Below are 57,671 nucleotides of genomic sequence, written 5' to 3'. Positions count from 1 at the left end.
TGCAATTTCGCAGCAAGTATGAAGGCTCCGACAAGGCCCGTTCGACCCTGAACGAGGCCTCGGAAAAAGCCTTCCGCGACACCACCGCCGACATCACCAAGATGGAGCGCGGCACCAGCAAGCGCGTGATGCAGTACATGCGTGACGGTCGTCCGGAACAACTGGAATGCACCCTGAATTGGTTGACCGCCTGGGCCAAGTCCGATGCGTTGATGTCCAAGGACTTCAACCACACCGGCAAGTCCATGCGCAAATGGGCATTGGGCAGCATGGCGTCGGCTTACATTCGCCTGAAGTTCTCCGATTCGCAACCGCTGGCCAACCATCAGCAAGAGTCGCAGTTGATCGAAGCCTGGTTCAGCAAAATGGCGGATCAGGTGGTCAGCGATTGGGACAACCTGCCGCTGGAAAAAACCAACAACCACTCGTACTGGTCCGCCTGGTCGGTGATGGCAACGTCCATCGCCACCAACCGTCGCGACCTGTTCGACTGGGCAGTGAAGGAATACAAAGTCGGCGCCAATCAGATTGACGCCCAGGGTTTCCTGCCCAACGAACTCAAGCGCCAGCAACGTGCCCTCGCCTATCACAACTACGCTTTGCCGCCGCTGGCGATGATCGCCAGTTTCGCTCAGGTCAACGGTGTGGACTTGCGTCAGGAAAACAACGGCGCGCTGAAACGCCTGGGTGACCGGGTGTTGTCGGGGGTTAAAGACCCGGACGAGTTCGAGAAAAAGAACGGCAAGGAACAGGACATGACCGACCTCAAGGTCGACTCGAAATTCGCCTGGCTCGAACCGTTCTGCACGCTCTACACCTGCTCGCCGGATGTACTCGAGAAAAAACACGAGATGCAGCCGTTCAAGACCTTCCGCCTCGGGGGTGACCTGACAAAGGTCTACGACCCGGCCAACGAGAAAGGCAAAAAAGGTTCGTAGCCAAAGCACAAAACCTTGTAGGAGTGAGCCTGCTCGCGATTGCGGCCTGACATTCAACATTCATGTCGACTGACACGCCCTCATCGCGAGCAGGCTCACTCCTACAGAGGGTCAGTGTCAGGTTTGAGATTTGAGTAATGCCCTCTGGATTTTGATGGGGGGTTTGGGGGGGCCGTTGGCCCTTGACTGTTGGTTAAACATGGAGAGACCGGGATGGTATTTTCATCCAACGTGTTCCTGTTTTTGTTCCTGCCGATCTTTCTCGGCATGTACTACTTGAGCGGAATACGCTATCGCAACCTGCTGCTGCTGCTCGCCAGCTACGTGTTCTATGCCTGGTGGCGTGTGGACTTCCTTGCGCTGTTCGCAGCCGTCACGTTGTGGAACTACTGGATCGGCCTCAAAGTCGGTGCCGCAGGCGTTCGGACCAAACCGGCACAACGCTGGTTGCTGCTGGGCGTGGCCGTCGACCTGTGCATTCTCGGCTACTTCAAGTACGCCAACTTCGGCGTCGACAGCATCAACGCGATGATGACGTCGGTCGGTCTGTCGCCGTTCATCCTGACCCACGTGCTGTTGCCGATCGGGATCTCGTTCTACATCTTCGAGTCCATCAGCTACATCATCGACGTCTATCGGGGAGACACCCCGGCGACCCGCAACCTGATCGACTTTGCCGCATTCGTGGCGATCTTCCCGCACTTGATCGCCGGCCCGGTGTTGCGTTTTCGCGACCTCGCCGACCAGTTCAACAATCGCACCCACACCCTCGACAAGTTCTCCGAAGGTGCCACGCGGTTCATGCAGGGTTTCATCAAGAAGGTCTTTATCGCCGACACCCTCGCGGTGGTGGCCGACCATTGCTTTGCCTTGCAGAACCCGACCACGGGCGACGCCTGGCTGGGCGCCCTCGCCTACACCGCGCAGTTGTATTTCGACTTCTCCGGCTACAGCGACATGGCCATCGGCCTGGGCTTGATGATGGGTTTCCGCTTCATGGAAAACTTCAAGCAGCCGTACATCAGCCAGTCGATCACCGAGTTCTGGCGTCGCTGGCACATCAGCCTGTCGACCTGGTTGCGTGACTATCTGTACATCACCCTCGGCGGTAACCGTAAAGGCACGCTGATGACCTATCGCAACCTGTTCCTGACCATGCTGCTCGGTGGTCTGTGGCACGGCGCGAACATCACCTACATCATCTGGGGTGCGTGGCACGGCATGTGGCTGGCGATCGAAAAGGCCCTGGGCCTGAACACCTCGCCACGCAGCATCAACCCGATCCGCTGGGCCCTGACTTTCCTGCTCGTGGTCATGGGCTGGGTGATCTTCCGTTCGGAAAACCTGCACGTCGCCGGTCGCATGTACGGCGCGATGTTCAGCTTCGGCGAATGGTCGTTGTCGGAACTCAACGCGGCCAGCCTCACCGGCCTGCAAGTGGCGACCCTGGTGGTGGCTTACATGACCCTGGCGTTCTTCGGCATCCGCGATTTCTACAGCAACCTGCCGCCTGAGAAGACCAAGCCTGTGGTCAACGTCGAGGCCGACGGCCCGGCCGCTGCCACGCCTGGAATGATCAAAGCCGTACCGGGCGACAACCCGACCAGCATCCACGAGCCTGGCTACACCGTTGGCGTTGAAGCCACCGTGCAACCGGCCTACTGGACCGCGGACTGGTCCCGCTACGTGATGCGCACGCTGGTACTGGTGCTGTTCATCGCCTCGATTTTCAAACTCTCGGCGCAAAGCTTCTCGCCGTTCCTTTACTTCCAGTTCTGAGGGATCTGACCATGACCCGCTCATTACGTATCTTCTACATCGCCCTGTTCATGGTGACCCTGCTGGTGCTGGGCCTGTGGTCGACGCGCAGCTTCTTCGGCTTCAGCACCAACGCCGATGCGACGGTGCTCAATGGCCGCTGGGCCAAGGCTGTGGAAACGCACTACGACGAGGAGTTCCCGATCAAGCGCCTGGGCACCAACCTTTGGGCCGCGCTGGATTTCAAACTGTTCAACGAAGGTCGTCCGGGCGTTGTGCTCGGCCGCGATCAATGGCTGTACAGCGATGAAGAATTCAACCCGATCGTCAACGAAGAGTTGAACCTGCAAGGCAACTACGCGCTCGTAGAAGGCGTACGCCAGGAACTCAAGGCCAAAGGCGTGAAACTGGTGATGGCGATTGTGCCGGCCAAAACTCGCCTGTACCCGGAACACCTGGGCGCAGTGAAACCTTCGAGCATTCACGCCAACCTCTATGAAGACTTCCACGCTCGCGTGGCAGCCAACAAGATCATCGCGCCTGACCTGTTCGGCCCGATGCTCAAAGCCAAGCTCGACGGTCAGCAAGTGTTCCTGCGCACCGACACCCACTGGACCCCGGAAGGCGCGCAAATCGCCGCCGAGACCCTGGCCAAAACCATTGCCGAGAAAACCCCGCTCAGCGGCGAGCCGCAACGCTTCGTCACCGAACCTGCGGAGAAGGTCACGCACAAGGGCGACCTGCGGTTGTTCCTGCCGCTGGACCCGCTGTTCGAAAACCTGATGCCGAAGACCGAGCCGTTGCAAAAGCGCAACACCGTGGTCGCGCAAGACCAGCCTGCCGGTGATGACGCGCTGTTCGCCAACACCGAAGTGCCGGTGGCCCTGATCGGCACCAGCTACAGCGCCAACCCTAACTGGAACTTCGTCGGGGCGCTGAAACAAGCGCTGAACAGCGACGTGGTCAATTACGCCGAAGACGGCCACGGCCCGATTCTGCCGATGCTCAGCTACCTGAAAAGTGATGCTTTCAAGAACAGCCCGCCACAGGTGCTGATCTGGGAGTTCCCTGAACGTTATCTGCCTGTGAACAACGAAATAGGCGACGCCGACCCGCAGTGGGTCGCAGAGCTCAAAGAAGCCGGCGCCCGCCAACAAAACGTAGCCGCAAACACTAAATCCGAGACGCCCGACCGGGCGCAAAACTGAAAGAGAGAGGTACTACCATGACTTTCACTACTACTCCTCGCCGTCTCGCCAAGACCTTCGCACTTGTTGCTGGCATGAGCGTGTTGTCGATGTCCGCCTTTGCTGGTGACGCTGCACTCTACGGCCCGACTGCACCGAAAGGTTCGAGCTTCGTCCGTGTCTACAACGCCGGTAACGCTGAAGTCAGCGCCACCGTCGGCAGCACCAACCTGGCCGAAGTCGCGCCGCTGTCCAGCACCGACTTCAGCTTCATGCCGGGCGGCGACTACAGCGCCAAGGTCGGCAGCCAGACCCTGCCGGTGAAACTGGCCGGTGATCACTATTACACCCTGGTCAACAACGCCAGCGGCGCGCCGCAACTGATCGAAGAGCCGCCGTTCAAGAACAAGCAGAAATCCCTGGTTCGCGTGCAGAACCTCAGCGACAAGGCCCTGACCCTGAAAACCGCTGACGGCAAGACCGAAGTGGTGCCTTCCGTAGCGGCCAAGGGCCGTGGCGAACGTGAAATCAACCCGGTCAAAGTCAGCCTGGCCCTGTACGACGGCGCGACCAAAGTCGGCGACGTGAAACCGGTTGCCCTGGAACGCGGTGAAGCCGCCGTGCTGTACGTCACCGGTAAAGGCAGCAGCCTGTCGCCAGTCTGGGTAAAACGCCCGGTTTCGACGCGCTAAACATTTTGCCTGACTGACGCTGTTCCCTTGTGGGATCGAGCCTGCTCGCGATAGCGGTCTGACATTCAACATTGATGTCGACTGATACGCCGCCTTCGCGAGCAGGCTCGCTCCCACATTGAACCGCAGTGCCAGTCGGGACACGGAATAAGAACAAGAGTGAAACGACAGACGCAGTAGCTCTGACCCATACGATTTTCAAGGAGTAACAACATGATTCCGGTGATCTTGTCAGGTGGTAGCGGCTCACGTCTTTGGCCGCTTTCGCGTAAGCAATTCCCTAAACAGTTCCTCGCCCTGACCGGCGAACACACGCTGTTCCAGCAAACCCTGGAACGCCTGGTGTTTGAAGGCATGGACACCCCGATCGTGGTCTGCAACAAAGACCACCGCTTCATCGTCAACGAGCAGCTGAGCAACCGTAAACTGGAAACCCAGCGCATCCTGATGGAACCGTTCGGCCGCAACACGGCGCCGGCCGTGGCCCTGACCGCGATGATGCTGGTCAATGAAGGTCGCGACGAGTTGATGCTGGTGCTGCCGGCCGACCACGTGCTGGACGACCAGAAAGCCTTGCAACGTGCGCTGGCCCTGGCCACCGTCGCTGCCGAAAACGGCGAAATGGTGCTGTTCGGCGTTCCGGCCACCAAACCGGAAACCGGCTACGGCTATATCAAATCGACCGCTGACTCCCTGCTGCCCGAAGGCGTCAGCCGCGTCTCGCACTTCGTCGAAAAACCGGACGTCAAGCGCGCCACCGAGTTCGTCCAGTCCGGCGGTTACTTCTGGAACAGCGGCATGTTCCTGTTCCGTGCCAGCCGCTTCCTGGAAGAGCTGAAAAAACACGATCCAGACATCTACGACACCTGCCTGCTGACGCTTGAACGCAGCGAACAGGATGCCGACACCGTCACCATCGACGAAGCGACTTTCGCCTGCTGCCCGGACAATTCCATCGATTACTCGGTCATGGAAAAAACCCAGCGCGCCTGCGTCGTACCGCTGACCGCCGGCTGGAGCGATGTCGGTTGCTGGTCGTCGCTGTGGGAAGTGAACGAAAAAGACGCCAACGGTAACGTCACCAAAGGCGACGTGGTCATTCAGGACAGCAAGAACTGCATGATCCACGGCAACGGCAAACTGGTGTCGGTGATCGGCCTGGAAAACATCGTGGTCGTCGAAACCAAGGACGCCATGATGATCGCCCACAAGGACAAGGTCCAAGGCGTGAAACAGATGGTCAACACCCTCAACGAGCAGGGCCGCAGCGAGACCCAGAACCACTGCGAAGTCTATCGTCCGTGGGGCTCCTATGACTCGGTGGACATGGGCGGCCGTTTCCAGGTCAAGCACATCTCGGTCAAGCCGGGCGCGTGCCTGTCCCTGCAAATGCACCATCACCGCGCCGAACACTGGATCGTGGTCAGCGGCACGGCCGAAGTGACCTGCGACGAAAACGTGTTCCTGCTCTGCGAGAACCAGTCGACCTACATCCCGATCGCCTCGGTTCACCGCCTGCGCAACCCGGGCAAGATTCCACTCGAGATCATCGAAGTGCAATCGGGCAGCTACCTGGGTGAAGACGATATCGAGCGGTTCGAAGATATTTACGGTCGCTCCACCCCGATCGAACGCGGCGTGTCGGTGAAAACCATCGCGCAGTAAGCGTTCAGTAAAACAAAAGCCCCCGTCCAGTCCGCTGCGTTTTCCCTATCCGCAGCGGGTTGGTCGGGGGCTTTTTTGTTCGTTCCCACGCTCTGCGTGGGAGTTCAGCCCGGGATGCTCCGCATCCCATTGGAACGCGCAATGTCCATTCCCTCAGCCCTTCGGTAGGATGGTGGCCATGAGTTCAAGGAGCGTTCAAACATGTTCATCGGCGTCTTGCTGGTTATTACCTGGCTGATCCTGTTGCTGCGCTACCCGGCCAAGGCCTTGCCCGTCTCGGTGGCGGCCGCCATCGGCCTGGGTCTGGTGGCCACGTGGGTGATCTGGATGGACAACCGCGAGGTCAAGCAACTGGCGCGCCTGGAGTTGCGCATCACCTACGCGCCGGAACACTGCCCGGCAGACCGGCCGTTGAAACTGACCATGAACAACGGCAACGACGTGCCGCTGACCGAGTTGCGCTGGCGTGTCGCCGCGTATGCGCCGGGCGATACGGTCAATCTGGCCGACAATCAATACACCGCCCCGCGCTATCGCGGCCCCGGCGAACTGCAAGCCGGCGCCACCTGGGAAGACTGCTTGCCCCTGCCGCCGCTGCGCCCTGGCTATCGCCCGCAAACCCTGGAGTTTCGCGCCGAGCGTTTGCAGGGTAGTTTCTCCGACTGATCCCCCTACTTCTTTTTGCACAAGGACCGCGCCATGCCCGTTGCGTTGATTACCGGTTGCTCCAGCGGCATCGGCCGCGCCCTCGCCGATGTGTTCAAAGGGGCCGGATACGAAGTCTGGGCCAGCGCCCGCAAGGCTGAAGATGTGGCCGCGTTGGCCGCCGCCGGATTCACGGCCATACAGCTGGACGTCAACGACGGCGCGGCGCTGGAACAGTTGAGCGAGCGGATCAACCAGCAACATGGCGGCCTCGATGTGCTGATCAACAACGCCGGCTATGGCGCCATGGGGCCGCTGCTCGACGGCGGTGTGCCGGCGATGCAGCGCCAATTCGAAACCAATGTGTTCGCGATTGTTGGCGTGACCCGCGCGCTGTTCCCGGTGTTGCGTCGGGCCAAAGGGATCGTGGTAAACATCGGCAGCGTTTCCGGGGTGTTGGTCACACCGTTTGCCGGCGCGTATTGCGCCTCGAAAGCCGCTGTCCATGCCTTGAGCGATGCATTGCGCATGGAGCTGGCGCCGTTCGGTGTGCGCGTGATGGAAGTACAGCCTGGCGCGATCGAGTCCAGCTTCGCCAAGAATGCCGGGCATGAGGCGGAGCAGTTGATCACCGAGCAATCGCCGTGGTTTCCCTTGCGCGAAGGTATTCGTGCGCGGGCCAAGGCCTCTCAGGATAAACCGACCCCGGCCAAGGAGTTTGCCGGTGGTTTGCTCAAGGCTGTGCAGCAGAGCAAACCTCCGCGCCTGATTCGTCTGGGCAACGGCAGCCGGGCGTTGCCGTTGTTGGCGGGGTTGCTGCCTAAAGGGTTGCTGGAGGCGGGGTTGATGAAGCGGTTCGGGCTTAGGGGGCAACTGTAGGACCGCGTTATCGTTCTTCGCGGGCAAGCCTCGCGCCTACAGGCTCGCGTCGTTCGCAATATTTGCCCAGGCTTGCCCGCGAAGACGTCAGACCAGACGCTGCAAAAACTCAGGAAACAACCATGACCGACTACACCGACTACTTCGACGAAGTCATCCAGGCCCACGTCGCCATCGAACAATGGCTGGCCGAAGAACGAGACGACTCGGCACTTGAACAACTGCTGAGCCGGTTTTCACCACAGTTTTCCATGATCTCGCCCCTCGGCCGGGTGCTGGACTTCGAAGCGTTGAGCGAGTTGTTCTTGCTGGCCGGTGGGAAGAAGCTTGGCTTCAGGATCGAGCTCAGCGAGTTGCGGGGTATTGCACTGTACGACGGTGGCGCGGTGGTGGGTTATCGCGAGCAGCAGACCGATGCAACGGGCCTGCACTCGGATCGCCGCTCGACAGTAGTGTTTGAGAAACAGGCCGGTGGCAAGGTGGTTTGGCGACATTTGCATGAGACGTTTTGCAAGGGCTGAGCCTTTGTCTTATGCCTGACGGACCGAGTCAGTTAACCACGACCGTGCATGTAATCCCCGCCGCCAAAAGAACACCTTCCGGCACTTCATCAATGTGAATCCGCACCGGCACTCGCTGCGCCAGGCGCACCCAGTTGAATGTCGGGTTCACATCCGCAATCAGCTCGCGGCTCTCCGGGTTGTCCCGGTCGTAGATGCCACGGGAGATGCTTTCCACATGCCCCTTCAACACCTCGCCGCTCATCAACTGCATGTCGGCCTTGTCGCCCACCCGCACATGCGGCAGTTTGGTTTCTTCGAAGAAGCCATACACCCAGAATGAGTTCATATCGACCACAGCCATTTTCGCTTCGCCGATGCGCGCGTAGTCACCGCGATGCACGTTGAGGTTGGTGACATAGCCGTCCACCGCAGCACGGACCTCGGTGCGTTTGAGGTTCAGTTCAGCCGCTTCCAGTTGTGCCTGGGCATGCTGGTAATCGGCCAGGGCCGAGTCGGCGATGTTGCTGGCGTCGTCACGGTTTTCCTTCGAGATCACCAAGGCGTCCATGTCGGCGCGGCGATGGGCGTTGACCTTGCGCATCTCCCACGTCGACTTGCGCGAGGCCACCAGGGCCTGCGCCTGTTTGACCGCGATGCGGTAGTGCTCGGGGTCGATGCGCATCAGCAGATCGCCCTTCTTCACTTGCTGGTTGTCGCGCACCGGCACGTCCACCACTTCCCCGGTGACGTCGGCGGCGACGTTGATAATGTCGGCGCGCACCCGGCCGTCGCGGGTCCACGGCGTGTCCATGTAATGCACCCAAAGGGTCCGGCCGATCCATATCGCGAGGGCCAGTACCAGCAACGTGGCGAGCAGGCTGAAAAGCTTTTTCATCAGGGCCTTCTTCAGAAATAGAAAGTCAACGGTAGACCGTCAGCGCCAGAGCGCCGAACAGACAGGTAAACAGGCTCAGGCGCAGCAGCGCCGGGTGCCAGAAGAAACGGTACAGATCGAACCCGGACAGGAACCGGTCCAGCGCCCAGGCCAGCGCCGCGGCGATGAAAAACATCAGCGTCATGGTGGGCATGTACACGCCGTGGAAGGCGATTTCACGAGGCATGTTCAAGTCCTTGGGGCCGGGTCCCGGCGTAGGCGGCGAGCGGTGATTGCGGGTCCAGCAGAGAGGTGCGGATGAAGTGCAAATAGCTCTTCACCCGCCGCAACGCGGAGGTGTCGAAGTGCGGCGCGAACGGTTCGTCGGTGGCTTGCACGCGGCTGATGGCATGGTCGACCGCGATCAGGCCGCGTTCCAGATTGCTCGGGCTCGGTTGCAGAAATAGCCGCACCAGCGAGCGCCCCATCACGCGGATCGCCTGGCGCCACGGCTGGGATTCGGCGTAGGCCGGATGCACCGGCAGAATCGCCTGTTCCTTGCGCAACTCGATGATCGCGTGGCCGACTTCCAGCACCACGAACATCCAGCGCAGCAAATCCCGTTGCACCTGCGGCTGACCCACCGCGAGGCCGTAAGCCTGATGCAGCAAGTCCCGGGTGCGGCTTTCGAAACTCGAAGCCAGGCCCTTGAGCTTGCCGCTGATCGCATACACCACTTGCCCACGCAAATCCTGCTCGAGCCGGCGCCACAACCAGCGGCTGTTCGGCGGCAGAATGATCGCCCCGGCCGCCGCGCACACCAACATGCCGAGCACCATGGCGATGTAGTCGTTGATGAACGCGTAAGGGTTGTAGACGGTGAGGTTGTCCGGCACCGAACCGGTGCTGAAGAAGATCAGCAACCCGAGGCCGACACCGGCATATTGCGGCCGCGACGTGAGGAACGAACCAAGCACGATCACCGGCGCGAGCATCACGCACAGCAAGGGAAAACCGTCGATCCACGGGAAGATGAAAAACATCTCGACGAAGCCGATCAGTGCCCCGAGGAATGTGCCGCAGGCCATCTGAAAGGCCATGCGTTTCGGGTTCGGTGTCGCCGCAGACAGACCGACGGTAGCCGCAGCGATCAGCGTCATGGTCGCCCCGCTCGGCCACGCCGTTGCCACCCAATAACTGCCCAGCACCACCAGAATGAACGCCGCCCGTATTCCCGACGCCGCCGAGGCCATCCAGTTGGTTTGCGGGGTGAACGGCTCGTCCCATTGCTCGCGCGCATGGCTGTGATCGGCCAGTGAAGCGTGGGTCTGTGCATAACTGTGCAACTCGTCGACGAAGCGATAGAGCAGTTCGTAGGCGGTATGAAAATCGAGCTGCTCGGCGTCGCTCGGACCACTTTCCTGAAAGGTCGCCCGCAGGCTGCGAACCCGCGCCGGCAGGTTTTCCTTGTAAGTCGCCAAGGCGCTAGCCAGGCGTGCGGCGTCGGGGCTGGTCAAGGCGCGACCGCTGAAGCCATCGAGCAATTCCGCCAGGTCCTGCAACCCCGGTTTGATCGCCGCCACCACGTGGTCAGCGCCGCTGCTGCGCAAGCGTTCGAGCAATTGGTGCAAAGCGTTGAAGCGCGTAGTGATGCCCATGAATTCGCTGTTCAAGCGACTCAGTCGTCCGTTGCGTCGACGCATGTGTGGGTCTTCGAACACGGTGACGCTGCGCAGCCCTTCCAGGCCGACAGCCTCGGCAATAAAGCGCACGTTACTGGCTTCGAAAGCCTCGGGTTTGCTGCGACCGCGCAAGCCATCGGTGACGAACAAGGCGAACACACCAAAGCGCTGATACAAGGCGTTGCGCATCGCCGCGCTGGCGGTTTGCGGCAGGATCGCGGCGCTGACCACGGTGGCGCAAAGAATCCCCAGCGAGATCTCCAACACCCGCCAGACCGCCGCCATGAACGCGCCGTCCGGGTGGGCCAACGCGGGCAAACCGACCATCGCGGCGGTGTACCCGGCGAGCACGAAACCGTAGGCACGAAAGTTGCGATAACGCGCCGCACCGGCCGAGCAGAGGCCGACCCAGATCGCCAGCGAGCCGAGGAACAGTTCGGTGTTCTGGGCGAACAAGGCAATCAACGCGACCATCACCGCTGACCCGGCCAGCGTGCCGAGAAAGCGGTAAAAACTCTTGGCGAACACTTGGCCGCTTTGCGGTTGCATGACGATGAACACGGTGATCATCGCCGTGCGCGGTTGCGGCAACTCCAGGCGCATCGCCAGCCACAGGGTGAGGAACGCGGCGAACAGCACTTTGAAAATGTAGACCCAGGTCACGCCGTCGCTGCGTGCCCAGTCGAAGAAACCCCGGCGCCATTCAAGGGAATACAGCCAGCGCAGAGGTGCGGGCGAGGGAGTCATGAGTATCCTGGAAGCACGTGAGGCAAAAGAGATTCTGTGGCGAGCGAGCTTGCTCGCGCCGGGCTGCGTAGCGGCCCCAATATTCGGGCAGCCACCTCACATGTTGTGAGTGCTGCGCACTCAAGCGGGAGCAAGCTCCCTCGCCACAAATGCGGATGTACCTGGAACATCGTGTTCAATTCGAGAGGCTCTTTAAAAGGGCCGGGGTTTTCGGTGCCTGGGTCTGGCTGTCCTTCGGCACATCATTTCCTGCACCCAGCCCGCCACCCAGCGCTGTCACCAATTCGGCGTGGGCACTCAGGCGTGCGGCCTGAACCTGCTGCTGGACCTGCTGCTGCTTGAACAACAAGGTTTGGGCATTGAGCACGTTGAGGTAGTCGGTGAGCCCGCGCTGCCAGGCGACCATCGCGATGTCATAAGTCTTCTGCGCAGCGGCCACCGACTCGGCGGCGAAGGTTTGCTGCTTGTCCATGGACTCGCGGCGGATCAACTGGTCGGAGATGTTTTTCAGCGCGTTGACCAGCGTCTGGTTGTACTTGGCCACGGCGATGTCATACCCGGCCGAGGCTTCGCCCAGCTCCGAACGCAAGCGCCCGCCGTCGAAGATCGGCAACGAGATCGCCGGGCCGACGCTGTAGTTGAGTTTCTTGCCGGTCAAAAACTCCATCGCCCCACCGCCAGTGGCCATGTAGCCGAGGCTGCCGACCAGATCGACGTTGGGGTAGAAACCGGCGTGGGCGACATCGATGCCCCGCGCCTGGGCCGCCACTTGCCAGCGGCTGGCGACCACGTCCGGGCGTTGCCCAAGTAATTGCGCGGGCAATGACGACGGCAGTTTCAGTGGCGCGGCCAACGACAGCGTGGGCCGTTCCAACTGCGCGCCCTCGCCTGGACCTTTCCCCGCCAGAGCGGCCAGTTGGTTACGGCTCAGGGCGATTTCCTCGTCCAGCGCGTCGATCTGGCGATGGGTTTCCGGCAGCGGCGTTTCAGCCTGACTGACATCGAAATGGGTGCCGATGCCGCCGTTCAGGCGTTTTTGTGCCAGATCGAGAATTTGCTGCTGCTGTTTCAGGGTCGCCTCGACAATGTCCCGCTGCGCGTAATGCAGCGACAGTTCGATGTAGGCGCGCACGATATTGTTCTGCAATTCGAGCTGGGCCAGACGCGCTTCGGCGGCCGTCATGTGCGCCATGTCCACGGCGCGCTCGGTGGCGTTGCTTTCGCGGCCCCAAAGGTCGAGGGCGTAGCTGAAACCCAGTGCAGCGTTGTTGTCCCAGGTGGTCGTGTTGGCCAACTCGCCCGGCCCGTAAAACTGATCGGTCGGCCAGTTGTGGCGCTTGAGGGTGGATTCGCCATTAATCTGCAACGACTCGGCAGACTCGGCGATGCCGGCCATGGACCTGGCCTGTCGCACCCGCGCGGCGGCCATGGCCATGGTCGGGCTGCCTTGTACGGCGAGGTCGATCCAGCGGTTCAATTGCGGGTCGCCATAGGCCTGCCACCATTGCGCGGTGGGCCAGTGAGCGTCCTGCGCGGCGCTCTGGATGGCGTCGTCGGTGGCCAGTGAATTGGCCTCCAGTGCCTTGCCCTGCGGGGCAATTCCTCCGGTGCCGATGCAGCCGCCGAGGGTCAGGGATAAAGCCAGAACACTGAGCGTCTGAAGCGCTCTGTTGATGCGACGCGGCACTGCTGCGATTTCCTGAGAGAAGGGGCGTACGAGGTCCTGTAGGAGCGAGGCTTGCCCGCGAAAGCGGCGAATCAGTCGACATCGTTGGTGACTGTCACGCCGCCTTCGCGGGCGAGCCTCGCTCCTACAATGACCGGCGCAATTCTAGGGGGCAGCCTGTACGGCGATAAGCTGGGAATCCTGTGAATCTTTGTTACCGTTAACGCGATAATCCCTTGGTCGGGGTCTCAGACTCTGAAACCTTGTGTCACAATTTGCCATCGCACCCGAGAGCACCCCATGGACACTTTGCAAAACATGCGCGCCTTCAGTTACGTGGCCGAGGCCGGCAGCTTCACCGCCGCCGCCGTGCAACTGGACACCACCACGGCCAACGTCTCGCGCGCGGTCTCCAACCTGGAAGCCCACCTGCAAACCCGCCTGCTCAACCGCACCACCCGTCGCATCGCCCTGACCGAGGCCGGCAAACGCTATCTATTGCGTTGCGAGCAGATCCTGGCCTACGTCGAAGAGGCTGAAGCCGAGGCCAGCGACGCCCACGCGCGCCCGGCCGGGCAGCTCAAAGTGCACACCATGACCGGCATCGGTCAGCACTTCGTGATCGACGCCATCGCCCGTTATCGCAAGACCCACCCCGACGTGACCTTCGACCTGACCATGGCCAACCGCGTGCCGGACCTGCTCGACGAGGGCTACGACGTGTCCATCGTGCTCGCCAGCGAACTGCCGGACTCAGGGTTCGTCTCCCAGCGCCTGGGCATCACCTACAGCATCGTCTGCGCCTCGCCGGCGTATGTGAAAGCCAACGGCTGCGCGCACAAGCCCAGCGACTTGCTTAACCACGCGTGCCTGCGCCTGGTGAGCCCGGTGATCCCGCTGGAGAAATGGACTTTCGACGGCCCGGAAGGCCAGGAAATGGTCACCATCAACAGCTCGCCGTTCCTGGTGAACTCGGCTGACGCGATGAAAACCGCAATCATCAGCGGCATGGGCGTCGGCGTGTTGCCGGTGTACGCGGCGATTGAAGGCCTGCGCAACGGCACACTGGTGCGGGTGATGCCGAACTACCGCTCGCAAGAACTGAACCTGTATGCGATCTACCCGTCGCGCCAGTACCTGGACGCGAAGATCAAGACCTGGGTCGAGTACTTGCGCGGATCGTTGCCGGAGATATTGGCGGCGCATCAGGCGGAATTGGTGGCGTATGAATTGAGTGGGAGTCTGGGTGGGGCTCTGGTGGCGAACTGATTTCACGGTCCTACAGACGCGGTGATTTTGGGGAATGTTTCCGACGGGTTCTGTCGGTTGTTGGGTCAGACGGGAAATGGGTAGGCTTTGTGGGTCGCTGCAAAATCAGCGGCCAGGCTTGGAAACCTGATTCCCATCACAGCACATGGCATACTGCGGCGCTTTTTTCTGCCCGCAATTCCTTGTTATGGCGGCTGTGCGCGGGAGACCTTCGGGTCTGCCGGTTTTGATGGGATATCGGTTTTCCAAACCGCGCATGGCTGCCACCCCTTCGCTTGGAAACGAAAATGGCAGCTCGATTAATCCCATTTCGAGTAACTTTTTATGATCAAAGAAACACCGAACCCTCCGAAAACCGACGACGTTTCCCCTTACGAATCCCTCGATTCCAAAAAACTCAACGACGCCGCCGAACGCGCGTTGGATCACTACCTCAACCCCGCCGCCCTCAAATCCCCAGCCATCCGCAAACCCAGCACCATGTTTGTGATCGCACCGGACATCAAAGACGAAGACCTGCTGGCCCACACCTGCGAGTCATTGGCCCAGGCCAGCGTGATGGCGAGCGACTTCGCGGACTATCTGGAAGGCCCGCACCGGCACAAGGCGATGGCCATTCAACAGATCGTCATGCTGGCGGAACTGGCGGCGAACCGGATGCTCGATAACGTCGCCGTACCCAACCCTGCGCCACATAGCTGATCCTCCGGTGTGAACTGTTTCCCTGTGGGAGCGAGCCTGCTCGCGAAAGCGGTGAGTCAGACGACTTCAATGTCGAATGTTAAACAGCCTTCGCGAGCAGGCTCGCTCCCACAATGGATTGGTGTGTACCTGCAAAAGAGATTGGTCGGCTGTCAGGCCGCCTTCGCGGGCAAGCCTCGCTCCTACAAGAATTCAGCGTACAGCTTTTGATTCTCACCACTCATCAGGCCGAGCGTTAGCTCGCCTGCAGCTCTTGATCTTGATCCACCCGCCCCGTCGGGAGGCTGAGTGGAGGTGTTCATCCGGGGAGTGGCGCGCAGCGCCGTTCGACGCAGTCGAACACGCTGCATGTAGGTCGTCGCGAAGCAGACCGGAGGGCAGTGTCCCCGGATGGATACCGGAGCGAAGGTACGCCGAGCCTTAGCGAGGGGCCGGACGTTTGGGGCGAGCCTTTTTTTGCTTACTTTTTTTTGGCGTTTGAAAAAAAAGTGAGTCGCCGTGAGGGCGAAACCGACAGCCGCCGTAACCGCAGGAATGGATATGTACCCGGTCAACCACAACATGGTCGGCCCGAAGGCCGCCATCGCTGACAGGCCAGCGCCCACAGAAACTCCCGGGCAATCCGCGGACTCGCGCAACAACGGGGAAGAATGTTAGCGTGCTTGGCATTCACCAAGCCCCGACGAGCCCTCCTCCCATGAAAAAGACCGTCCTCGCCTTCAGCCGCGTCACCCCGGAAATGGTCGAGCGCCTCCAGCAAGACTTCGACGTCATCGTTCCCAACCCGAAAAACGGCGACATCAACGCCCAGTTCAACGAAGCGCTGCCCCACGCCCACGGCCTGATCGGTGTCGGCCGCAAACTTGGCCGCGCACAACTGGAAAACGCCGCCAGACTCGAAGTCGTCTCCAGCGTCTCCGTCGGCTACGACAACTACGACGTCGCCTACTTCAACGAACGCGGGATCATGCTGACCAACACGCCGGATGTCCTCACCGAAAGCACCGCCGACCTGGCCTTCGCCCTGCTCATGAGCAGCGCCCGCCGCGTCGCCGAGCTCGATGCCTGGACCAAGGCCGGACAATGGCAAGCCACCGTCGGCGCACCGCTGTTTGGCTGCGATGTACACGGCAAAACCCTGGGCATCGTCGGCATGGGCAACATCGGTGCGGCCATTGCCCGTCGCGGGCGGCTGGGCTTCAACATGCCGATCCTCTACAGCGGCAACAGCCGCAAGACTCAGCTGGAACAAGAACTCGGCGCGCAATTTCGCAGCCTTGACGAACTGCTGGCCGAAGCCGATTTCGTTTGCCTGGTGGTACCGCTCAGCGAGAAAACCCGGCACTTGATCAGCCACCGCGAACTGGCCCTGATGAAGCCGAGCGCCATCCTGGTCAACATCGCGCGCGGTCCGGTCGTGGATGAGCCCGCCCTGATCGAAGCGCTGCAAAACAACCGCATTCGCGGCGCCGGGCTGGACGTCTACGAGAAAGAACCATTGGCCGAGTCGCCGTTGTTCCAGCTGAAAAACGCGGTGACGTTGCCGCACATCGGCTCCGCCACTCATGAAACCCGCGAGGCCATGGCCAACCGTGCGTTGGCTAACCTGCGTAGCGCACTGCTGGGCGAGCGCCCGCAAGACCTGGTCAACCCGCAAGTGTGGAAAGGCTAACTAAAACGGGCAGAGACTTATAAAGTCTCTGCCCGCTCCTTACATAACTTGCAATTCAGTCAGCCCACTAAAATAGTTCAAGCGCTATACACTCACCATCACTTATCCGACCCACGGAAAACAGTGATGGAGCACTCTAGCCTTGAACAGTATTACTACCGACAAGATCATCAGATACAGCAAGCTGGCACTAATGACTTATATAAGCTTTTTTGGCCTGCTGGTGATGTACAGCAACTTCACCGACTACGCATCCAACTATGAGTACGTCAGTCATATTCTGAGCATGGACACCACCCGGGAAAACATCAACCTGAACTACCGGGCAATCACCTCACCCATGCTCCACCACCGGATCTATTGGTTCATCATTACACTTGAAGTGATCTATACGGCCTTCTGCCTGATTGGTGCCTATTATCTTTTCCATTACAGGAATGCGCCGGCCGAGGAATTCCATGAGGCCAAAAAGTTTTCAATCATCGGATTATTGATCGCCATATTTGTCTACTACGTTTGCCTGCAAGTGATCGGCGTTGAATGGTTCAACATGGACGAATCACAAACCTGGAATGCCAAGGACTGGGCCCGGCATATTGTCGACTTCATACTTCCGCTGCTGATATTCGTCGCACTCCGGACCGAGCGCTAAGCGCACTCGGCCCCGACGTATTCAGGCGAGTTTGCCATTGCCTTGCGCTATCGGCGCCTTGGGTTTGCGGAACACCAGTACGTTGCCAAGCATCACCAACACTAGCCCCACCAATGCCGGCGCGGTCCATTGATAGCCTTCAGCAAACGCCGAGACATTCAGCGCCACGACCGGGAACAGCACGGTGCAATAGGCCGCTCGCTCCGGGCCCATACGCCCGACCAGCGTCAAGTAGGCGGTGAAGCCGATGACCGAACCCGGAATCACAAGGTACAGCAGCGAGCCGATGTAACGCGCGTTCCATTCCATGTCGAACGGAATGCCCCTGACCAGACACCACACCGACAACATCGCGGCGCCATACGCCATGCCCCAGGCGTTAGTGGTCAACGGCTTCAAACCGGCCTTCTGTTGCAGGCTCGAGAGCATGTTACCGGCCGAGAAACACAAAGTTCCGAGCAGTGCCAGGCCCAGGCCGAGCAAGGTTTCCGGGCTGGCGGTGTGGCCGGCCAACTCAGGCCAGAACAACAGGCCAAGCCCGGACAAGCCCAGCGCACCGCCCATCAAAACGTTGCGGGCGATTTTCTGGCCGAAGAACACCCGTGCATTGAGCGCGTTCCACAACGTGGCCGTGGAAAACACCACGGCGACCAGCCCGCTGGGAATCCACTGACTGGCCGTCAGGAAACACATGAAATTGACGCAGAACAGGCACAAGCCCTGTGCCAGACAGATCAAATGCCCGCGACGGTTCATCACTTGCAGGCGCCGGCTGAGCAGCAACAGGACGAACAGCACCAGTGCCGCGAGGCCGAAGCGATAAACGATCGACACGGGAATGGCCACCACACCCAACTGCCATTTCAAGGCAATCCAGGTGGTGCCCCAGATCAGCACGGTCAATAAATACAGCGAAAGGTTCATGACTAAGGCTCCTCAATAGGAACTCAGTGTCCTGCGACCAGCGTGGGCGCACTTGCATAAACTTGCGCTTTTGTCGTGGCAGAGGCTGGCAGCGCATGGTCTACGGAGTAGGATGCAAGGCGTTGGAGAGAAGCCATCATGCCCACACTGGAAACCCTGCAAGTCTTTCAAGCCCTCAACCGCTCGCCCAATGCTCGTCTGGAGCAAAGCGCCGAGCTCGGTGACGGCATGGCTGCAGCCTTGTGGAGCAACCATCACGACGCCCAGGATTACGAAGCGCCGAGCCACCACACACTGTCGTGCTACATCGCCGGCGGCACCGGCACGTTCCGCCGCGATCAGCCCGGCACCAAGGGCGGCCCGGACAAGCTGTGCATCCTGCCGGCCGAGCATCAGTCGGGCTGGGTGATCAACGGCGACATTCGCCTGGCCCATGTGTATTTCAGCCCCGAACAATTCGCCCTCGGCTGCGTCACGCTGCTGGACCGCGAGCCTCGCGAACTGCAATTGCGCGAAGCCACTTTCCTTGACGATCCAGCGCAGGCCCGACGCTTTCGGCAGATGCTCACCCTCAGCTGGGACGAACCCGGCGAGCGCCTGCTCACCAGCAGCCTGGCTCACGAAATGCTCAGCCACGTGTTGCTCGGCCAAGTCGGGATGCGTGAGGGCTTGCGGTTAAAAGGCGGATTGGCGGCGCACCAGCGGCGGCAGTTGGTGGAGTTCATCGACAATCAATTGGCCGAGGCGATCAGCCTGGGGCAATTGGCGGCGTTGTGTACGCTGTCGGAATATCACTTTGCGAGGATGTTTCGGGAGAGCTTTGGCTTGCCGCCGCATCAGTATGTGTTGGCGCGCAGACTGGGCCGGGCGCGGGAGTTGTTGCGTTCGACATCGCAGCCTTTGGGAGAGATTGCATTGGCGTGCGGCTTTGCCAGTGCGAGCCATTTCACTAATCGGTTTCGGCAGGTTTTGGGTGGAACGCCCGGCGAGTATCGGCAGGCGTTTTTGCGTTAGTCCCGACATTTGCAGCGCCCGTCATGCCGTCTTCGCGGGCAAGCCTCGCTCCTACACGGACAACGTAAAACGTGTAGGAGCGAGGCTTGCCCGCGAAGAACGATTACGCGGTCTGCGATCAGAATTCCAGTGTGCTGGACAACGAGATCTGCCGCGAATCCCCCATTGACACAAAGAACCGGCTCGCCGCCGAGGTGTAGTAGGTGCGGTCAAACAGGTTCTTCACGTTGAGCTGAAACTTGACCTTCTGCCCTTCGACCTTGGTGTCGTAGGTCGCGAAGGCATCGGCCACGGTGTAGCTCGGCAAGTCGAAATCGTTGACCGCGTTACCCGCCCGCTCGCCAACATACCGCGCGCCCGCGCCGACCCGCAGTTGATCGCCGCCCACAATGGTGCCGAAGTCATAGACCGCCGACAGCGAGCCGCTGTTCTTCGCGACGTTTTGCAGTTTTTTGCCCTTGTAGGTCGGGTCTTCGGTGACCTCGGCATCGGTGTAGGCATAGCTGCCGATCAGGCTCCAGCGGTCGCTGAGCTGGCCGCTCAAATCCACTTCAAGACCCCGGGAGCGTACCTCGCCGGCGGCGCTGTAAATCGTCACCGGGCCTTCGGAGTTGGCCACCAGCACGTTGCGTTTCTTGATGTCGAACAGCGCGACGTTGCCGGTCACGCGCCCTGGCATGTCGAGCTTGGCGCCGATTTCCCACGACTTGGCTTCTTCCGGCGCGACGCTGCCGTCGAGCACGGTGCTGCTGCCGCTCAACGGCGCGATGGTTGAGTTGGGTTTGAACGATTCGGTGTAGCTGCCGTAGAACGACAGTTCATCGGTGAACCGATAGACCAGACCGGCGCGCGGCACCCATTTCTGACCGTTGCTGTCGGTGTTGGCCTGGAACGGCACGCCTTTGCCGGCGTATTGGTCGTATTCCTGGAAGCGTGCGCCTGCGACGAAAATCCATTGATCGGTGAGGTGGATCGAGTCCTGCAGGAAGATCGAATCGCTGCGCAGTTCATCGGTCTGCGCACTGTCCGCCGGGCTGACCGTGGTGCCGGCGACTTCGCGGCCATAGACCGGGTTGACGTAGCTGAAGGTGCTCAGGCTTTTCTGGCGGATCAGGTCTTCGCGGTAGATCTTGCGGTATTCGTCATCGATGCCGAACACCAGGTCGTGTTGCATACCCAATACGTTCACCTTGCCTTCGAGGCTGGCGGTGGTGAAACGGTCGGTGCTGATCGCGTTTTGAGTGCCGTCCATACTGCGGGTCAGCGTGCCGCGTCGGGTGTCGATGGCGGTGACGCGCACCTGGCTGGCGTCGTAGGTTTCACGGTTCCAGCTGTAGCCGAAATGAGCGTTCCAATTGTCGTTGAGCTCGTGATCGGCCTCGAAGTGGTAAAGGTCCGAGCGGCCTTCCATGTTGTTGAAGGGCTCGTCCAGGCGTTCATTGCGCGAGATGTCCAACGGATGGTTGGTGCGCGGATCGATGACCGTGCCGCGGTCGAACGGGGTCAGGAACTCGCGGTGTTCGTAGGAAAACAACAGCGTGGTGCTTTCGCCGAACCACGCCAGTGACGGCGCCACCAGCGTGTCGCGGTGGGTGCCGAAGTTGCGCCAGTAATCTTCGTCTTCGTGGTCCAGCACCATACGGTATGCAAAGCCGGAATCACCCAGTGCGCCGGTGCTGTCGAGGCCACCGCCGCTGCCGTTTTTACCGTCGCCGTAGGTCGAACCGCGCAGTGTCAGGGCGTTGTATTGCTCAAGCTCGGGTTTCTTGCTGACCATGTTGACCACGCCGCCCGGGTCCTGGATGCCGTACAGCAGCGAGGCCGGTCCCTTGAGGACTTCGACCCGGTCCACGGTCGCATTCATGCCGCGGCCCTGCACGATCGGCATGCCGTCGCGCATGATCGAGCCGTTGCGGTTGTCGCCGAAACCGCGGGTCATCACCGAGTCCTGGGTGCTCGCCAGCGTGTTGCCCTGAGTGATGCCGCTGACGTTGGCCAGCGCATCATCCAGATTGCGCGGCGCCTGATCGCGAATGACCTGGGCCGGAATGACGTTGACGGTCTGCGGGATGTCCTGGAGCAAGGCCGACGAGCGCATCACCGAGCTGGTGGGCGGCGGCTGATAGCTCATGGACTGATCGGCCACCGAGTTGATGGTGGTGGTGCCCAGATTCAATGTGCCGGCGCTGGGCAGCGGTTCAAGCACCAGGGTGTGAGCATCGCTACGGCGGAAGGTGAGGCCCGAACCGCTGAGCAAACGCTGCAGGGCCTGCTCGGCGCTCAACGGGCCATTGACCGCCGGGGCGGTGAGCCCGTAAGGCGCTTCATCGGTGTAGACCACGCTGATTCCGGTGACGCGGCTGAAGTCGCTCAAGGCCTGGGGCAGCGGTTTGGCAGCGATGGCGAAGCTGAACGGCGTAAGCGGCTGCGTATTGCCCGCCTCAGCGGCCGATGCGACGCTCGAAGGCAGCAAGGCCAACGCCGACATACTCAGTGCAGAAGCACCCAACCACTGTTTGACCGAACCCGGTTTTGCCCTGGACTTCATTGCTCATTGACCTGTGTAGAACCTACGGGATGCGAATGACTCGCAGTTTCAGTCACTACACGGATGGGGGTTGGGTTTACCTCATCATAATTTTGAAAATAATTTTTGCGGGGTGATGTGGCGTTAAGCCTGACGCCTTCGCGGGCAAGCCTCGCTCCTACAAGGATCGCGCGAACCTGTGGGGGGCGGGCTTGCCCGCGATGGGGCCGGCAGCCTCACCGCAAAATAATCAGATGCCCCATCACCTTGGTCTGCTCAAACCCCAAAACGCCCTGCAACGAACCCAACACCGCCTGCGGATCCTTGCTCGGAAAACTGCCACTGACCCGCCGCGCGGCCAGTTCATCGTTGAGCAGCACAATCCGCCCCGGGTAATAACGCCCCAGATCCTGCACCACATCGGCCAGGGTAACCTTGTAGTAATTGAGCCAACCCTGACGCCAGGCCAGTTGCGCTTCACTGTCAACCACACGCAGCTTTTGCGCCGAACCTTCGCCATACGCCACTTGCTGGCCAGCGGTCAGAATCTGCTGCTCGGCGTGCCTGTCCGCTGTCACGCCGACCCGTCCTGACAGGACCGTGACCTGCGCACCATGGGGCTGCAAACGTACTTCGAACTGAGTGCCGAGCACCCGGGCCTGGCCCTTTTCAGCGTCGACCACAAACGGATCACCCGTGTGGGTCACGCTGAAGAATCCGGCACCGCGACGCAGCTGAACGTGGCGCTCGCCGCCACTGAAATCCACGGCAATGGCGCTGTCGGCGTCCAGCGTCACTTGCGACTGATCGGCCAGCGTCACGGTGCGAATTTCACCTGGCGCAGACACATAGTCCGCCCCCAGATCATCAATCCAGCGCATCGGCTGCCAACCCGCGCCGATGCCGATCATCAGCACCAGGCACGCGGCCATGGCCAGCGCGCCAGACCAGCGCCGCACGCCGGTGCGTCGGGATCGGTTCATCGCATTGAGGTAACCCTGCAAGGCGAAAGCGTCTTCATCGGCCAGGGTTCGTGCGGGCATTTCGCTCAACTCCCACAGCACTTGCGCCTGGGCATAAGCCTCGGCGTGGGCGGGATCGGCCTGGAGCCAGTGGCTGAAAGTGAGTTGATCGCCGCTGCTCGGCTGGTCGTGCAACAGGCTCAGCCAGGCGAGTGCAGCCTGCTCTTGAGCGGGCGTCGGGGTGACGCGGTCGAGTTGATTCACGGTGCTTTCCCTGGCGTGCGCGTTGGCGGTTCCCGCAAACTGGCCTTGCAGGCATCGAGGGCGCGCATCATATGTTTTTCCACGGCGCTTTGGGACAAGCCCATGGCCTTGGCGATCTCCGCGTATTTGCGGCCATGGATGCGGTTGAGCAGAAAGATTTGCCGGGTACGTTCCGGCAATGCGCGCAACGCCGCTTCGACGTGACGCAGGTCGTTGCCCGCCTCCAGCGCCGCTTGTGGTTCGCTGCCCTGGCTGTCCGGTTGATCCGGCATCCAGCCTTCGTTGACCCGCACCCGCGTGCCTTCGCTGCGCAAATGGTCGATGGCGATGTTGCCGGCGCAACGCAGCAGGTAAGTGCTGAGTTCCTCGACCTGCACCAGCGGACGCCGCCAGAAACGCAGAAACAAGTCCTGCACCAGATCGGCGGCGGTAGCGCGGCAGCCGACACGCCGGCTCACCAGCGCTTCCATCTGCGAACGCTGGGACAGGAACACCTGAAGGAAATGCGCACGGGCGCCACGATATTCGTCGTCGCGGGATTCCGGGGGATCGCTGGTCATCACTGCGCCAACACGGCGACAGGACTGGCAAGCAGGCTCAACCCAGCCAACGCCAGGGCCAGTCGCGGGCGATAAGGCATCAACAACACCAGCAGCAAGGCGCTGAGCATCAACACCGCAAACCACTCCACCAACCCGAGCCCCCAACCGGTTTTCGCCACCGCCGCCCACAACGAAACTGCCAGCAGCAACCAGCCGCCCAACTTGAACGTTTTGCGTCGCCGGGCAGACGGCTGGCGCCCCAGCAGTTCGCCGTGATGCCGATCCATTGATAAACACAGCGCGGTGAAACCGCCGTAGCAGAGCAGCAGGGCCAACAGCATTCAGTTCACCTTTTGCTCAAGCATGATCAATCGGGCGCGTTCTTTGGCGACGCGAACGGTCTGCCCGGTGCGCTGCATTTTCCAGGCAGCCCAGGCCAGGAACAGGCCACTGCCCAGGCAGGTCAGATCGAACCCGGCGAGCGTCCAGTCACCTTGAGCCAGCGTCACGCCCAAGTGATACGGGGTGGTCAGCGCGTTCAACAGCGGCACGCCGCAGAACAGCATCGCGGCCAACGCCAATTGCTCGATCCATGCCGCGCGACCACAACGGAACACTGCGTGAACCACGCTCAAGCCCCAGACGATGAAGAAGCTGTTCACTTCCCAATCCGCCCGGGTGGCCATCTCCACCGGCAGCAACCGATTGGCCCAGAAAAATGCCGCCACCGCGACCACCAGCCCGGACATGCTGGCAATGTTCAGCACTTCCACCAGCCGCAGTTCGAAGGGCATTACGCCGCTTTTCACATGTTTGAGCTGACGCTTGCCGAGCCAGATCACCAGACCGGTTCCGATCATCGCCGTGCTCGCCAACCCGCAGATGAAGTACAGCCAGCGCAGCACGGGGCTCGCGAAATGGCCCATGTGCAAGCCATAGAAACTGCCGGCGATGGCCATCGGCACCGGTTGCTGTGGCGTGGCGCTGAGTTGCTGGCCGGTCACGCCGTGGAAGGTCACCGCGCTGCTGGCGTCATAAATCACGCGGTCTGCATCATCCCTTGAGACGACAATCGAGGCATTCGCATCCCCCGGATTGTTCACCGTCAGCCGTTCCGCCCGGCCGCCCGACCACTGCGCGCGCGCCCGCTCCAGCAACGGCGCCATCGGTGCCAGTTCCGACGGTTTGCCGGCCAGTTCGGGCGTGCCGGAGGCCGGGAATACCTCCGCGTAAAACGCGCGGGGATCGCCTTTGTACGAAGCCAGGATGCTCGCCGGCATCACCATCGCCATGAAAATCACCAGGCTGCTGTAGGTGATCATCAGGTGAAACGGCAACACGAGAACGCCCACCGCGTTGTGCCCGTCCAGCCAGGAACGCTGGCCTTTGCGCGGGCGGAAGGTGAAGAAGTCCTTGAAGATTTTCTTGTGGGTGATGATCCCGGTGATCAAACCGATGAACATCACCATGGCCGCGATGGTCGACAACCAGCGGCCCCACGGATAGGGCATTTGCAGCTGGAAGTGGAAGCGATAGAAGAAATCGCCGCCCATCGATTCGCGGCCCTGCACTTCGCTGCCGGTTTGCGCGTCGAGCAGTTTCTCGGTGAATTGCCCGCGCTCGCCGGGCTTGGCCGGGGTCTGTTGCCAGCGCACTGACAGGCCCGGTTCCCGGGCACTCGGCAGGTCGATCAACCAGCGCGAGGCGCCGGCCGCGTGTTGCTGGAGGTAGTTTTGCGCCAGCGTCAGACTGGCTTCGGAGGTCACCGCACGCGCCGGTATCTCGGGCTGCATCCAGTGACTGATCTCGTCCTTGAAATAGGCGAGCGTGCCGGTCAGGAAAATCGCGAACAACAACCAGCCGAAGGTCAACCCGGCCCAGGTGTGCAACCAGGCCATCGCCTGACGAAATCCCTCTTTCATGCGTGGCCCATCCAATTAGCCAACCCTGACACCGCCGCCAGCAGCAGGCTCGCCACGATCAATCCGAACCAGGCTCGCCAGGCACTGCGACAGGCAAAACACCACAGCACCGCAATCAAATAGGCCAGAAACGAGCTCATCATTCCGGTCACCACCGCTTCGGCCCGGGCCATCGGCAACCATGAGCTCAAGCTGACACTGGCCAGCGCTGCGACGATATAGCCGCCCAACACCGCGGCCAGCACTCGGGAAGTGACGGCCAATCGATAAGGAACGGGGAGCGTGCGGGTTTTGCCTTTCATGGTTCGACCTTGAAACCAGGTGAGGCCGCATGAAAGTCATGGGCCAACAAGACCGCAATATTAATGATAAATATTCTCATACGCAAAAGAGTTCCTATGAGATCGACTGTTCCGGACAGTCCGATTGCGATGCGAGGGGTGCCGAGCCGCTGATCCGCGGGCTCGGGAACGATCAGTTGATTGATCGGCAAAACGAAAACGGGCCTGCATGTGCAGGCCCGTTTTTAAGGGTGGAGAGCGGAAAGGTTAAATGTGGATCAGGCTTCAGCCGTTTTGCGCAGCCTGTTCGTTCTCGAGAAATTCATCTTCCAGCAGCGCATCGGCAGTGGGTCTTTCGAACGGCACCAAAGCGGCACGTGGTTTGCCCCGCAGTTTGCCGAACAGATGCTCAAGCGCATGTTCGAGTTTTTCCGCCGCACCGTCGATTGCTTGCTCCAGGGTGTCGGCTTTATGAGTGACAGAAATCGGTTGGTGGCCTTTTGGCCGCGCTTCCAGTTGGCAGCGCATGTCATGGGGACCTGGCTTGTCGCCATTCTCGTCCCGCAGATGAACCTCGACGCGTGTCAGGTCCTCTTCATAACGTTCGAGCGTGCTCTCAATGGTAGTACGTACCCACTCCTCCAGTCGGATGCTGCTTTGAATATGGTTATCACTGTTGACTTGGATTTGCATAGTTCATCCCTTATTTCAGCTAGCTCGCGAGAGGCGCATCGGCTGGCCCTTGGGCGTCATCACCGTGACCTCTTACTTACACAATCGGTCTGCGCGAAGAACATTTCAACCCCTAAAAAAAGATAAATATGGATTCGCAAAAAAAGTCGGACAACCACCAAAAGCGCTGTTAAGGTCGGGAGTTGGGTCGCCTCTCTCCCCAGTCACAATTGCTCACATCTGTCGCTCCGCCAGCGGGTGCAGACTGCGGAAAATCCCCGCCTCTTCTACCAGCCAGTCATGCACCGCACGCACGCCCGGATGGCTCAGCGCCCCTGGCGCATAGAGCAGCACGTAGCGTTTGTGATTGGGCACCGCCAGCCCGAACGGCACAATCAACGTCCCCCGCTCCAGTTCATCGTTAAGCAACGTGCGCCGCGCAATTGCCACGCCCATGCCGGCAATCGCCGCTTCGATGGTCAGGTGATTGCGGTTGAAGGTATGCCCGCGCCGCACGTCCGCGCCTTCGAAGCCGATGGCATTGAGGTAGAACTCCCATTCCGCGTACTCGTAACTGCCGCGCCAGGCGGTGATGTCGTGCAGCAACGGAAAGTGCACCAGGCCCGCCGGACCGTGCAGCGGCGGTCGGCCACGTAGCAGGCTCGGGGCGCAGACCGGGAAGATCTGCTCGTCGAGCAAGGTTGTGGATAACAACCCGGGATAACTGCCGTCATTCAGGTCGATCGCCAGGTCGAAGTCCCCTTCATGCAACGGCACGCTGCTGTCCTCGGCCACCAGGCGCAATTGAATGTCCGGAAAGCGCTGCTGCAAGCGTGGCAGGCGCGGGGTCAGCCACTTGCTCAGGAACGATGGAATCGAACGCACCCGCAGAATTCCGCTGATCATTCCGGCGTCCAGTCGTCGCAATTCCGCATCGATGCTGCCGTAAGCCTCGTTGACGGTGATGGCCAGTCGCTGGCCCTCGGCGCTCAATTCCACGCCGCGCGCACGACGGTGAAACAAGCGAAAGCCCAGCCGCTCTTCCAGTTGGCGGATTTGCTGACTGACCGCACCCGGCGTGATGTGCAGCTCTTCGGCGCAACGGGTGAACGACAAGTGCCGCGCGGCACAGGAAAACACGTGCAGCCAGACGTAAGTCTGGGCGTGCAATTGGCGACTCATTGTTTAGTCCTGCTAAAGGCTGTCTTAGGAAGTTTCGTTGGTCATGTAGGACCGAGGTCGGCAGTATCGCCGACATTGCGCTTGTCCTACAAAAATGGCAGCGATTTCTCTTCCATTGCTTGTATAGGCTTTAGCATGGCTATCAGTGTTTTCGATCTCTTCAAAGTCGGCATCGGTCCGTCCAGTTCCCACACCGTCGGCCCGATGCGCGCCGCCGCGACCTTCGCCCAGGCACTGATTGACCAGAATTTGCTCGACGCCGTCCGTCGGGTAGAAATCCGCCTTTACGGCTCTCTTTCCGCCACCGGCGTCGGCCACGCGACCGACCGCGCCTGCGTGATGGGCCTGATGGGCGAATGGCCGGACAGCATCGATCCGACCACCATCGACAGCCGAATCCAGACTTTGCGCGAAACCGGCGAACTGACTCTGGCCGGCAACAAGACCATTGCCTTCAACTGGCAACGCGATCTCCTGCTGCTCGATGAGAGTCTGCCCTACCACCCCAACGCCATGTCGCTGACAGCCTTCGGCGAAACCGGTGAGCTGTCGGAGCAAACGTACTACTCGATCGGCGGCGGTTTCATCATCGAAGCGGCGGAAGCCGAGTCCGGCATTGCGCCGGCCAGCGATGTGGTGCTGCCCTACGATTTCTCCAGCGCCGCCGAATTGCTCAAGCTCTGCAACCAGCACGGCTTGCGGGTTTCCGAGTTGATGATGGCCAACGAACTGGCCTGGCGCAGCGAAGCCGAGATCCGTCAGGGCTTGCTGCACATCTGGTCGGTGATGCGTGAGTGCGTCGAGCAAGGCATGCGTCACGAAGGCATCCTGCCCGGTGGTCTGAATGTTCCGCGCCGCGCGGCGAAACTGCACCGCAGCCTGCTGGAAATCGGCAAACCGAATGTCATCACCTCCACGCTGTCGGCCATGGAGTGGGTGAACCTGTTCGCCCTCGCCGTGAACGAAGAAAACGCGGCGGGCGGGCGCATGGTCACGGCACCGACCAACGGCGCAGCAGGGATCATTCCGGCAGTGTTGCACTACTACATGAAATTCAACCCGGACGCGTCGGACGATGACGTGGTCGCCTTCTTTTTGGCTGCGGCGGCCGTAGGCATTCTCTGCAAGAAAAACGCGTCGATCTCCGGTGCCGAAGTCGGCTGCCAGGGTGAAGTCGGTTCCGCCTGCGCCATGGCCGCCGCCGGCCTGGCCGACGTGCTCGGCGCCACGCCCGAGCAACTGGAAAACGCCGCCGAAATCGGCCTGGAGCACAACCTCGGCCTGACCTGCGATCCGGTCGGCGGCCTGGTGCAAGTGCCGTGCATCGAGCGCAACGCCATCGCGGCGGTGAAGGCCATCAATGCCACGCAAATGGCCCTGCGCGGCGACGGCAAACACTTCATTTCCCTGGACCGGGTGATCCGCACCATGCGCGATACCGGCGCCGACATGCATGACAAATACAAAGAGACTTCACGGGGCGGCCTGGCAGTGAGCTGGGTGGAGTGCTGAGGAGCATTCCCTGACCGCCTGCAACACGTGAGCCCGAGCAAGAACAATAACGAGGCCAAACGATGACCGATGTACGTACACCTGCTGCCGAAAACCCCGCTGTAGACCTGACACGCAATAGCGAAATAACCCACAAGGGCTGGAGCAAACACGACACCACCTGGATGCTCGGCCTCTATGGCACGGCGATTGGTGCCGGAACGCTGTTCCTGCCGATCAACGCCGGCGTGGGTGGCTTCTGGCCGCTGCTGATCCTGGCAGTGCTGGCATTCCCGATGACCTACTTCGCTCACCGGGGCCTGACCCGCTTCGTGCTGTCCGGCCGTTCCGGGGACATCACCGAAGTCGTTGAAGAACACTTCGGCATCGGTGCAGGCAAGCTGATCACGCTGCTGTATTTCTTCGCGATCTTCCCGATTCTGCTGGTGTACAGCGTGGCGCTGACCAACACCTTGAGCAGCTTCATGGAGCATCAGTTGCACATCGCCCCCCCACCGCGAGCGATTCTGTCGCTGGTGTTGATTCTTGGTCTGATGGCGATCGTGCGCTGCGGCCAGGGCGTCATCGTCAAATGCATGAGCGTGTTGGTTTACCCGTTCGTCGCGGCGTTGCTGCTGCTCGGCGTCAGCCTGATCCCGAACTGGAACGGCGCGTTCTTCGCCACCGCAAGCGAAGGCATGCCGTTGCCGCTGTTCTTCAAAACCCTGTGGCTGGCGATTCCGGTGATGGTGTTCTCGTTCAACCATTCGCCGATCATTTCTGCGTTCGCCGTTGACCAGAAACAGCGGTACGGCGAACAGGCCGAACGCAAGAGCAGCGGCATCCTCGCCATTGCCCACGCGATGATGGTGGTGACGGTGATGTTCTTCTGCTTCAGCTGCGTGCTGGCACTGTCCCCGGCTGACCTGGCGGCGGCGAAGGCGCAGAACATCTCGATCCTGTCGTACCTGGCCAACCACTTCCAGACCCCGGTCATCGCTTATGCCGCGCCGCTGATTGCGCTGGTGGCAATCACCAAATCCTTTCTCGGCCACTACATCGGCGCCAGCGAAGGCTTTCAGGGCCTGATCGTGAAAAGCCTGCGCGGCCGTGGCCGGGTGATGTCGGCGAGCTGGCTGAACCGCATCACGGCGCTGTTCATGATCCTCTGTTGCTGGGCCGTGGCGACGTTCAATCCGAGCATCCTCGGCATGATCGAAACCCTCGGCGGGCCGATCATTGCTTGCCTGTTGTTCCTGATGCCGATGTACGCCATCCGCCGCGTGCCGGCCTTGCGCCAGTACTCCGGGCAAGTGTCGAACGTGTTCGTGGTGTTGATCGGTTTGATTGCACTGTCTGCGATCATCTACTCGTTCATGCCCTGAAACGGGCAGGCAAAAAGAAGGCGGGCCAAGGTGCCCGCCTCTTTTTGGCCGCGATCATTGTTCGACAATTTTTCCGGCATGGCCCTTGCTACATCACCTGCGAGGCAAAAGGACTTTTGAAAACCTCAGCGAGCGGCTTGCCGATGGTCCGGTAACGCGAACCAACCCGATCATGGCCGGTCAACAACTGCACGTTCAATCAGGCGGTGACGCATCATGGACAACCCTTTTCAGCTCATTACCGATGCCTTTGCAGCGGATTATCAGATCAACCTGAGCATTCAAGGTCTGGACGGCAGCATCATGCTGACCCTCTCCAACAGCGGCCATGTGGTTGCCAAGCGGATGATCAGCGCCGAACAGCGCAATGACCCCAAGCGCCTCAAGCGCCTGGTGCAAAGCATTCAGTTCGGCATCGCCATTGAACAGGGCCACAGCGCCGTGGCCATCCTCGAAGCCATGACCGATGGCGACAATCGCAACCTGCCGCCACCCTTGGCCAAAGCCCGGCCTCGCCCGACCATGGGCCTTTAAATCTCTCCCTTCTCGACGTCTGGATGCTCACCGGAACCCGTACCGATCTTGCGTTGCGGGTGCTCGATCTTCACCGAAGGGAATTGCGACGAAGCGTAACGCACCACCAGGATCGCGAACGCCAACAGCAGAATCCCGCCGCACAGGTAGATGATCCCCAGGTCCGGCGGATTGTGGTGCGAGACGTTGGAGATCAGCAGCCGCGTCAGCGCCGTGATCGCCACGTAGATCAGGAAACGTACCGGCATGTGGTTGGTCTTGAAGTAAATCCCGACCATCGCCCCCAGTTCCAGATAGATGAACAGCAGCAAGATGTCATCGATCTTGATGTGTCCTTCTTCGATCATCCCCAGAAATTCCATCACCGCCGCCCACGCGGTCACTGCACCGATGGCGAACAGCGCCAGGTAATGGAAGGTCTCGACGAACAGGTTGCCCAAAGACTCTGCCAATTGATGCACGTTCTGCCGCAGGTTCTCGGCCCAGTTGATTTTCACGATGATTCTTCCTTAGCTCGGTTCGAGCGGATAATGCGGTTTTGACGTGACGGTTGTTCTGCATGCAGAAAAAAGGCCAGGGGCTGTTGGGTGAGATGGCGATGGGCTGCCACGGGGCACTTTTTTGGTGTCTCGTCGGGCCCTTCGCGGGCAAGCCTCGCTCCTACAGATCACATCAACCTGTAGGAGCGAGACTTGCCCGCGAATGGAGCAACACGGTTTAACTGACAAATGCTGATTTCGGTCTACATTAAAAAGCCACTACCCAAAGCGCAGGGATTCGCTTATCCTTTTCGCTGTATATAAATACAGTGGTCGAAACAGACAACTAATGTGAAGGCATGTGAGGTGGTGAATGGCCGTCGAAGTGGTATACCGCAGCAGCCGAGATCTGGAGCGCTTGTTCATGGATAAAGCCGAAGCTGACCGTCATGACAAAATGCTCGAACTGGCTGAATTGCTGGCTGAAGTGTTGCAGAAAGCCGTTCCGTCCCTGACCGAACAGCAAGTGGAAGAAGCCGGGATCTACATGGCGAAGAATCGCGATGTATTTGCCAAGGCATTCAAGAGCCAGCCGGACGCGTTGTCCGAACTGCTGAATGCGCCGGTTGAAGTGGTTGAAAAGGTTGAACCGGTCGAAGAGGGTGAAGCCGCTGCGCCGACCAAGCCAGCCAAAGCCGCCAAGACACCGAAGTAAACAATGCCCGAATTGAATAGGCCCTGAGTCCAATGGCTCAGGGCCTTTTTCATGTCTGCAGTAAAGGCATGGCTCAGCGGTACAGCACTTTTTCCGCCAACTCGTCCGCCACCCGTGCCGGAGAGCGTTTTTCCGCCTGGGCATGGGCGAAGACTTCGGTCAGCCGCGAGGCGATTTTCGACAGGTGGGCGGTAATGGTTGTGAGCTCTTCGCCGCGATGCTTGAGCGAAACGTAGATCAGCCCGCCGGAATTGATCACGTAGTCCGGCGCATACAAAATGCCGCGCCGCTCCAGTTGATCGGCGACTTCCAGATGGGTCAGCTGATTGTTCGCAGAACCGGCCACTGCCGAGCAGCGCAGTTGCGTCACGCTGTGGCTGTTGAGCACACCGCCCAGGCCGCAGGGCGCGAGAATGTCGCACGGTGTACTGAGCAACGCGTCATTGGCGATCGGGTGAGCGCCCAATTGCTCCATCGCCAATTGCACCTTGCCATGATCAATGTCGCTGACCAGCAGTTCGGCACCGGCCGCATGCAGCTGTTCGGCCAAGGCATAACCGACGTTACCCAGCCCCTGGATGGCCACTCGCAGGCCTTCGAGGTTATCGCTGCCCAGACGGGCCATGGCGGTGGCACGGATGCCGGTGAACACCCCCATCGCAGCGTGTGGCGCGGGATCGCCCGCCGAGGTGGTGCTGGTGACGTGTTGGGTCTGTTGGGCGATGCAATCCATGTCCGCCACCGAGGTGCCGCTGTCGATCGCCGTGATGTAGCGCCCGTCGAGCTGATTGATGCAGCGGCCGAAGGCTTCGAACAGCGCCGCGCGGTTTTCCACATGGACCGGTCGAACAATTACCGCCACCCCGCCGCCCTGCGCCAGGCCGGCCAACGCAGCTTTGTAACTCATGCCCTGCGCCAGGCGAATGGCATCCTCGACCGCAGACTCGTCGCTGGGATAGGCAAGGTAACGACATCCCCCCAGGGCAGGCCCCAGGCGGCTGCTATGAATGGCAATGACCGCCTTCAACCCGGTGACCGGGTCGACGCTCAGATGCAGCGATTCAAGGCGAGTGCTTTGCATGAGAGCGAACATCGTCGGGCTCCCGAATCACTTCTTGTAGTCGCCAGTATAGGCTTGCGCCCAAAATTTGCAGAAGCGCACCGGAATAAGCGGCGCTGCATTGCAGGCTTTCGGGCATAACCTGCGACCTCATGTGTGCGGTACTGGACGAATGCCGGCGACGGGGCTAAAACGAGGCATTGCCCGGAGATTTCGATGACGCCGCGCCAACGTTTTTTTGACTGCCTGCAACGATCACCACCCGCGCTGTTCGAGGCCGCGCTGTGGATGGCGGCCGAACATGACAAAGAGGTGGATGCCGAGAAGGTGCTGGCAGACTTCCGAGACCTGCAACAGCGGGTCAGCCATGGCTTGCCGATGCTGCCGGTGAGCGAACTGGCCCAGCCGCTGCTGCGGCGCATGAATGACCTGGGGTTCGCCCAGGACGATTTCACCCCGTTGCGCCCGCAAGTGGCCCTGCTCAACAAAGTGCTGGAACTCAGGCGCGGCCAGCCGTTATCCCTGGGGCTGATCGCACTGGAGTTGGCCAAGCGCCTGGAGATCCCTTTGGTCGGGGTCAATTTCCCCGGTCATTTCCTGCTGCGGGTGCCGGGCGCCGATCATCTGCTGGACCCCTGCGGTGGCCGCCGCTTGTACCCCAATGATTGCCGTGAACTGCTGCAACGCCAGTACGGCCCGAACATGCAACTCAACGCCGAGCACATGCTGACCGCCGACCCTGTGCAGATGCTGCAACGGCTGTCACGCAATCTGCGTCAGTTGCACCTTGCCCACGATGACTACATCGGCGCCTTGATCGACGCTGAACGCGTGCTGGCACTGGGCAACGCCAACGCCGCCGATTACCTGGCCCGGGCCAGCCTCTATCAACGGCTGGACTGCCCGAACGCCGAGCGTTTCGACCTGGAGCATGCGCTGCTGCTCAGTGATGACCCGATCCAGCGGATTCGCCTGACTGAACGACTGGGGCATTTGCCGCCCAACTCAATCGTCCACTAACGCCCCCTGTAGGAGCGAGGCTTGCCCGCGAACCGGGCGCCTCGGTCTGTCAGCACGACCTCGTTATCGTTCTTCGCGGGCAAGCCTCGCTCCTACAGGGGGGGCGCGTGGGGCTTTAAGGGGTGTCTGGCTGGTTCGCCGGGTGGGCCTTGATGAAGGCGGGATGGGTTGCGGCCAACGCCGCCACTCGGCGAATCCGTGGATACGCCTCAAGCGAAATATTGAAACGTTCGGCGGCATAGAGCTGCGGGATCAGGTACACATCCGCCAAGCCCGGTTCGTTGCCAAAACAGTAACCGTCATCACCGATCAACTGTTCCACCGTCGCCAGCCCCTGGCTGATCCAGTGCCCGATCCACTCCACCACCTGCGGTTCATCGTGGCCCAACTGCCGCAGCTTGTTGAGCACGCTGACGTTATGCAGCGGATGCACGTCGCAGCCGATTACCGCCGCAACACCACGCTCATGAGCGCGCGCGGCCAGGTCTTTGGACAGCAACGGCACCTGTGGATAACGTTCCTCCAGGTACTCGATGATCGCCGGTGACTGGATCAACAGGCCGCCTTCATCGGTTCGCAAGGCCGGCACGCGCCCTTGTGGGTTGATGGCCAGATACGGCGCTTGCCGATGCTCGCCACCTGGCGGTGCGATCAGGTTGACCGGCAGTGCCTGGTAATCCAGGCCCTTGAGCGCCAACGCGATGCGCACCCGGTACGACGACGTCGAACGGTAGTAGGTATAAAGCTCCATGACCGGATCCTCTTAGCGCGCCGCGATCACTTTGCCACGGCATTCGCCGAAACCGATGGAGGCAAAACCGTCGCGGCTGCAACGGGCGCGCAGGATGATTTCGTCGCCGTCTTCGAGGAATTTGCGCACCTCGCCCGACGCCAGCTCGATCGGCTTTTTCCCGCCTTCGGTGATTTCCAGCAAGCTGCCGAATTGACCGCTTTCCGGCCCCGACAACGTGCCCGAGCCAAAGAGGTCACCGGCCTGCAACTGGCAGCCGTTGACGCTGTGGTGCGCGACCATTTGCGCCACGGTCCAGTACATATGTTTGGTGTTGCTGAGGGTCAGGCGATGGGCCGGGAGTTTTTGCTCGCGCAGGCCTTCGGTGAGCAACAGCACTTCCAGCTCGATATCGAACGCTCCTGCGGCTTGATCGCGCTTGTCGAACAGATACGGCAACGGCTGTGGATCGCCTTCCGGACGTGCCGGCTGAGCACGGCGGAACGGCTCCAGCGCTTCGGCCGTCACTACCCACGGCGAGATGCTGGTGATAAAGCTTTTTGACAGGAACGGCCCCAGCGGCTGGTATTCCCAAGCCTGGATGTCGCGCGCCGACCAGTCGTTGAGCAGGCAGAAACCGGCAATGTGATCGGCCGCATCACCAATGGCGATCGAGTCGCCCATCTCGTTGCCCGGGCCGATCCAGATGCCCAGTTCCAGCTCGTAATCCAGACGTGCGCACGGGCCGAAGGTCGGCTCGGCCTGACCGGCCGGCAAGGTCTGGCCTTTCGGGCGGCGAACGTCGGTGCCGGAGGGGCGAATGGTCGAGGCACGACCGTGATAACCAATCGGTACGTACTTGTAGTTCGGCAGCAAAGGGTTGTCGGGACGGAACAGTTTGCCGACGTTCTGTGCGTGCTCGATGCCGACGTAGAAGTCGGTGTAATCGTTTATTTTCGCCGGCAGGTGCATCTCGCAATTCGCCGCCAGTGGCAGCAGTTTTGCGCCTTGGGCTTCGATCTTGCCATGCAGGGTGCTGCCTTCAGCGAACAGGTCCAGCAGACGTTCGCGTAGCGCCACGCGAGCCTCACGGCCCAATTCGAAAAACGCATTGAGCTGGCCGCCACGGGTGGCTTCTACGGCGGTTTTTGCCAGGCCGTCGAACAGGCCGGCGTCCAGTGCCGCTTCCAGATCAAAAATATGTTCGCCAATGGCCACACCGCTGCGCGGTGCCGAACCTTTTACGCTGAACACGCCCAGCGGCAGGTTTTGCAGTGGGAAATCAGCGTGGCCGTTGGCGGAAGAAACCCAGCTACGAGTGATGGAAGTCTGAGTCATGGGTTATCTCCGGGTCGGGTCGAAAGTGGCGGGCAGCGAGGCCCAGCAGGCGTCGTAATTGGTTTGCAGTTGCGGGCAATCCAGGGCGAAACGGCTCGGGCGCAGCACCTGGCTGGTCTCGAACATGAACGCCATGGTGTTGTCGATTTTCGCCGGCGCCAAGTCAGCGTTGATTGCCTTGGTGCAGGTTTCGCCATCCGGGCCATGAGCACTCATGCAACTGTGCAACGACGCGCCGCCGGGCAAGAAGCCTTCGGCCTTGGCGTCGTACTCGCCCTTGATCAGGCCCATGAATTCGTTCATCAGGTTGCGGTGGAACCACGGTGGCCGGAAGGTTTTCTCGGCCACCATCCAGCGTGGCGGGAAGATCACGAAGTCCAGATTGGCCAGACCGTGGACGCTGGTCGGCGAGGTCAGGACGGTGAAGATCGAGGGATCCGGGTGATCGAAACTGACCGTGCCGATGGTGTTGAAACGGCGCAGGTCGTATTTGTAAGGCACGTTATTGCCGTGCCAGGCGACCACGTTCAGTGGTGAATGATCGAGCTCGCAGCCCCACAACTGGCCGAGGAATTTCTGTACCAGGGTGGTCGGTTGCTTGAGGTTTTCGTAATGCGCGACGGGGGTCAGGAAGTCTCGCGCGTTGGCCAGACCATTGCTGCCGATCGGCCCCAGATCCGGCAGGCGCAGTGGTGCGCCGTGGTTTTCAGCGATGTAGCCGCGAGCGTGCGGGTCAAGCAATTCGACGCGGAATTTCAGACCGCGCGGCAGCACGGCGATTTCCAGCGGCTCCAGGTCCAGCAGGCCCAGTTCGGTGGCGATGCGCAGGCGACCCTGCTCGGGCACCAGCAACAGTTCACCGTCGGCATTGAAGAACACGCGTTCCATGGAACGGTTGGCGCGGTAGCTGTAGATGCTGATCCCGGCGGGTTTTTCCGCGCCCGAGTTGGCGGCCATGCTCACCAGCCCGTCGATGAAGTCGGTCGGCTCGGTCGGGATGTCCAACGGGTTCCAGCGCAGGCGATTGGGAGTCACTTCCCCCAACGGACCACCGGCCAGTTGCCGCTCCAGTTTGACGAACGCCGGGTGATTGGCCGACGGCTGGATGCGGTACATCCAGGTGCGTCGCGCTTCGCTGCGGGCCATGGTGAACGCGGTGCCGGAGAACAGTTCAGTGTAGAGGCCGTAAGGGGCTTTTTGCGGGGAGTTCTGGCCGACGGGCAGTGCGCCGGGCAACGCTTCGCTGCTGAATTCGTTGCCGAAGCCTGACTGATAAGCCAGCGCTGGCGCCGTTGAATCGAGGTTCATGGAGCCTCCTGAACAGGGAGTAGGCAATGGCCTGTCGCTCTGCTGCAGAGGTCTCGGCACGCCAGGGTTATTTTTATCGTAATTCGATTACGCATAACGTAATTTGATTGGTATTGACCGTCAAGCTATAAAGACGCCCATTCGTCCCGGGATCACATCGCCTCCATGGAAACGCCGCGCAACAACGATAAGCAGAAAGTCCGCTCGGCCGAGGTCGGTACCGACATCCTCAAGGCCCTGGCCGAGTTGTCGCCCTCGACCTCATTGTCGCGCCTGGCCGAACACGTGCAGATGCCAGCGAGTAAGGTCCATCGTTATTTGCAGGCGCTGATCGCCAGCGGTTTTGCCGAACAAAACGCAGCAACCAACCACTACGGCCTAGGCCGTGAAGCCTTGCGCGTCGGCCTCGCCGCCCTCAACAGTATGGACGTGCTGAAAGTCGCCGCCCTGCCCTTGGCCGAGTTGCGCGATGAACTGAACGAAACCTGCTTTCTGGCGGTATGGGGCAATCAAGGCGCGACCGTGGTGCACATCGAACCGGCGGTGCGTGCGGTGACGGTGGTGACGCAATTGGGTTCGGTGCTGCCGTTGCTCAGCTCGTCCACCGGCCTGGTGTTTGGCGCGTTTCTACCCAAGCGCGAAACCGTGGACTTGCGCGATCAGGAACTGAAAGACACTGCCGACCACGCCTTGGCGAATGATCAGGCGTATGCGCAGTTGTGCGAACAGATCCGCGAACGTGGCCTGCATCATGTGCATGGGTTATTGATGCCGGGGGTGGACGCCTTGTCGGCACCGGTATTCAACGCGGTGGGGAACGTGGCGGCGGTCTTGACCATTGTCGGCCCGACCTCACTGTTTCACGCTGACGAAAACGGCCCGGCGGCGCAGCGATTGCTGGCGGCGACGCGGGCCGTGAGTTGGCGGATGGGGTATGAGACACCGCCGATGTCTGAAGATCGGAACTGATCAGCTCCGATCATTTATGCTCTGGATAACGCCTTGATGTGGGTCCCGACCATCAACCGATCACGCGGGTCGAACTCTCGGGGGTCCAGTGCGGCACAGCCACCGCAGTGACATAACTGATTCCAACCGGAACGCCCGTGACGGCCGAGAGCACGTCGGTCAGATCCCTGATTGTGGACAGCAGACCAAGTGCAGAGGCCGCCGATCCTACCGAAGCGACCTTACCCAGGTACATGAGGATTGCCCCACGCCATGCGGCAGCAAAATGCGCATTGGCGCCTGCAGAATCCCCATGGCTGGATGCAATGATGCCTTGCACGATCGAATGACTGATCTTCAACACACTGACGGCGAATCCCACCGGCGGGACAAAGATCGAGATCACATCCAATGCCACTTCGAGAAGAATCTTGGTCTCCTGCCAAAACGCTTCGACTGGCGTGGTGGTCAGGACATCCAGATCATCAAGTGCTCGATTAATCAGACTTTCGTACTCGGCCTTGAAGTTGTAGACCGGATGGGTTCCGCCCAACCCCGGTACTGGCAGCGAACCTTGCGGATCTCCGGACTTGCTGATGTAGGCGCCGACCCTGTCCTGCCCACGTAAACCGGCCAGACTCCGAAGATGCTCGCCCAAAAGTCGATCGTTCTGGATAGCCTTGGATAAATCACCGACCCAGATAAAGGACTTGCCAGGCGAATTCGGGATATAGGCAAACTTCACATGCCCCTCACCAAAAACGTAACCCCCCGCTATGCGGGCACCTTCAAGCCAGAATTCATAAACCCCTTCGCCAGGTTCACTGCCGGGTGAAACACCGTCTGGCGTCCTTGTGTCTCGATCCAGCCCCTTGATTGACTCGATCAGCCAATCATAATGCGCCGACGGCAACGTGCCATTGAGCTTTTGCGTCAGTGCCGCCCTGAACATCTCGTTTTTCTTGAGCTCCCGATACAGGTTTGCCCGCAGATCAATATCCGGCGTCCATAGAAAGTTTGATTTCAGATAATGGCTGTAATGCTTGCCTGGCATCAAGTCGATTAGCTGATTGAGCGTACTGGAATTCAGCTCAGTCATTGGCTCGCCCGTGTCCTTCCACCAGAACTCAGACACCCGGATACTGTCTCTAAGCGTATTCGATCCAGGCAGCAAGATTTTCTCGAACACATTCGTATCGCTGCGCCACAGATGCCAATTGATAAATAACTGTGTCAGCGTCATTGCGCCTTTATGAAACTTCACCATGACTCGATCAGGATCGATTCGGCGATCGCCCGCCCGGCCCAGATACTCATTCAAATGGTTCATGACCAATTCACGAGAAAACTTTTGAAGGCCCTCAATATGAAATATGTCTTTTGACGCGTTATAGATGGCCTTGAAGTCCGTGGTCAAACGATTGAACAGCCGGCGATCAGACGTAGGGGCGTTTCGGTACCAATGGGGCGTGACGGCCTTTTCTTCCGCGTCTTCCCAGTCAAGGACACTTTGAATACTGCCCTTTAACATTTCACTTTCAACCCAGGCAACAAGATTGACCTGGTCCCACCATGCTCTGCCCTGAATCCTCTCCCTCGGTTCACCACGCGGCCATTCCTTGCCGAACACTTCATGTTCCAGGTTATGTCGATCACTCACATGCACTTGGGTTCGAAGGTAGGTGCGTCCCTCTTCTTCAAGGGCCCACAACCCTATATACCGTTGCAGACTGTCCAGATCGGAGAATTCGTACCAGTCTTTATTCATCGGGGAGCCCGGTGCATAGAGCACGTACGTTTTGAGATTCGAGTCTCCTCCTTTCCTCCGGTAGACAATGAGATCCTTCAAGGGCTTGAAGTTATAGAAAGCGCTTAACGCAATCCCAGACGCTTCAATAGAGGGATCACCAAAGTTGTAACGCTGAACAATATCCTGCGCAGTCGAGGTGACGTGTTTTTGCAAGATGGCGCCGAACAGGGTCAAAGCTGTCTTTCGACCCAACACTTCCCGCATCGCTTCCTTGACGTTCTGCTGGCCATACACTCTCTGCCGTGCGGGGCCGTACGCCAGACGCAGATCCAGCGTTTCAATGGCTCGCATTATGTTTTCAGGCGTCAGTCTGGCGAGGTCATGGTTTTTCTCCAGCGTAATCGTGTAGCGCCCTGCCTGATCATGTGCCCCATACATGAACGCTTGGGTCAGTGTTTTCCGCTCAATGTGTTCTACCCGTTTACCATTCGCCATCCTGACCGAGTGCTGAATATTCACGAACACCGTGTCAGGATCGATTCGCTCGTCGGTTCCCGGCGAGATAAACGCCTCTACCGCCTGTCGGGCATAAGCTGCAAGAGTCACCACGTCCTTGGTCAACTCATGAAGCTGAATCTGGCTTTCAAGCAAGTTCTTCTCCAGACCGACATATAGCTGCTGATTGGTGACATAGGCCTTCTTAAACCACTCGGGCCGAGCGTTCTCCAGCATCGCCTTGATCAAGAGCACATTTCGCGCATTTTCAGAGCGTACAAATGTATCCATGGACAGAACAGAATCCAGCGGTACCCACGCCGCCTCGGTATGCGCGCCGACGGTCACTAATTTTCGTACTTGATAGATGACATCAAGACTTTGCCTCGCCAGCACGCCGTTATTGCAATGCTCAAACAGATCTTCAAGGATTCTCGCGTAGCGAATCGCTGGAACACTCGATACCAGACCTCGCTCGTCCTCCGGCAGCCCCTGCAAAAGTTCGGTGCGGTTTGACGCATCGGATAACCGCTGTTGCAACGTTTTATGAAGGTCACTCACGGTGCCGAATTTTTCCAATCCACCGAATGGTGAATAAAGAACAACCTCTTGACTGACTGCTGGATTCAGTTCATTTGCAACAGCGCCAGAAAGAGAAATCACAAAGGTGGATGCCAGCGTCGAAAAACCCCCCTGTTGTTTTTCAACCGAGACGGCATAGCAGGTACTTGGCAGTCCCGAACCGATTAAACCATTGATGGTCGCGACGTCGCCTTTGGACAACAGATTCTCGCTGGCCGCCAGGTCCAGTTCGCGCCAGAAAAGTCGCGCCTGAAGAGTGCGCAACTCCTGTTTAGGCGACGGTAAAGGACGATTTCCACTATCAACCAGAGAGGATACGCGCCAATATTCACCTAATACGGAACTGCATTTCTCAGGCAGGTTTTGCATCAGTTCGGCGATCATTTTTCCAACGTTTGCCACATCCAGATATTTCAGCCTGAAGGTTTCTGTGCCGATCTTATCCAGCTCATACATTCCATATATATCAGCAGTGTATTGGGGTGGCCTGCCGCGCTTTAAGCACTCAAAAAACACATCTAGCAGGTTGCCGGTGGGTTCCGCAGATGTTGGACTTGCACCCGAACGAAGATTTACAAAACGGCGTGCTATAGAGCCCTCTGAATCCATCTTCTGAAATTCGGTCGTCAGGACAACCTGAAGAACCGCCTTGAACGAAGGAATTTTCCTGAGTGCTTCGAGTAAATTGTTACGTGCTTCACGTACTTGTTCCAGCATTGCATTTGTTGCTTGCTCGTCTTGCATTAGAAATCTCGTTAGTTTGATCATAAAAAACGGCACGTTGCTGCCGATTAACTTGAGACCAAACTAAAACAGATCGCCTTATTATTAAAAACTCAAAAAATCTTTCAACATTTGTACAAACAACTTAAACACAGAAGCGACACATAAAGAAAAAACGAAATAGATGAAACCGTACCCCTCACAACAAAGCGACGCACTCAGCCACCGCTGAGTTTTACACTGTGACAACCGCCTCACCCCAACCTTCAATCAATCATTAAAACACCAGACCTTACATATAAGATGAAACATCTCCCAGTGCAATTTTTCCCAACCTGAAAACAACGTAAAACAGAACCGACTATTCGCACTCTGTGGGCGCCCCCCTCAATAAAAAGTTTTGCGCTCTTCAATCCAATAAACCGACACTCTTGGCTTTCGCAACCGCCTGAGTCCGGCGTTCCACGCCCAACTTCCCGTGAATTCTCCGTGCATGTGTTTTCACCGTATGCAAGGAGATAAACAACTGCTCGGCTATTTGTTGATTCGAATTGCCCAGAGCAATCAGCTTGAGCACCTCCACTTCACGCTGACTAAGCGGATTGACTTCACTCACCTGCAGATTTTTTTCCGAACGATCCCAACCATCATCCAGTACTGGCAGAAGATCAGGCTTTCGCAATTGCAACTCAACAAGCGCTTGGCGAAGCCCATGGTGCTCAGAAAGATTCAACCCTTTGCGCAACCAATCTCGGGCACCGACGCTGTCACCGTTCTGCCACGCGACTTCGGCTGCGCCGAACAGCAATTCGACCTCCAGCGCCAGCATGCCTGCGAGCTGCGATTGTTCGAGTGCCTCGGCGAAATGGCTCAGCGGGTTTTTGGCCTGGTGCAGGTCGACCTTTGCCAACACCAACAGATAATCGATCCGTGCGATCAACATCAGGGTCGCGGGAGGCGCCTGCCGTGCATGCGGGCCACGATAGTGGCGCAGTACTCGACTGAGCGCCTCATGGGCCAGTTCCGGGCGCCCCTGCTGTAGCCATAATTGACTGCTGATCTGCAATAGCACACCGCGGTAAACGGTGTCGGGAATCTGCCGTTGCTGCATCAAGCGCTCGGCATCGCGAAGATAGACAAATGCTTGGGCATAGTCGCGCTGATTGGCCGCCACCTGCGCCAAACCGAGGAAACCGTAAAGCACCCGTTTGTCGTGGTTGCGCATACAGATAGACAGCCCCGCTTCGAAACACGCAACAGCCTGCGTATCCAAGCCCTGGCACAAACTCAAGCGCCCACGGTGCAAGGCAATTCGCCCCAGCAGGGGTTCGGCAAGCCGCTGCTGTTGAGTGAGCATGTTCTGAACGTTGGCGAGCAAATGGTCGGCTCGCTGAGGAGCACCACGTTGCTCCAGCAATTGCGCATGATCAAGTTCCAGCAGCCCTTCGAAAACCAGCGAGCCTTGCGCACGCGCCAGGCACAACGCATCGCGATTGATGGCTTGCGCCACTTCGAGCTCGCCCCTGAGCAGGGCCTGTTGCGTCAAACCCGACAGACACATCAAGCGCACAGGCCAGAGGTCAGGACCGAGCACATTCAGCGCATCGAGAAAATGCGCGCTTGAACTGTCCATCCGCCCTTGAAGATGCAGCAGCCAACCCTGCTGCGCCTGCCACCGTGCGATCAGTTGCCGCTGCAGAATCGCCGAGGGCTGCGGGATGAATCGTGACAACTGCTCGATGCAATCGGCGGCTTGCTCAAACCGCCCGGCAAACAACGACGCCGCCGTGATCAACCCGACCAGTTGCGGCGAACCGTACATCAGCGCGTCACCTTGTTGCTCGTACAACCGCAACAACAGCACGACGGTCTGCTCCTCGAATAAATGCTCGAAACTGAAATGCTGCAACAGGCTGACCGCGACCTCGAACTCTTCGGCCAGCAAGGCCTGTTCGAACGCAGCTTTCCAGTCCTGCTCGGCGGCAAACCACTGACAGGCACGGCGATGCCAGGAGCGTCCGGCCGGCCATTGTTCATCGCGCATCAATTGCGTGAGTGGGGAGAAGATCTGCAGCCAGTCGGCGGAGTCCTGCCAGGGCTCGATAAAGCACCCCAGATCCTGCAACGTCTTCAGGCATTGCGCGCCCTCCCCTGCGCCAAACAGGTGATCGCACAGCCGTGCGTTGAAGCGTGGCAAATGCGCGAGTACCCGCCAGGCTTCCGTCAACTCGGGGGTCAGGCCGGAAAACAGTTCGTGTTCGAGGTAATCGAGCAATGTGTCAGGTCGGCTGTGATACGGGTCGTTGCGCGACCAGTCGCATTTTTGCAGCAGCGCAATGCGTACACCGGCGCACCAGCCGCCACTGCGCTGGATAATCTTGCTGGCAGCGGTGCTGGCATCGGCCGGTGTCAGGTGGCGCAACAGCGAGGCAATCTCCGTTTGATTGAAGGCCAGCGTGGCGCGCTCGCATTCGTACAATTCATCATCGAGCAGCAACCGCGGCCAGTTGCATTGCGGGCGACGGCGGGCACCCAGCCACCAGATCAGCGCCGGGCTGCTGACGGCCAGCATGCGATCCAGCAGTTGATCGAGCTCCGGGTTCGGAACGCGGCAATAGTCATCGAGAAACAGCCAGGTCGGCACCTGCAATCGAGCCAGCGCACCGAGCATCGCCGGCTCTTCTGCCGAAGCCAGCCCCAGCGCTTCTGCCACTCGCTGACGAAAATCCACCGTGCTCATCGCTATGCCAGATAACGGCAACCAGCACACCCTGCATGGCGGCGGCGCCTGTAAAAGGCAGTCGGCGAGCAGCGCAGTCTTGCCACTGCCGGCGGGCGCGCAGAGTAATTTCACCCGGGACGTGGACGCTAGCAAGGGACCGGTCAATCGATCACGCGACAGGTGATGAGAGGACAGACGGGGCAGGAATCCAGAACGGTCAAGACACGGGGTCATGGCGGTCATTGCGGCGTGCCTATTTATAATTGTCCGGCAACCCTAGCCCTCTCCAACCCGCTTGTTGAGAAGTATTCAGAACGCTGATTGGCAGCCATAAAAAAGGCGACCCACCGGTCGCCTTCTGCACTGCGAATGTATCAACGCCCTTACCGGACGCCCTCGGCACGCAACGCCGATGGCGTGTAGTCCGCCGCCTTGGCTTCGAAGCCGAATTCAAAGCTGTGCTTCTCTTCGTTCTTCATCCCCAGCGCAATGTATCGACCGGCAATGATGTCGTAGAGCGCTTCCAGTGTGTACGCCTGAGTCTGGTGATCGTAGTAATACTGGGCGTGCCCCTCGGCCACTCGCCACAGTTGACCGCGACCGTCATAGTGATCCACCAGCGCCACTTGCCAGCTGTCTTCGTCGATGTACATGTGGCGTTTGGCGTAAATGTGCCGCTCGTTCGGCTTGACCGTGCCGATCACTTCCCAGACCCGGTGCAGCTCATAGCGGGTCAGGTCCTGGTTGATGTGACCGGCCTTGATGATGTCGTCGTACTTGAGACTTGGCGAGTCGAGTTTGTAGCTGTTGTAGGGGATGTACATTTCCTTCTTGCCGACCAGTTTCCAGTCATAGCGATCCGGCGCGCCGGAGAACATGTCGAAGTTGTCGGATGTGCGCAGGCCGTCAGCGGCAGTGCCCGGCCCGTCGTAGGCGACTTGCGGGGCGCGGCGCACGCGACGTTGGCCGGCGTTGTAGATCCATGCCAGGCGCGGTTCTTTCACCTGATCGAGGGTTTCGTGCACCAGCAGCACGTTCCCCGCCAGACGCGCCGGCGCCGTTACCGACTGCTTGAAAAAGGTCAGCACGTTGGCGGCTTTTTCCGGGTCCAGGTCCTTCATCAATTGCGGAACGGCGATCTCTTCCTCAAAGCGGATCGGCGTGTAGCTGCCGTTGGTCTGCGGCGTCACCTGGGTAATGATGCGGCGCAGGTTACCGCCGTGATAACGGGTGATGTGGTTCCACAACACTTCCACGCCGTTCTTCGGAATCGGGAACGCGTAGTAGCGGTTGCCGGTGAAGTTGGCCAGGCCGTTACCGTCGTTGATGCTGTTCACGTTCAGCGCGCTGCGCTTGGCCGACTCGTAGATTTCCGGTGGCACGGCCACGGTGCGGTGACTCGGGTAGACCGGGATCTTGTACGTTTCCGGGTAGCGCTTGAACATCGCCACCTGGCCTTCCGAGAGTTTGTCCTTGTACTTGTCGACGTTGGCGGGGGTGATCACGAACAGCGGTTTTTCGCTGGCGAACGGGTCAGCCAGGAAGCCTTTGCTGTCCACCGCGCCGGCGTTTTTCGGGATGCCACCGGTCCATGCCGGGATCGAACCGTCGGCGTTACCGGCCTTCTCGGCGCCGAGCGGCGTGAGGGAGGTACCGAGTTTGTTCGCTTCGTCCGGCGACACCGCCGCCATCACGTTGGCCGCCAGCAAGCTCAAGGCCAGGGCACCGCATTGCAGAATCATCTTGCGCATCAAATTCATCCTTCTCAGCCAGATCAGAAGTTCACGCCGAAGCTCAGTGCCAGGAAATCGCGGTCTTCCAGGGTGTTGTAGTCACCACCGAAGAAATCGGTGTAACTCAGGCTCGCGGTATAGGTGTTGCGGTAGTCGGCATCGACACCGACGCTGACGGCCTTGGCGCCTTCGTTGAACAACCCGTTGGGGCCATAACCCGCGACGTCATGGGACCAGGACAGGTTGGGTTTGAGGTTGATCCCGCCGATCACGTTGGCGTAATCGAGGATCGCCCGGGCACGGTAGCCCCAGGAGGTCGAGGTGACGAAACCGTCGGTATCGCCGCCGAAACCATACTGGCCGTACACCGAGTCGCGGCCGTAACGCAGGTTGCTGCGCGACTCCAGGCCACCGACGTGAACCACCGCCGCTTCGCCGACCAGGGTCAAGCGCTGGGCACCCCACACTTGATCGTAGAATTGCGTGAGGGTGCTCTGGATCTGCGTGATTTCCTTGCGGCGATAGCCTTTGTTGTCAGCACCCGGGGTGGTGGCGATCGGTGATGCAGCGCCACCGGCAATCGGGTTGAGCAAGGACAGGGTCAGGTCGTTGGTGCTGACCTGCACGGGTGCATTCGGCCGATAGCTGATCTCGCCGCTCCACGCGGTGCCGGTCGGCAAGGTAGTGGAGAAGCTTGCGCCGTAAAGGCGAATGTCTTCCGGGTATTCGAGGTAGTACTGACCGCGCCCCAGCATCACGCTTTGCGCCAGTCCCGCACCGCTGCCCGGCGCCAGACGGTTGGCCACACTCACCATCCCCGGCAGGCTGGCCAGTGTCGACAGGCCGGCCGTGGTGGTGCCGACCGTCGGCGTGCGGCTGTGGTAGTTCATGAAATACAGGCCGTACTCGGTGTCGTCACCGAGCCAGCGCAATGCTGTGCCCCACTGCCCGGAATCCCGCGCATCTCGGTCGCCACCCCGGGGAACGACCACGCCCTCGCGGGTCACCTGGAGTGGCTGACCGAAAGCCGATGCCAAGGGCGCCAAGGGTGCAATCGCCGGACTGCCGACGGTGTAATTGTTGTTGCAACCATCCGCCACCACGTCGTTGCCGAAGAAGGTGCCGCAGTTGTCGACGACGGTCTGGTCCCACTCCAGTTGATAGAAACCTTCCACCGAGAGCTGATCAGTCAGGCCCTGGGAGGCGAACAGCATGTTCACCGGAATCAGCCCTTCCTTGATCTCGGCGCCCGGTCGACGGAACGCTGAGACGTCAATCGGGTTGATGCTGTTGATCGAGTTACCGATGAAGGTACTTTCACCCCAACTCACCACCTGCTTGCCGGCGCGCACGGTGCCCGGCAGATCGGCGATGGAATAGTTGTGATAAACGAAGGCATCGAGAATCTGCGCACCGGAGGACTTGGCGCCTTCCTTGCGGCCACTGTCGCTGATCGGCTTGAACTCGCGGTCTTCGTCCTTCAGCTCGAAGTCGTACCAGTACTTGCCGCGGACGAAGACGCCGGTGTCACCGTATTTCAATTCGAGGTCGTGCAGGCCCTTGAAGATCTTGGAGAAGGTTTCGCCTTTCTTGAAGTTCAGCCGGCCGTCATCACCGGTCGAAGACTGACCGGTCCCGCCATTGACGGTGCCCACCAAAGATCTATCGGCATCGCGCATGCCCCAACTCGCGCCGACGGACAGCGAGGAGTCGAACGTACCCTCGATTTCGCCAATGTTGAACGCAACAGCCTGCGCCTGGGCACAGCAGCCCAAGGCAACCGCAGCGGCCAGCGCTTGCGGTGTGAAGATGGCGCGCATTGTTGTTTTTGTCATGCGTCTTCCCCGGTGAGTGACAGAAGGCCCCACCCTACTGCCGCACGTTGGGAGCGATAAGCGCACCAAGGAGGTATTCGTGGTGTACCTCTAAAGGATGAATAGCCGGATGGGACGGGGGTTTGCGCCGGGTATGGATGGGCTGGATGGGGGACTATCAGCAGAATGCATGGCAGCAGCTGCTACAGGGGACGTGGCGCGTCGGACTATTGCTCAGACTGCAACAGTGCATGTCGCGAATCGCTGTTTTTCCTTTCAGCTCAACGGCTTATTCTTGCCGGGCTTTCACGGCAAACCGCCAGAAAGCAGGAAACGATGGCGCGTGTTCAGTCCACGCCATTGGCGACAGAATCCAGATGAATCGACGCTTTTTCGATTGATCGCCCTGTGTTCACTGACGTTGATTTGTAGCTCCTTGATCCAACGTCTTGCTTTGGCCGCTGCGTTTGCAGCGGCCTTTTTTATGGGCGACATTCCTACAAGATATTTCCTATAACAACATAAGAAATATCTCTTTACGCAAAAGACAATCCTGCCTTTATTCCTGCCTCATCGAAATTTCTCGCTGCTTTATATGTAAGGTCTGACGCAAGTCTCGGACCCAGATTTTCTACTTCTGTTGTAATTTTTAATGGCACGACGCAATAACCGACAACCATTTTTTAATGGCTGACTGGCAACACGTCATCCATATGCACATTCAAAAGGATATGAATATGCAAAAGCCTCCAAGGCCAGGTTCTCTTGATATTCGCACGCCCATCCATACGATAGGCGTTGCTCCGGACCACATGACACCCGCGCCTCTAACATCAAACATTGTCACAACGGGTCCACACGGGCACGGAATACCTGTTTATTACCAAAATCTCAATACCATTAAAGCCACCTCCCAAGCGCTGGAGCAAGAATATCAAACCAAGTCCAGCCAATTGCCGCAAACCATTGAAAATGAACTGGCCGCCACTCGGCTTGAGGGTCCAACTGATCCACTTCCACCTGCACAATCGATAATTCGCGAACTGGATGTACGAAACAGACTCACTGCTCGAAAAACAGCCGAGTTCCACAATAAAACAGCTATTGCCCATTCTTTTTATGGAGGAGATCCATTTAACAGGCACATCAACGAATTCATGAAGAAGGCTACAACTATCGAAAAGAGGCCTACACCGGACGGCGCTGCCATGCAGGCGTTGTTTCAGTCTCTTCGGGCGGCCCACGATGCAAGATTGTTGGCTCAAGGTCTCGAATTGCTCAGGCAGCAAAACGTCAATGTGCAGAACTTCCTCAGTGCTGTGCAGGCCAATGAGCAAGCCCAGCGAGCAGCTGCAGAGTTGCTACGCGTAAATGAGGAAGCAGCAATCCGGGCTCGAGAACAACAGAGACTTGCAGCATTGGAAAACGCGCAGCAGGTCGCTGCGGAACAGGCTCGTCTTGAAGCGAAAGCTCAGGCTCAGGCTCAAGAACAGGCACGTATTGCAGAATTGAATACAGCCCTGGCCGAGGCTGAGGCTAATGCGAAAGCAGCTGCTCAGCATTTCGCAGCCGAACAGGCTCGTCTCCAAGCTGAAATGGAACAGCAAATCGAGCAGATACAAAGGCAGCTAGAGACGGAAAGACAGCGTCTGGAGACTCGCCTCAAAGTCATTGATTCAGCTACTGCCGTGGCTCAACGCCACGTTCAACGGGTGAATCTGATAGTTCAGCAGTTGAAGGAAAGGCAAGCGCAAGAGCGCGAGCGGCAACAGGGTCGTCTGACGGCAGAGGATGAGACTCGACGAAAACTTGAGCAAGCCCGCCTCTCGGGGTCAGAGGAAACGGAGGCCAGGTGGCAAAGCCCTACGTTTGCCAATGTCGGTTCGACCGCAGCATTCGGCCCAGCGTTTACCGGCACGACCGGAACTATCGGCAATAGCCCTGCGACCTCTCTGGCGTTAAAGACCGCGCTTCGCACAGCCGTATCCGCTGTCACCGCAACTCTTGCGACAGCAGCCGCTCCAGTTCTCGTAGGATTCGCCGCCCTTTTCGCTCCATCACGGCTAGGTAACGGTGATCTGTTTTCTGTCAGTGTTCCGCTGTCAGAACTTTCGCCAGTTCCAACTGCCCATCTGTACGAACAAGCAGTCGCCGGGGGAACAATCGACCTGCCGGTTACCCTCGGTTCGAAGTCAATAGGTCATAGGGTTGAGATCGTCGTTGTCACCACAGACGGCGTGACAGTTCCCGCCAGTGTGCCGGTGAATCTGGCCCACTTTGATGCTGGCAAGAATGTTTACGTATCGGGCAGCACTGTCGCCAACGGTCCAGTCATCACCTGGACACCGTTGGTGGAACCCATAAACCCCTCGACTGATCTTCCGCTGACCGAAACAGATCTGCCTATCTATGAAGGCGCTACTGTCACTCCCAACACCGGACGAGTGAATCCATTTCCAGAGCTGGATCGCTACGGGTTTGGCGGATTCATCACCGTCTTTCCGATCGACTCAGGCCTTCCACCGATCTTCACCCTGCTCAGGGATCGACGGCAGGATCCTGGTATTGCCAGCGGGAATGGAGAGTTCGTTTCAGGAATCTGGCTAGGGACGAGGTCACGGTCGGGAGGTGCACCGATTCCCAAGCAGATTGCGGATAAACTTCGGGGACGGGAGTTTTCGAATTTCAGAGCGTTCAGGGAAGCGCTCTGGAGAGCGGTTTCAGACGATTTGGAGTTGGCGACACAATTCACAGCCAACAATGTTCAAGAAATGAGTTACGGCCGAGCCCCTTTTTCTCGTAAAGCGGACAGATTAGGTGGCCAAGTAAAACTTGAGCTACACCATGTGAACCAAATTTCAAAAGATGGCGAGATATTTGACATGGACAACATCCGAATCGTCACCCCGAAACGACACTCAGAAATACACAAAGGAGATAAATGACATGAGCCTCTTTGACCTCTCCGACTACACCGAAACAGAATTCCTTAAGTTCGTTTCCAGAATCTGCCAATCAGAATACCCGACAGAGAAGGAACAGATTGATGCAGTACTTTTGTTTGAAGAACTAACAGAGCACCCCGACGGATCCGACTTGATTTACTACGCAGATTCAGACGAAGAATCAACACCCGAAGCTATCGTTGCGAAAGTTAAATCTTGGCGAAACATAAATGGCAAACCAGGCTTCAAACCCGAAGAATAAACATAAGGGAGCAAGCATTCATGCTTGCTCCCCTTACACTCTTAAATCGAATACCTCTGCAAATTCCCCATCATCTCCTTCAGCGCCTCAATATTGTCCTTCGGATGCGCCGCCCCTTCGAAATCACAAATCTGCTCCCACTGCGCCGCCACATCCTCCGGCGAGAAGCCCACCCGCGGATCAAACCCGGCGCCCAGGCTGCGTTCCCAGCGCACCTTGCCCATCCAGCCGCCGCCGACTTCAAACAACCCGGACGTTTCCTGGCAGTTTTCACTGGCCAGGTACACCACCAACGGGCTCACCAGTTCCGGCTTGAGTTGCTCGAACACTTGCGGCGGAATCAGGCCTTCAGTCATGCGGGTGCCACCCGTCGGTGCGATGGCATTGACCAGGATGTTGTTCTTGCGACCTTCGATGGCGAGTGTGCGGGTCAGGCCGTAGAGGCCAAGCTTGGCCATACCGTAGTTGGACTGACCGAAATTGCCGTAGATGCCCGAGGTGGATGCGGTGAAGATCACCCGGCCGTAGTTTTGCTCGCGCATGTGCGGCCAGGCGGCGCGGGTGACTTTGTAGGCGCCTTCGACGTGAACGCGGTAAACCAGGTCCCAATCGGCGTCGTCCATTTTGTGGAAGGTCTTGTCGCGCAGGATCCCGGCGTTATTGACCACGACATCAATGCGGCCGAAGGCGTCGAGGGCATGCTGGACGATTTTGTCGCCATCGGTAACGGAGTCGTGGTTGGCTTCGGCGATGCCGCCCGCCTCACGAATTTCCGCCACTACGCGGTCGGCTGCCGAGGCGTTGGCGCCCTCCCCTTGCGCCGAGCCGCCGAGATCATTGACCAGCACTTTGGCGCCCTGTTTGGCGAACAGCAGCGCGTGAGCCCGGCCCAGGCCACCGCCGGCCCCCGTGACGATCACAACTTTATCTTCGAAGCGCACAGACTCATTCATGGGGGGAACTCCAGCAGACCAGGGACAATACGTCCGAGTGTCAGGCACCAGGCTGCTGGTCACAATAAACACAGGTAAAGCTGAATAGTGCTTGATAAGGCTGGGGGATAGTCAGGAACAGGCCGCCCTGCGCGGCGGAGAAATCAGCCGATCCCGAAACGCCTGATAATGCTTGAGCACCTGTGCCGGCGCTTCAGTCTGCGGGTAATGGCCAATATCAGGCAGCAGCACCGTGTCCGGGTTGGGGACCAGTTCCCGATAGCGCTTGACCATGTGCGCGCCGGAAATCGGATCGACTTCACCATCGATGACCCGCAGCGGAACCTCGCCACGCTGCATGGCGCTGACCCAACGCTCGCGCTGAACACGCCGCTCAGGAATATAAGCGATGAGCTTATGCATGATTCGCGGGCCGTGATTGCTGTCGATCAGGCCCCAGAAATCGTCCATCTCGCTTTCGGTGGGTCGAGTGTGCGGACCAAATATCTGCCGGAAACTTTTCACCAGTCCGTCGCGGGTAAAAGCTCTCCCGATCATCCAGCCCAAAGGGCTGAGCAACAGTTTTTGCATCAACACCGGGCGATGGGTTTCAGGAAACAGGCCGCCGTTGAGGAAAACACAACTGGCGATATCGACGCGCGTCTCGTAATGCCGGGCCAACAGCTCCTGAGCCACGCTGTCGCCATAATCGTGGGCCAAGACATGCACCGGCTGTTCCACATTCAGGTGCGCGAGCAGCGCCTGTTGCAGATCGGCCTGCTCCAACAGGCTGTATTCATGGTTGACCGGTTTGGCCGAGTCGCCGAAGCCGAGCATGTCGCAGGCAATTACCCGATAGCGCTGCGCCAGCGGTTGCCACAAGTAATGCCAGTCCCAACTGGCGGTCGGGAAACCATGGATGAGCAGCAACGGCTCACCCTGCCCCGCCGTCCAGTAATGGATGGTCTGGCCACGGAATACGAACGTCTGGCCGCGCTTTCGCCAGACACACAGGGGGATCTCGGCAAGTGCCATTAGAATTTATAACCCGGGTCTAGTTGATCGAGTTTGCGCAGCAACGCCGGCCAGGCCAACGCGCCGCCCATCCCTTGAGCACTTTTGGTCACGCCGGCAATCATCGCCTTGGCGCCCGCCAGAATCTGCGGTTCGATAGCAATCAGCTCGGCGCCACCATTCTGCGCCAGCACCTGGATATCGCAGGCGCGCTGAAAGGTGAACATCATCAGGAACGTGTCGGCGATGGTGCTGCCACAGGTCAGCAGGCCGTGGTTGTGCAGCATCAGGAAATTGTTTTCACCCAGGTCGGCTTGCAGGCGCGCCTTCTCTTCATGGTTCAGGGCAACGCCTTCGTAAGCGTGATACGCAAGGCTGGACAGCACAAACAATGACTGCTGACTGATCGGCAGAATGCCCTGCTTCTGTGCCGACACCGCCACACCCGCGGCGGTGTGAGTGTGCAACACGCACACCACATCGTGACGCACTTCATGCACGGCGCTGTGAATGGTGTAACCCGCCGGGTTGATTTCGTAAGGGCTGTCCATCAGCTTGTTGCCGGCCTGATCGACCTTGACCAGACTCGACGCAGTGATCTCGTGAAACATCAGCCCGAACGGGTTGATCAGGAAATCTTCGGTGCCCGGCACCTTGGCCGAGATATGCGTAAAGATCAGATCGTCCCAACCATGGGAGGCCACCAGACGATAACAGGCCGCCAGGTCGACGCGGGTCTGCCACTCGGCGGCACTGACCTGGTCTTTGACACTCTGGGGGGATTGGACGGGAGCAACTTTCACGGCAAGGACCTCCTGTTCTTATAGTTTTACTGTCGTTACCGCAGTCTAGTCGCCCCCGGATTTCGCGTAGTTGCATTGGCAGCCAGCTTGGTGGCCTAACGAGTCAGTTCAGGAGAAAGACTGGATCCATGTCAAAGGACCGCCGCCAACAAGGGGGCGGCAAACAGGTTCAAAAGCCCTGTCAGAACCATGACCAGCCCCGCGACCGAGCCTTCCTCACCGCCCACTTCATGAGCCCGACTGACACCAGCACCGTGCGCGCCGACGCCAAACAACGCACCGCGCGCAAGGGCGCTGCGCAACGGCAGCCACTTCAGCAGAATACCGCCGAGCATCGCCCCGAACACGCCAGTGAACATCACGAACACCGCCGTCAGTTCCGGCACGCCACCGAGGTCGTGAGCCAGCGGCATGGCAAACGGCGTGGTGATGGAGCGTGGCACCAGCGACATCGTCACCGAACTGTCCAGCGCCAGCGCCTTGGCCAGACCGAACGAGGTGCCGATGGACGCCGCACTGCCCGCCAGCATTCCGAGCAACAACGCCGACCAATACCGCATCAGCATCTGCCGCTGTTGCCAGATCGGCACGGCGAACGCGACGGTCACCGGCCCCAGCACCCACATCAGCCAATGGGTGTTGCTCGAATACTCCGAGTACGCGGTATGCAGCGGCACAGCGAGGGCCAGCAGCAGCGCCGGAACCAGAATCAGCGGCGACAGCAGATAACGCCCGGTGCGCCGGTAGATCCAGCGACTGAATAAATAGGCCGACAGCGTGAAGGCCAGCCAGAACATCGGCATCAGCTCAAGCTTCATGGGACCTCCGCAACCGCACCACCCCTTCCACGGTAAACGCGGTGACCAGCATCACCATCAGCGTACTCACGCCGATCACCAGCAGAATCCGCCAACCGTCGTCGCGCATCAGGCTGCCGTAATCGAGCAGGCTCATCAGCGCAGGAATAAAAAACAGCAGCATCTCGGCCATCAACAGGCCGGCCCCCATTTGCAACGCCGCCGGTTTGATCCCGCCAACCGCGAAAGCCAGCAGCAACAGCGCCATGCCGATGACGCCACCCGGGATCGGCCAAGCCAACCCCGCGGCAATTTCGCAGCCGAGCAGGTAGATGCCGAGCAGCACGGCCAGTTCAGCGGTCAATCGAGCCAGGCGTTTGAAGATGGATGAATTCATGGTTTCGGTCCTCACAGATGCTCATTTTACGGAGCGGGCTGCTATCCCCGAAACGAATTGTTAGACTCGGCTCTATTCCAATCTGGAATCAGGCGCATGGAATTCAAGCAGCTACGCAGCTTCGTCGAAGTGATGCACCAAGGGGGTTTCACCCAAGCCGCCAAGACTCTGCACATCAGCCAATCAGCGGTGAGCAAGCAGGTCGCTCAGCTGGAACAAAGTCTGGGCACACCGTTGCTCGAACGTTTGGGGTCGCAGCTGCGCCTGACCGCCGCCGGCAGCGTGGTGCTGCAACGGGCCGAAGGCATGCTGCGGCTGCGCAACGAGTTGCTCAGTGAGTTGGACGATTTGAGCCAACTGGCTCGCGGGGAATTGCGTCTGGGACTGCCGCTGCTGGGCAGTGACGCGCTGTTCGCCGGGCTGTTTGCCGAGTACCGGCGGCGCTACCCGAACATCAGCATTCAGTTACTGGAGGGCGGTAGCCTGAACATCGAACAGGCGGTGTTGAGTGGTGAGCTCGAACTCGGTGGCAGTCTGTTGCCGAAGGATCCGCAGTTCGCCTTTCAGCCTTTCTGCGATGAGCCGCTGGATGCGCTGCTGCCCGCCGATCATCCGTTGGCGACCAAGACAGTGATCGGACTGGAGGAATTGGCCGATACGCCGTTTCTGCTGTATCAGCGCAGCTTCGTGCTCAACGACCGGTTGCTGCAGGCTTGTCATCAGCTAGGGTTCACACCCAAGGAGGGTGGGCGCAGCGGCCAGGCGGATTTTCTTGCCGCACTGGTGGCCGCCGGCCAAGGCGTGGTGCTGCTGCCCAGCGTGGTGGCGCGTGGGCTGGTGCGGCCAGGCGTGGTGCGCCTGACCTTGAATGCCCCGGATTCGTTACGCTGGGACATTGCCTTTATCTGGCGGCAGGGTGCGTACTTGTCGAAGGCTGCACAAGCCTGGCTTGCCCTGCTGCGCGAGCGGCCGGTCAGCTCCGCAGCACCCTGATCAACTCGGCCAGCCAAGGCTCGGCATCGGTTTCCGGAGTCACACTTTCGCTGGCGTCCAGACGCAACATCGGCAGCACTTCACGCAGGCCCAGTTCGGCGAACAACTCACGCATCTGCTCGCCGCCGCCGCAGAACGTATCGCCGTAACTTGCATCGCCCAAGCCGATCACCGCTCCCGGCAAACCGCGCCAGGCAGCAGGTAATTGGTCACGGATCATCCAATACAGGGGTTGCAGGTTATCCGGCAATTCACCCATGCCGGTGGTCGACGTCACCGCCAGAAATGCTTCCGGGCCGAAGGCCTGGACATCGGCCAGTGTCGCGCGCGGGTTGTGCCAGGTTTCGAAACCCGCGCCGTTTAAAAGAGAGGCGGCGTGGCGGGCAACTTCTTCTGCCGTGCCGTACACCGAGCCGGAAATGATGGCAACTTTCATCAATCGATCCTGAAGCTGTAAAAGACACAGATATTAACAGCACGGGCTCGTTTGATCTTTTAGAATGCAAATCCCTATCAATACGGAAAGGATTCTCCGATGATCAACGCTCAACTGTTGCAAATGGTAATCAACGCCTCCAACGACGGCATCGTGATTGCCGAAAAGGAAGGTGACCAGGACAACATCCTGATTTACGTAAACCCGGCGTTCGAGCGGCTGACGGGTTACACCAGCGAAGAAATTCTTTACCAGGATTGCCGTTTCCTGCAGGCCGGTGACCGGGATCAAAAAGAAGCCCTCACGGCGATTCGCAAAGCGTTGACCCTTGGCGGCTCCTGCCGGGAAATCCTGAGAAACTACCGAAAGGACGGCACCCCGTTCTGGAATGAACTGTCCCTTTCTACAGTGAAGAACGAAAGCGATGGGCAAACTTATTTTGTA

The 57,671-nt window shown here is 59.4% G+C and carries 50 protein-coding genes and 1 pseudogene (2 of these 51 running past the window's edge); 23 read left to right on the top strand and 28 right to left on the bottom strand.

The features are described 5' to 3' along the window. The 8 genes from AC1ROI_RS10795 to AC1ROI_RS10760 form a co-directional block, all read left to right on the top strand. Positions 1–938, top strand: the 3' portion of a protein-coding gene (locus AC1ROI_RS10795) for a mannuronate-specific alginate lyase (protein WP_010463124.1). The gene continues 196 nt to the left of window position 1, outside the view; the window shows 938 of its 1,134 coding nt (coding positions 197–1,134); its start codon lies beyond the left edge, outside the window; the stop codon is at positions 936–938. Between the two features lie 213 nt (positions 939–1,151). Continuing rightward, positions 1,152–2,717 carry an MBOAT family O-acyltransferase gene (locus AC1ROI_RS10790; RefSeq protein ID WP_077748261.1) on the top strand — a complete coding sequence of 522 codons (1,566 nt, stop codon included), beginning with the start codon at positions 1,152–1,154 and terminating at the stop codon, positions 2,715–2,717. Between the two features lie 11 nt (positions 2,718–2,728). After that, positions 2,729–3,904, top strand: a complete 1,176-nt coding sequence (locus tag AC1ROI_RS10785; RefSeq protein ID WP_102595393.1) for an alginate O-acetyltransferase — start codon at positions 2,729–2,731, stop codon at positions 3,902–3,904. Positions 3,905–3,921: 17 nt separating this feature from the next. Further along, positions 3,922–4,575 (top strand): alginate O-acetyltransferase AlgF, encoded by a 654-nt coding sequence (locus AC1ROI_RS10780; protein WP_042932354.1) that lies wholly within the window; start codon positions 3,922–3,924, stop codon positions 4,573–4,575. 213 nt (positions 4,576–4,788) lie between these two features. Then, positions 4,789–6,240, top strand: coding sequence for a mannose-1-phosphate guanylyltransferase/mannose-6-phosphate isomerase (locus AC1ROI_RS10775; RefSeq protein ID WP_010463132.1), 1,452 nt, complete (start codon positions 4,789–4,791; stop codon positions 6,238–6,240). Between the two features lie 201 nt (positions 6,241–6,441). Further along, positions 6,442–6,906 (top strand): hypothetical protein, encoded by a 465-nt coding sequence (locus AC1ROI_RS10770; protein WP_010463133.1) that lies wholly within the window; start codon positions 6,442–6,444, stop codon positions 6,904–6,906. A 33-nt stretch (positions 6,907–6,939) separates the two neighbouring features. Next, positions 6,940–7,764: an SDR family oxidoreductase gene (locus AC1ROI_RS10765; RefSeq protein WP_102595394.1), complete on the top strand. Its 825-nt coding sequence runs from the start codon at positions 6,940–6,942 to the stop codon at positions 7,762–7,764. Between the two features lie 122 nt (positions 7,765–7,886). Further along, complete coding sequence (locus AC1ROI_RS10760) at positions 7,887–8,285, top strand: hypothetical protein (protein WP_010463136.1); 399 nt, start codon at positions 7,887–7,889, stop codon at positions 8,283–8,285. Between the two features lie 28 nt (positions 8,286–8,313). On the opposite strand, the gene AC1ROI_RS10755 is transcribed toward AC1ROI_RS10760, so the two are convergent. The 4 genes from AC1ROI_RS10755 to AC1ROI_RS10740 form a co-directional block, all read right to left on the bottom strand. Continuing rightward, positions 8,314–9,162 carry an efflux RND transporter periplasmic adaptor subunit gene (locus AC1ROI_RS10755; RefSeq protein ID WP_010463139.1) on the bottom strand — a complete coding sequence of 283 codons (849 nt, stop codon included), beginning with the start codon at positions 9,160–9,162 and terminating at the stop codon, positions 8,314–8,316. 25 nt (positions 9,163–9,187) lie between these two features. Continuing rightward, positions 9,188–9,388 (bottom strand): DUF1656 domain-containing protein, encoded by a 201-nt coding sequence (locus AC1ROI_RS10750; protein ID WP_007896379.1) that lies wholly within the window; start codon positions 9,386–9,388, stop codon positions 9,188–9,190. Further along, the gene (locus AC1ROI_RS10745) at positions 9,378–11,570 is read right to left on the bottom strand and encodes an FUSC family protein (RefSeq protein WP_010463144.1); all 2,193 of its coding nucleotides are present in this window, start codon (positions 11,568–11,570) and stop codon (positions 9,378–9,380) included. Before AC1ROI_RS10745 ends, AC1ROI_RS10750 begins: the two co-directional genes overlap by 11 nt. Before the next feature lie 175 nt (positions 11,571–11,745). After that, a complete protein-coding gene (locus AC1ROI_RS10740; protein WP_102595395.1) occupies positions 11,746–13,257 on the bottom strand; it encodes an efflux transporter outer membrane subunit in 1,512 nt (503 codons plus the stop codon). Positions 13,258–13,536: 279 nt separating this feature from the next. On the opposite strand from AC1ROI_RS10740, the gene AC1ROI_RS10735 reads away from it, so the two are divergent. From AC1ROI_RS10735 to AC1ROI_RS10720, 4 genes are all read left to right on the top strand, one after another. Then, complete coding sequence (locus AC1ROI_RS10735; protein ID WP_102595396.1) at positions 13,537–14,505, top strand: LysR family transcriptional regulator; 969 nt, start codon at positions 13,537–13,539, stop codon at positions 14,503–14,505. A gap of 324 nt (positions 14,506–14,829) precedes the next feature. Next, entirely contained in the window at positions 14,830–15,207 is a 378-nt protein-coding gene (locus AC1ROI_RS10730; RefSeq protein ID WP_102595397.1) for a DUF6124 family protein, read from the top strand. Between the two features lie 697 nt (positions 15,208–15,904). Next, a complete protein-coding gene (locus AC1ROI_RS10725) occupies positions 15,905–16,879 on the top strand; it encodes a 2-hydroxyacid dehydrogenase (protein WP_083374966.1) in 975 nt (324 codons plus the stop codon). Positions 16,880–17,021: 142 nt separating this feature from the next. Continuing rightward, complete coding sequence (locus AC1ROI_RS10720; protein WP_010463155.1) at positions 17,022–17,531, top strand: DUF2165 family protein; 510 nt, start codon at positions 17,022–17,024, stop codon at positions 17,529–17,531. Between the two features lie 21 nt (positions 17,532–17,552). On the opposite strand, the gene AC1ROI_RS10715 is transcribed toward AC1ROI_RS10720, so the two are convergent. Next, a complete protein-coding gene (locus tag AC1ROI_RS10715) occupies positions 17,553–18,455 on the bottom strand; it encodes a DMT family transporter (protein WP_083374967.1) in 903 nt (300 codons plus the stop codon). 138 nt (positions 18,456–18,593) lie between these two features. Between AC1ROI_RS10715 and AC1ROI_RS10710 the strand changes: the two genes are divergently transcribed. Further along, entirely contained in the window at positions 18,594–19,469 is an 876-nt protein-coding gene (locus AC1ROI_RS10710) for an AraC family transcriptional regulator (protein ID WP_010463159.1), read from the top strand. A gap of 118 nt (positions 19,470–19,587) precedes the next feature. On the opposite strand, the gene AC1ROI_RS10705 is transcribed toward AC1ROI_RS10710, so the two are convergent. The 8 genes from AC1ROI_RS10705 to AC1ROI_RS10670 all read right to left on the bottom strand — a co-directional run bounded on the left by AC1ROI_RS10705 (position 19,588) and on the right by AC1ROI_RS10670 (position 27,821). Then, positions 19,588–22,017, bottom strand: coding sequence for a TonB-dependent siderophore receptor (locus AC1ROI_RS10705; protein ID WP_083374968.1), 2,430 nt, complete (start codon positions 22,015–22,017; stop codon positions 19,588–19,590). Positions 22,018–22,232: 215 nt separating this feature from the next. Beyond that, positions 22,233–23,222, bottom strand: coding sequence for a FecR family protein (locus tag AC1ROI_RS10700; RefSeq protein WP_102594592.1), 990 nt, complete (start codon positions 23,220–23,222; stop codon positions 22,233–22,235). Next, positions 23,219–23,782 (bottom strand): RNA polymerase sigma factor, encoded by a 564-nt coding sequence (locus tag AC1ROI_RS10695; protein WP_010463165.1) that lies wholly within the window; start codon positions 23,780–23,782, stop codon positions 23,219–23,221. Before AC1ROI_RS10695 ends, AC1ROI_RS10700 begins: the two co-directional genes overlap by 4 nt. Then, positions 23,782–24,105, bottom strand: a complete 324-nt coding sequence (locus AC1ROI_RS10690) for a DUF3325 domain-containing protein (protein WP_010463167.1) — start codon at positions 24,103–24,105, stop codon at positions 23,782–23,784. The genes AC1ROI_RS10695 and AC1ROI_RS10690 overlap by 1 nt, the downstream gene beginning before the upstream one ends. After that, positions 24,106–25,686 (bottom strand): PepSY-associated TM helix domain-containing protein, encoded by a 1,581-nt coding sequence (locus AC1ROI_RS10685; RefSeq protein WP_102594593.1) that lies wholly within the window; start codon positions 25,684–25,686, stop codon positions 24,106–24,108. After that, a complete protein-coding gene (locus tag AC1ROI_RS10680; RefSeq protein ID WP_010463172.1) occupies positions 25,683–25,988 on the bottom strand; it encodes a DUF3649 domain-containing protein in 306 nt (101 codons plus the stop codon). The genes AC1ROI_RS10685 and AC1ROI_RS10680 overlap by 4 nt, the downstream gene beginning before the upstream one ends. Positions 25,989–26,252: 264 nt before the next feature. Further along, positions 26,253–26,660: an HPF/RaiA family ribosome-associated protein gene (locus tag AC1ROI_RS10675; protein ID WP_010463173.1), complete on the bottom strand. Its 408-nt coding sequence runs from the start codon at positions 26,658–26,660 to the stop codon at positions 26,253–26,255. Between the two features lie 213 nt (positions 26,661–26,873). Then, positions 26,874–27,821: a LysR substrate-binding domain-containing protein gene (locus tag AC1ROI_RS10670; protein ID WP_010463175.1), complete on the bottom strand. Its 948-nt coding sequence runs from the start codon at positions 27,819–27,821 to the stop codon at positions 26,874–26,876. 135 nt (positions 27,822–27,956) lie between these two features. On the opposite strand from AC1ROI_RS10670, the gene AC1ROI_RS10665 reads away from it, so the two are divergent. From AC1ROI_RS10665 to AC1ROI_RS10655, 3 genes are all read left to right on the top strand, one after another. After that, positions 27,957–29,333, top strand: a complete 1,377-nt coding sequence (locus AC1ROI_RS10665; RefSeq protein ID WP_077750196.1) for an L-serine ammonia-lyase — start codon at positions 27,957–27,959, stop codon at positions 29,331–29,333. Positions 29,334–29,395: 62 nt separating this feature from the next. Continuing rightward, positions 29,396–30,697 (top strand): HAAAP family serine/threonine permease, encoded by a 1,302-nt coding sequence (locus AC1ROI_RS10660; RefSeq protein WP_102594594.1) that lies wholly within the window; start codon positions 29,396–29,398, stop codon positions 30,695–30,697. 216 nt (positions 30,698–30,913) lie between these two features. Beyond that, positions 30,914–31,231 (top strand): DUF3509 domain-containing protein, encoded by a 318-nt coding sequence (locus AC1ROI_RS10655; RefSeq protein ID WP_010463182.1) that lies wholly within the window; start codon positions 30,914–30,916, stop codon positions 31,229–31,231. Here the strand turns inward: AC1ROI_RS10655 and AC1ROI_RS10650 are convergent. Further along, positions 31,228–31,728, bottom strand: coding sequence for a phosphate-starvation-inducible protein PsiE (locus AC1ROI_RS10650; RefSeq protein ID WP_077750195.1), 501 nt, complete (start codon positions 31,726–31,728; stop codon positions 31,228–31,230). The genes AC1ROI_RS10655 and AC1ROI_RS10650 overlap by 4 nt on opposite strands. A 355-nt stretch (positions 31,729–32,083) precedes the next feature. On the opposite strand from AC1ROI_RS10650, the pseudogene AC1ROI_RS10645 reads away from it, so the two are divergent. Then, a pseudogene (locus tag AC1ROI_RS10645) lies at positions 32,084–32,323 on the top strand (YebG family protein); the annotation flags it as partial. Positions 32,324–32,498: 175 nt separating this feature from the next. On the opposite strand, the gene AC1ROI_RS10640 reads toward AC1ROI_RS10645, so the two are convergent. Continuing rightward, positions 32,499–33,518 (bottom strand): Glu/Leu/Phe/Val dehydrogenase family protein, encoded by a 1,020-nt coding sequence (locus tag AC1ROI_RS10640; RefSeq protein ID WP_010463187.1) that lies wholly within the window; start codon positions 33,516–33,518, stop codon positions 32,499–32,501. Positions 33,519–33,701: 183 nt separating this feature from the next. On the opposite strand from AC1ROI_RS10640, the gene AC1ROI_RS10635 reads away from it, so the two are divergent. Beyond that, positions 33,702–34,505 carry a SirB1 family protein gene (locus AC1ROI_RS10635; protein WP_010463189.1) on the top strand — a complete coding sequence of 268 codons (804 nt, stop codon included), beginning with the start codon at positions 33,702–33,704 and terminating at the stop codon, positions 34,503–34,505. A gap of 115 nt (positions 34,506–34,620) precedes the next feature. Here AC1ROI_RS10635 and maiA read toward each other — a convergent pair whose 3' ends face one another. The 3 genes from maiA to hmgA are packed head-to-tail and all read right to left on the bottom strand — an operon-like array spanning position 34,621 to position 37,881. After that, complete coding sequence (gene maiA, locus AC1ROI_RS10630; RefSeq protein ID WP_102594595.1) at positions 34,621–35,256, bottom strand: maleylacetoacetate isomerase; 636 nt, start codon at positions 35,254–35,256, stop codon at positions 34,621–34,623. A gap of 12 nt (positions 35,257–35,268) precedes the next feature. Further along, positions 35,269–36,573: a fumarylacetoacetase gene (fahA, locus tag AC1ROI_RS10625; protein ID WP_102594596.1), complete on the bottom strand. Its 1,305-nt coding sequence runs from the start codon at positions 36,571–36,573 to the stop codon at positions 35,269–35,271. 3 nt (positions 36,574–36,576) lie between these two features. Further along, positions 36,577–37,881: a homogentisate 1,2-dioxygenase gene (hmgA, locus tag AC1ROI_RS10620; protein WP_102594597.1), complete on the bottom strand. Its 1,305-nt coding sequence runs from the start codon at positions 37,879–37,881 to the stop codon at positions 36,577–36,579. A gap of 165 nt (positions 37,882–38,046) precedes the next feature. Between hmgA and AC1ROI_RS10615 the strand changes: the two genes are divergently transcribed. Further along, positions 38,047–38,850, top strand: a complete 804-nt coding sequence (locus AC1ROI_RS10615) for an IclR family transcriptional regulator (RefSeq protein ID WP_010463197.1) — start codon at positions 38,047–38,049, stop codon at positions 38,848–38,850. A 52-nt stretch (positions 38,851–38,902) separates the two neighbouring features. Here the strand turns inward: AC1ROI_RS10615 and AC1ROI_RS10610 are convergent, their stop codons facing one another. The 4 genes from AC1ROI_RS10610 to AC1ROI_RS10595 form a co-directional block, all read right to left on the bottom strand. Further along, complete coding sequence (locus tag AC1ROI_RS10610; protein ID WP_083375004.1) at positions 38,903–42,400, bottom strand: dermonecrotic toxin domain-containing protein; 3,498 nt, start codon at positions 42,398–42,400, stop codon at positions 38,903–38,905. Positions 42,401–42,788: 388 nt separating this feature from the next. Then, positions 42,789–45,344, bottom strand: coding sequence for a LuxR C-terminal-related transcriptional regulator (locus AC1ROI_RS10605; protein ID WP_102594598.1), 2,556 nt, complete (start codon positions 45,342–45,344; stop codon positions 42,789–42,791). A 140-nt stretch (positions 45,345–45,484) separates the two neighbouring features. Continuing rightward, entirely contained in the window at positions 45,485–46,852 is a 1,368-nt protein-coding gene (locus tag AC1ROI_RS10600) for a DUF1329 domain-containing protein (protein ID WP_102594599.1), read from the bottom strand. A 23-nt stretch (positions 46,853–46,875) separates the two neighbouring features. Continuing rightward, complete coding sequence (locus AC1ROI_RS10595) at positions 46,876–48,669, bottom strand: DUF1302 domain-containing protein (RefSeq protein WP_102594600.1); 1,794 nt, start codon at positions 48,667–48,669, stop codon at positions 46,876–46,878. A gap of 716 nt (positions 48,670–49,385) precedes the next feature. On the opposite strand from AC1ROI_RS10595, the gene AC1ROI_RS10590 reads away from it, so the two are divergent. Continuing rightward, complete coding sequence (locus tag AC1ROI_RS10590) at positions 49,386–51,593, top strand: pyocin-S2/colicin E7-DNase domain-containing protein (RefSeq protein ID WP_256580123.1); 2,208 nt, start codon at positions 49,386–49,388, stop codon at positions 51,591–51,593. Between the two features lies 1 nt (position 51,594). Further along, positions 51,595–51,855: a bacteriocin immunity protein gene (locus tag AC1ROI_RS10585; RefSeq protein WP_010463210.1), complete on the top strand. Its 261-nt coding sequence runs from the start codon at positions 51,595–51,597 to the stop codon at positions 51,853–51,855. Positions 51,856–51,896: 41 nt separating this feature from the next. Here AC1ROI_RS10585 and AC1ROI_RS10580 read toward each other — a convergent pair whose 3' ends face one another. The 5 genes from AC1ROI_RS10580 to AC1ROI_RS10560 form a co-directional block, all read right to left on the bottom strand. Continuing rightward, positions 51,897–52,808, bottom strand: coding sequence for an SDR family oxidoreductase (locus AC1ROI_RS10580; RefSeq protein ID WP_010463212.1), 912 nt, complete (start codon positions 52,806–52,808; stop codon positions 51,897–51,899). 111 nt (positions 52,809–52,919) lie between these two features. Further along, a complete protein-coding gene (locus AC1ROI_RS10575; protein ID WP_010463214.1) occupies positions 52,920–53,822 on the bottom strand; it encodes an alpha/beta fold hydrolase in 903 nt (300 codons plus the stop codon). Continuing rightward, entirely contained in the window at positions 53,822–54,604 is a 783-nt protein-coding gene (locus AC1ROI_RS10570) for a class II aldolase/adducin family protein (protein WP_010463216.1), read from the bottom strand. The genes AC1ROI_RS10575 and AC1ROI_RS10570 overlap by 1 nt, the downstream gene beginning before the upstream one ends. A gap of 131 nt (positions 54,605–54,735) precedes the next feature. Further along, entirely contained in the window at positions 54,736–55,422 is a 687-nt protein-coding gene (locus tag AC1ROI_RS10565) for an LrgB family protein (protein ID WP_010463218.1), read from the bottom strand. Continuing rightward, the gene (locus AC1ROI_RS10560) at positions 55,412–55,798 is read right to left on the bottom strand and encodes a CidA/LrgA family protein (RefSeq protein ID WP_010463220.1); all 387 of its coding nucleotides are present in this window, start codon (positions 55,796–55,798) and stop codon (positions 55,412–55,414) included. The genes AC1ROI_RS10565 and AC1ROI_RS10560 overlap by 11 nt, the downstream gene beginning before the upstream one ends. A gap of 96 nt (positions 55,799–55,894) precedes the next feature. Here AC1ROI_RS10560 and AC1ROI_RS10555 point away from each other — a divergent pair, with 96 nt between their 5' ends. Next, on the top strand, positions 55,895–56,791 hold the full coding sequence (locus AC1ROI_RS10555) for a LysR family transcriptional regulator (protein ID WP_010463222.1): 897 nt from the start codon (positions 55,895–55,897) through the stop codon (positions 56,789–56,791). On the opposite strand, the gene AC1ROI_RS10550 is transcribed toward AC1ROI_RS10555, so the two are convergent. Further along, positions 56,772–57,227, bottom strand: a complete 456-nt coding sequence (locus AC1ROI_RS10550) for a flavodoxin (protein ID WP_077750184.1) — start codon at positions 57,225–57,227, stop codon at positions 56,772–56,774. The genes AC1ROI_RS10555 and AC1ROI_RS10550 overlap by 20 nt on opposite strands. A 99-nt stretch (positions 57,228–57,326) precedes the next feature. Between AC1ROI_RS10550 and AC1ROI_RS10545 the strand changes: the two genes are divergently transcribed. Next, on the top strand, positions 57,327–57,671 hold the 5' portion of the coding sequence (locus AC1ROI_RS10545) for a PAS domain-containing protein (RefSeq protein WP_010463226.1). It continues 135 nt past the right edge of the window; 345 of the gene's 480 nt are visible here — the first part of the coding sequence; the start codon lies at positions 57,327–57,329; its stop codon lies beyond the right edge, outside the window.

The organism is Pseudomonas sp. GW823-FHT02C02, assembly GCF_058797635.1.
Note: the sequence above shows the minus strand (reverse complement) of the source record. Positions and strands in the feature narration are given on the sequence as shown.

Coding starts and splice junctions, on each gene's coding strand:
- AC1ROI_RS10790 (WP_077748261.1), top strand. CDS start 1,152: ATGGTATTTTCATCCAACGTGTTCCTGTTTTTGTTCCTGCCGATCTTT.
- AC1ROI_RS10785 (WP_102595393.1), top strand. CDS start 2,729: ATGACCCGCTCATTACGTATCTTCTACATCGCCCTGTTCATGGTGACC.
- AC1ROI_RS10780 (WP_042932354.1), top strand. CDS start 3,922: ATGACTTTCACTACTACTCCTCGCCGTCTCGCCAAGACCTTCGCACTT.
- AC1ROI_RS10775 (WP_010463132.1), top strand. CDS start 4,789: ATGATTCCGGTGATCTTGTCAGGTGGTAGCGGCTCACGTCTTTGGCCG.
- AC1ROI_RS10770 (WP_010463133.1), top strand. CDS start 6,442: ATGTTCATCGGCGTCTTGCTGGTTATTACCTGGCTGATCCTGTTGCTG.
- AC1ROI_RS10765 (WP_102595394.1), top strand. CDS start 6,940: ATGCCCGTTGCGTTGATTACCGGTTGCTCCAGCGGCATCGGCCGCGCC.
- AC1ROI_RS10760 (WP_010463136.1), top strand. CDS start 7,887: ATGACCGACTACACCGACTACTTCGACGAAGTCATCCAGGCCCACGTC.
- AC1ROI_RS10755 (WP_010463139.1), bottom strand. CDS start 9,162: ATGAAAAAGCTTTTCAGCCTGCTCGCCACGTTGCTGGTACTGGCCCTC.
- AC1ROI_RS10750 (WP_007896379.1), bottom strand. CDS start 9,388: ATGCCTCGTGAAATCGCCTTCCACGGCGTGTACATGCCCACCATGACG.
- AC1ROI_RS10745 (WP_010463144.1), bottom strand. CDS start 11,570: ATGACTCCCTCGCCCGCACCTCTGCGCTGGCTGTATTCCCTTGAATGG.
- AC1ROI_RS10735 (WP_102595396.1), top strand. CDS start 13,537: ATGGACACTTTGCAAAACATGCGCGCCTTCAGTTACGTGGCCGAGGCC.
- AC1ROI_RS10730 (WP_102595397.1), top strand. CDS start 14,830: ATGATCAAAGAAACACCGAACCCTCCGAAAACCGACGACGTTTCCCCT.
- AC1ROI_RS10725 (WP_083374966.1), top strand. CDS start 15,905: ATGAAAAAGACCGTCCTCGCCTTCAGCCGCGTCACCCCGGAAATGGTC.
- AC1ROI_RS10715 (WP_083374967.1), bottom strand. CDS start 18,455: ATGAACCTTTCGCTGTATTTATTGACCGTGCTGATCTGGGGCACCACC.
- AC1ROI_RS10710 (WP_010463159.1), top strand. CDS start 18,594: ATGCCCACACTGGAAACCCTGCAAGTCTTTCAAGCCCTCAACCGCTCG.
- AC1ROI_RS10705 (WP_083374968.1), bottom strand. CDS start 22,017: ATGAAGTCCAGGGCAAAACCGGGTTCGGTCAAACAGTGGTTGGGTGCT.
- AC1ROI_RS10695 (WP_010463165.1), bottom strand. CDS start 23,782: ATGACCAGCGATCCCCCGGAATCCCGCGACGACGAATATCGTGGCGCC.
- AC1ROI_RS10690 (WP_010463167.1), bottom strand. CDS start 24,105: ATGCTGTTGGCCCTGCTGCTCTGCTACGGCGGTTTCACCGCGCTGTGT.
- AC1ROI_RS10685 (WP_102594593.1), bottom strand. CDS start 25,686: ATGAAAGAGGGATTTCGTCAGGCGATGGCCTGGTTGCACACCTGGGCC.
- AC1ROI_RS10680 (WP_010463172.1), bottom strand. CDS start 25,988: ATGAAAGGCAAAACCCGCACGCTCCCCGTTCCTTATCGATTGGCCGTC.
- AC1ROI_RS10675 (WP_010463173.1), bottom strand. CDS start 26,660: ATGCAAATCCAAGTCAACAGTGATAACCATATTCAAAGCAGCATCCGA.
- AC1ROI_RS10670 (WP_010463175.1), bottom strand. CDS start 27,821: ATGAGTCGCCAATTGCACGCCCAGACTTACGTCTGGCTGCACGTGTTT.
- AC1ROI_RS10665 (WP_077750196.1), top strand. CDS start 27,957: ATGGCTATCAGTGTTTTCGATCTCTTCAAAGTCGGCATCGGTCCGTCC.
- AC1ROI_RS10660 (WP_102594594.1), top strand. CDS start 29,396: ATGACCGATGTACGTACACCTGCTGCCGAAAACCCCGCTGTAGACCTG.
- AC1ROI_RS10655 (WP_010463182.1), top strand. CDS start 30,914: ATGGACAACCCTTTTCAGCTCATTACCGATGCCTTTGCAGCGGATTAT.
- AC1ROI_RS10640 (WP_010463187.1), bottom strand. CDS start 33,518: ATGTTCGCTCTCATGCAAAGCACTCGCCTTGAATCGCTGCATCTGAGC.
- AC1ROI_RS10635 (WP_010463189.1), top strand. CDS start 33,702: ATGACGCCGCGCCAACGTTTTTTTGACTGCCTGCAACGATCACCACCC.
- maiA (WP_102594595.1), bottom strand. CDS start 35,256: ATGGAGCTTTATACCTACTACCGTTCGACGTCGTCGTACCGGGTGCGC.
- fahA (WP_102594596.1), bottom strand. CDS start 36,573: ATGACTCAGACTTCCATCACTCGTAGCTGGGTTTCTTCCGCCAACGGC.
- hmgA (WP_102594597.1), bottom strand. CDS start 37,881: ATGAACCTCGATTCAACGGCGCCAGCGCTGGCTTATCAGTCAGGCTTC.
- AC1ROI_RS10615 (WP_010463197.1), top strand. CDS start 38,047: ATGGAAACGCCGCGCAACAACGATAAGCAGAAAGTCCGCTCGGCCGAG.
- AC1ROI_RS10610 (WP_083375004.1), bottom strand. CDS start 42,400: ATGCAAGACGAGCAAGCAACAAATGCAATGCTGGAACAAGTACGTGAA.
- AC1ROI_RS10605 (WP_102594598.1), bottom strand. CDS start 45,344: ATGACCGCCATGACCCCGTGTCTTGACCGTTCTGGATTCCTGCCCCGT.
- AC1ROI_RS10600 (WP_102594599.1), bottom strand. CDS start 46,852: ATGCGCAAGATGATTCTGCAATGCGGTGCCCTGGCCTTGAGCTTGCTG.
- AC1ROI_RS10595 (WP_102594600.1), bottom strand. CDS start 48,669: ATGACAAAAACAACAATGCGCGCCATCTTCACACCGCAAGCGCTGGCC.
- AC1ROI_RS10590 (WP_256580123.1), top strand. CDS start 49,386: ATGCAAAAGCCTCCAAGGCCAGGTTCTCTTGATATTCGCACGCCCATC.
- AC1ROI_RS10585 (WP_010463210.1), top strand. CDS start 51,595: ATGAGCCTCTTTGACCTCTCCGACTACACCGAAACAGAATTCCTTAAG.
- AC1ROI_RS10580 (WP_010463212.1), bottom strand. CDS start 52,808: ATGAATGAGTCTGTGCGCTTCGAAGATAAAGTTGTGATCGTCACGGGG.
- AC1ROI_RS10575 (WP_010463214.1), bottom strand. CDS start 53,822: ATGGCACTTGCCGAGATCCCCCTGTGTGTCTGGCGAAAGCGCGGCCAG.
- AC1ROI_RS10565 (WP_010463218.1), bottom strand. CDS start 55,422: ATGAAGCTTGAGCTGATGCCGATGTTCTGGCTGGCCTTCACGCTGTCG.
- AC1ROI_RS10560 (WP_010463220.1), bottom strand. CDS start 55,798: ATGAATTCATCCATCTTCAAACGCCTGGCTCGATTGACCGCTGAACTG.
- AC1ROI_RS10555 (WP_010463222.1), top strand. CDS start 55,895: ATGGAATTCAAGCAGCTACGCAGCTTCGTCGAAGTGATGCACCAAGGG.
- AC1ROI_RS10550 (WP_077750184.1), bottom strand. CDS start 57,227: ATGAAAGTTGCCATCATTTCCGGCTCGGTGTACGGCACGGCAGAAGAA.